Source organism: Herbaspirillum sp. C7C8 (genome assembly GCF_022627875.1).
Classification (GTDB): Bacteria; Pseudomonadota; Gammaproteobacteria; order Burkholderiales; family Burkholderiaceae_D; genus Herbaspirillum.
Genome location: NZ_JABXGG010000008.1, coordinates 1 through 56,529 on the forward strand (window position 1 = coordinate 1; position 56,529 = coordinate 56,529).

A 56,529-nucleotide genomic window follows, 5' to 3' on the forward strand; every position below is an offset into this window, starting at 1 on the left:
TACTCCCAAGAACCCTCGTTACGAAAGTAGCGAGGGTTTTTGCTTTGGGCAGCCGGTTTGTATTGATGCCCGTTGGCCCTGGCCGGATTCCTCATAAAACGGTCGAATACTTCATCTTTTCCACAGCCGCTCCTGTCGTGTCGCCCGATTATCGGGCTGTCTTGCATCCTTCTTTCATATCGCCCCTGAACCGCCCGCGCGCGGGCCTTGCCATCCCGGCAAGCGGCACAAGCTTGTGTTTTCCACAGGCCACATTCCCATTCCGACAAAATCGGGAAGATGATTTATCCACAGCTGTTCTTGCACCAAGCCGACCGACCGCCGCTTGATTCCCTATTCTTTCCTGCAGCGGGAAGTCACCGGCATCAACGTATCAAAGCATCATGCGGCAACTGCTCTGAAATGCACCAGCGCATTCAAGCCTTCAATCGATCCCCCTTTGTTGATCCGATTGCGCAAGCTGATGGTCGCCTGCATCGAATCGACAATCTCGCCGCAAATGGTCAGCCCCAATCCCCCCGCTGAAGAGACATTCGAGGAGAACGCCTTGAACACATTCTCCATCGCCTGATCATCAATTCCTTCGCCACTATCCCAGATCAGCAGCTCAGCCACGTCCTCACGTGCGCTGATGCGAATGCCGAGACGACCCTGTACCGGCGTGTGCCGGATCGCGTTATGCAGCAGGTTGGAAATCAACTCGCCAATCATCCACGGATGTCCCATCACCAGAATCTTTTCCCCCTCCAGTTCGAAGTCCAGATCCTTCTCCGCAATCAGCGGTGACAGGTCCACAGCCGTCTCGCGCGCCAGCATGCCAAGGTCGCAGACCTCCTGAGCTCCCCGACCGCGTATCTGTTCTACCTTCGCCAGCGACAGCAACTGATTGGCCAGCGTAGTGGCGCGTTCAACCGTGCCCGACATCTCCTGCCAGATCACCGGCGCCGGAGCATCGCCGCGCAAGCCTGATTGCAGCTGGGTCTTGAGCACGGCCAGCGGTGTACGCAACTGATGCGAGGCATTGGCCACGAAGCGTTGCTGATGATCGAGCAAACGTCGCAACCGAGTCATCAGCTGATTCAAGGCGTCGATGAACGGTTGCAATTCACGCGGCGCCATCGGTGGCGCCACCGGTGACAGATCATCGGCCGGGCGCTCATCGAGCTGCCGACGCAGTGCATCCACAGGTTGCAGCGCGCGCCGCACCACATACAGGGTCACCGAGACGATCACCACCAAGAGCGCCGCCTGGCGAATCAGCGTTTCCCAGAAAATCTTGCGTGCCAGCGCACTACGGTTCTCCATCGTCTCGGCCACCTGCACCAGGGCCGCCCCCCGCGGATCATTGGTCACCACCGGCTGAAACAGCGCTGCCACCCTGACCGGCACCCCGTTGTAGGTGTCTTCATAGATATGCGCCAGCGCCGGATAGATAGCCGCCTTGTCTGCTTTTCCCTTGTAGGACGGCAGATCCTGGTCGCCCTCGAAGAACTTGCCATCCAGCCCGTCGATGCGATAGATCATCCGGCTCGAATAATCGGCCTCGTAAATCTCCAGCGCCGCATAAGGCAGCGACGCCTTGAGCTCGCCATTCTCAATGCGCAACAGATCCCCAATCGAATGTACCGACGCAATGAGCATGCGGTCATACGCCGTATTCACCGACTCCAGCGTATTGCGATAGAGCGAAAAGGAATCAATGACGATGAACAGCGCAATCGGCGAGATGATCCACGCCAGCAGATAGGCGCGTACCGAGCGTCGCCGCGAAAACAGATGTGCCACCTCCTCAGCCCCCGCTACCCTGCTGCTGCCGATCCCGCAGCAGATAGCCCAGTCCGCGCAAGGTCATGATCTCCGCACCCGTTTCCATGAGTTTCTTGCGCACCCGATGCACCACCACCTCGATGGCTTCGAGCTGGGTATTTTCTTCCATCGGGAAGACCAGCCTGAACAATTTCTCCTTGGTCACCGCATGTCCCGGCTTGGCGATCAGCGCCTTCAACAGCGTATGCTCGCGCGGCGTCAGTTCAAGCGGTTCATCGTCGCAATAGAAAGCCCCCGAACCACGATCAAAGCGCAAGCGCCCGCACCGTTGCAGCCCGTCATCGGCATTGGAGCGTCGCCGCAGCAGCGCACGGATGCGCGCATCGAGCTCATCCAGATCAAAGGGCTTGGCGAGGTAATCATCCGCGCCGGCATTGAGTCCGACCACGCGATCGCCTACCGCGCCGCGCGCCGTCAACACGATCACCGGCGTGCCGATATCCTGCGAGCGTATGCGTTGCAACAGGTGCAGCCCGTCCAGTCCCGGAATATTGAGATCGAGCACCACCAGGTCGCCGATCCCATCCTTGATGTGCGAGAGCGCACTGATGCCATCGCCGCAATGCGTGACCTGGAAGCCGCGTCGCTCCAGTGCGCGCAGCAAGGCGCGCGACATGTCGATGTCATCCTCCACCAGCAGGATATGCATGATCTCCCGTGTCGTTATCGTTGTGCAGCCGCCTTTATACCGCCAAACCACGCCATGCGCGAGTCCCTTGCCGAGGTGCTTTGAAAGCAGATTGAAAGCCACTGGAAAGGCAGCTGCAAGGAAACCCCCTCCTTGGCCGCCGCGCCCGGTAGCAAAAGCCCTTCCCCTCGCCTACACTGCCGCACATCGCCAGACTCGCACCAGGCAACACCGCTGTGGCGACCGGCAACAAGACCAAAACCAACACCATCATCACCAGGAGACAGCATGACCCCACGTCTGATCAAGACTCTGTTGGCACTCGCCCTGGCCGCACCGGCCATCGCCTTTGCCCAGGACACCTGCAGCAATCGCGGCGACCTCGACCAGCAATACTGCGACGCCAATCACGACCTGACCGCCGATACCCCCACAGATCCAAAGAAGCTGAAGAATCCCAATACCCTGGTCTTCACCTTCACCCCCGTGGAAGATCCGGCCGTCTACGACAAGATCTTCAAGCCCTTCACCGACTACCTCTCGCAATGCACCGCCAAGAAAGTGGTGTTCTTCCAGGTACAGTCCAACGCCGCTGAAATCGAAGCCATGCGCTCGGGCCGTCTGCACGTCGGCGGCTTCTCGCCTGGGCCGACCAACTTCGCCGTCAACATCGCCGGCGCCGTGCCGTTTGCCGTCATCGGTGACGCCAAGGGTTATCAGGGTTATACCCTCAACGTGATCGTGCGCAAGGACAGCCCGATCCAGAAGATGACCGACCTCAAGGGCAAGAAGGTCGCCCACACCGCGCCCTCCTCCAACTCCGGCCACATGGCTCCGATGGCGCTGTTCCCCAAGCTGGGCGTGACGCCGGACAAGGACTACAAGATCATCTTCTCCGGCAAGCATGACCAGTCCATCCTGGGTGTGAACTCGGGCGACTATGATGCCGCCGCCATCGCTTCGGACGTTTTCGATCGCATGGTGGAACGTGGCGTCATCAAGGCCGAGAACTTCCGGGTCATCTGGCACAGCGAGAAATTCCCGACCCAGGACTTCGCCTATGCGCACGATCTGGAGCCGAACTTCCGCGACAAGATGCTCAAGTGCTTCTACGACTATCGCTTCACCGATGAACTGAAGAAGGCCTTCGCCGGTTCCGATCGCTTCTACCCGATCAACTACAAGAAGGACTTCGAGATGGTGCGCTTCGTCGCCCAGTCCGCTGGCGAATCCTTCAACCGCGCCGCCTACGACAAGCAAAGCGCCGGCAAGAAGTAAGTACCGCCGCATGGCATCCCTGATCGTTCAGGTCCGGATGCCGCAACCAGATCCAAGCACCAACATGCAGCACAGCCCCTGCTCCAGAGCAGGGGCTGCGGCCCGTCGCATCCTGCGCACTGCCGCAGCCGCAGAAAAATCCACAGAGAAAGCGCCTCCCATGTCACACGCCATCGAAATCCAGGGCCTGGTCAAGGAATACAAGCCCGGCCATCCCATCCTCAAAGGCATCGACCTGAAGATCGGCGACGCCGGCCTGATCGCCATCATCGGCCCCTCCGGCACCGGCAAGTCCACCCTGATCCGCTGCATCAATCGCCTGGTCGATCCCAGCCGTGGCGCGATCTGGTTTGAGGGGGAAGGCAAGCGCGTGAATCTGGCCGAGCTGCGTGGCCGCGCCCTCCGTGAGCAACGCCGTCACATCGGCATGGTGTTCCAGGAATACAACCTGGTGGAACGCCTTTCCGTGATGGAGAACCTGTTGTGCGGAAGATTGGGTTACGTCAATGCCTTCACTGCCTGGCGCCGCAATTTCGCCAAGGAAGACATCGCGCATGCCTTCGAACTGCTGGACACCGTGGGCCTGGGCAACTTCGCCAACCAGCGCGCCGATGCGCTCTCCGGCGGCCAGCGCCAGCGCGTGGGCATCGCCCGCGCCCTGATGCAGCGTCCGCGCCTGCTGCTGGCCGATGAGCCGACCTCATCGCTGGATCCCAAAACGTCCTTCGAGATCATCTCGCTGCTCAAGGAGCAGGGCCGTGCCCAGAAGATCCCGGTCATCGTCAACATCCACGATGTGGAACTGGCCAAGCGCTACGCCGACCGTATCATCGGCATGTCCGGTGGCCACGTGGTCTACGACGGCAATGCCGAGAACCTGTCCGACGATTTCCTCAAGCAGATCTACGGTGGCGAGGACTGGCTGGCATGACGACTTCCACGACTTCCTCCACGCCCCGCGTGAGCCTGGCCTTCAAGCCGCAGCTGGCTACCCGCGTGGTGATCTGGCTCATCGCCCTGTATGCGATCTATGCCGCCACGCAACTGGGTTTCTCCTGGGAGCGCTTCTCGTCCGGTCTCGGAAGCGGTGCCAAGTTCCTGGGCCGCATGTTCCCGCCCGACCTCTCCAAGGGCGACATCCTCTGGGGCGGCATCAAGGAAACCCTGCAGATCGCCGTGCTGGCATCGCTCTTCGGCATTCTGTTCTCGCTGCCCATCGGCCTCATGGGCGCGCGCAACCTGATGCCCTCGTGGGTTTCGTGGCCTGCGCGTGCGCTGGTGTCGGTGTGCCGTTCGCTGCATCCGGTGATCGTCGCCATCCTGTTCGTCAAGGCGGTCGGATTTGGCGCGCTCGCCGGTGTGCTGGCGCTGATCGTGGCCTCCATCGGTTTCATCGGCAAGCTCTTTGCCGAAGCCATTGAAGAGATCTCCATCAAGCAGGTCGAAGCCATCCGCGCCACCGGTGCGTCCTTCATGAACGTGATCCTGTTCGGTGTGCTGCCGCAGGTGATGTCGCGCTTCGTCGGCTTCTCCACCTACCAGCTTGACTCCAATCTGCGCAACTCGACCATGGTCGGCATCGTCGGTGCGGGCGGTGTGGGCGGCGTACTGTTCTCGGCCTTCCAGCGTTTCGATTACGACTTCGTGCTCACCATCCTGGTCACCATCATCACCATCATTGTCGTCGGCGAACTGCTGGCGAACTCGGTCAAGAAGGTCTTCAATGTCTGATACCGTCCTCTCCCGCCCCGCCGCGCTCAACCCGGCCGAGCGCGAATGGCAGCGCCACACGCCGCTGCAGCGCATCCTGCGCTTCACGGTGTGGCTGGTCATCGCGCTGGCCGTGGTGCAATCGCTGCGCTACATCGAGATCATCCCCGAGTTCCTCTACGATGCGCCCGAACAGATGAGCGACATGCTCGCCCGCATGTGGCCCATCGACTGGGCCTACTTCGGCAGCGACGTGAAGGCCGGGCTGATCGAAACCCTCCACATCGCGACCCTCGGTACCCTGCTCTCCATCGTGCTGGCCATCCCCTTCGGCCTGCTGGTGGCCCCCAACCTGACCCGCCATCGCGGCCTGAACCTGTTCGCCCGCATCGTGCTGGTGGCCAGCCGCTCGGTCAATTCGCTGGTGTGGGCACTGCTGTTCCTGGCCATCTTCGGGCCGGGTCCGCTGGCAGGTACCCTGGCCATCGCCTTCCGCTCCATCGGCTTCGTCGGCAAGATGGCCGGCGAGACCATCGAGCAGATGCCGCGCGGCCCCATCGAAGCGCTGCAGGCTTCCGGTGCGAGCAAGTTCTCCGAGATCTGGTATGGCTACTGGCCACAACTCAAGCCCGCCTTCATGTCCATCGTGCTGCTGCGCTGGGACATCAACGTGCGTGAATCGGCCGTGCTGGGCATCGTCGGCGCCGGTGGCGTGGGCATGGTGCTCGATACCGCGTTGAACCTGTTCCAGTGGCCGCGCGTGGCGACGGTGCTGGTCTCCATCTTCGCCATCGTGATCGTGACCGAAGTGGTGGTCACGCAGATCCGCAAGCGCATCCTCTGATCGGAGCCCGCATGAAAGCACATGGCACGCAAGGCATCACCTATCCCCCGCAGTACGATGTGCTGGTAGTCGGCGGCGGCATCAATGGCGCTGGCATCGCCCGTGACGCCGCCGGGCGCGGCCTGTCGGTGGCGCTGTGCGAGCAGCACGACCTGGCGCAGCATACGTCGTCGTCCTCCAGCAAGCTCATCCACGGTGGCCTGCGCTACCTGGAACATTATGAGTTCGGGCTGGTGCGCAAGGCCCTGATCGAACGCGAAGTGCTCTTGCGCAGCGCCCCGCACATCATGTGGCCGCTGCGCTTCGTGATGCCGCATGACCAAGGGCAGCGTCCGGCCTGGCTGATTCGACTCGGCATGTTCCTCTACGATCACCTGGCCCGACGCGAACTGCTGCCCGGCTCACGCGCACTGGACCTGCGCCGTCACGCCTCGGGTGCGCCACTGAAAGCACAGTTCACGCGTGGCTTCGTTTACTCCGATGGCTGGGTCGATGATGCGCGGCTGGTGGTGTTGAATGCGATGGATGCGGCAGAAAAAGGCGCGCACATCATGACCCGCACCCGCTGCGAATCGCTCACGCGTCAGGACAACGGCTGGCAAGCCGTGCTGCGCCAGGAAGATGGTCACGCCATGCAGGTGCGCGCACGTTGCGTGGTCAATGCGGCCGGCCCATGGGTGGCGCAATTCCTGGGCGATGCGGCGCATGTGCATTCGAGCAAGTCGGTGCGTCTGGTCAAGGGCAGCCACATCGTGGTGCCGCGCCTGTTCGAACACGATCACGCCTACATCTTCCAGAACCCGGATGGCCGCATCGTCTTCGCCATTCCTTACGAGCAGGACTTCACGCTCATTGGTACCACCGATATCGATTATCAGGGCCGGGTGGAAGACGTGGCCATCTCCGAGGGCGAGACGGCCTATCTCTGCCAGCTGGCCAACCGATATTTCGAACGGCCCATTACGCCCGCCGATGTCGTGTGGTCCTACTCGGGCGTGCGCCCGCTGCTGGAAGATGCCGCCGCCGATGCCTCCGCCGTCACGCGCGACTACCAGCTCGATCTCAATACGCAAGGCGCCCCGCTGCTCTCCGTCTTCGGCGGCAAGATCACCACCTTCCGCAAGCTGGCCGAGGAAGCCGTGGACATGATCGCGCCGGTGCTGGGCAAGCAGCGCGGTGCCTGGACAGAACATGGCTGCCTGCCGGGTGGCGACTTGTATGGTGCGCAGCCGTCCAACCGCTCGGTGCGCCAGTTCGATCAATACGTGCAAGGCTTGCAGCAGCAGTATCCGTGGCTGTCCGCTGCATTGTTGCAACGCTATGCGCGCGCCTATGGCAGCCGCACGCACACGCTGCTGGAAGGAAGAAAGAACTTGGAAGAGATGGGAGAAGAAATCCTCGGCGGACTCTATGCCGCCGAGGTGGACTACTTGCTGCGCCACGAATGGGCGACCAATGCCGCCGATATCTTGTGGCGCCGTTCCAAGCTTGGCCTGCATTTCCCCAAGGGCAGCGAGGCCGTACTGGACGCCTGGCTGGCCGCGCGGGGCGGCCAGTCTTCAGCTCAGGAACAACCCGCCGAAGCGGGCGAGTTGCTTCAGGCAGCCAGCAGGTAAGCACCCACGGCGGCAATACCGACGCCGCCGATGCGCACCACGCGGTCGGCCATCTGCTTGCCGGCGATCAGGCCGATGCCCAGACCGGCGGCATGCAGCAGTGCGGTGGCGGCGATGAAGCCAGCACCATACAGCGCGGCCGAGCTGCCGTGCGGCAGTTCAGCACCGTGCGCGTACCCATGGAACATCGCGAAGACCGACACCACCAGCGTGCTGCCCCACAGCGGCAGACGCACGGCAAAGGCAATCAGCAGGCCCAGTACGGCCACTGAGGCGGCGATACCGGTTTCCACGGCCGGCAGCTGCAGGCCGGCGAAGGCCAGCAGCGCACCTGCCACCATCATCAGCGGGAAGGCCAGCGGCAGCACCCACAGGGCGCGCTGCTTGCTCTGCGCGGCCCACAGGCCCACGGCCAGCATGGCCAGCAGATGGTCGATACCCGAGAACGGATGCGCGAAGCCGGCGGCCATGCTGGTCGAGGCATCCATGGTCGAACCCGGATGGCCGGGGTGCGCCATTGCAGTGCCGGCCGCCAGTGCGGCGACGGCCAGAAGGCCCAGGCGGGCGCGGGTCTTGGTCGAGAGGGTCAACATGTTTTCTCCTTGGGCTGATACGGCAGATTCTTGATCGGGGAAATGACGGGGTTCAGGTTCAGTTCTTCGGCTTCTCGTCCAGCAAGCCCTGCTTGCGGATGTATTCGATGACCTTTTCCACCCCGTCGCCACTGCGCAGGTTGGTGAACACGAAGGGGCGTTCACCGCGCATGCGCTTGGCATCGGCCGCCATGATATCCAGATTCGCGCCCACATAGGGAGCGAGGTCGGTCTTGTTGATGATCAGCAGATCCGAGCGCGTGATGCCGGGGCCACCCTTGCGCGGGATCTTCTCGCCACCGGCCACGTCGATCACGTAGATGGTCAGGTCCGACAGTTCCGGGCTGAAGGTGGCGGCCAGGTTGTCGCCGCCGGACTCCACCAGGATCAGGTCCAGGTCCGGAAAATCGGCGCTCATGCGGGCAATGGCTTCCAGATTGATCGAGGCATCCTCGCGGATGGCCGTGTGCGGACAGCCACCGGTCTCCACCCCCATCAGACGTTCTGCCGGCAGCGCATCGGCGCGCAGCAGGATTTCCATGTCTTCCTTGGTGTAGATGTCATTGGTGATGACGGCCATGTCGTAATGGTCGCGCATGCGCTTGCACAGCATTTCGCACAGTGCGGTCTTGCCGGAACCGACCGGGCCGCCGATGCCTACGCGCAGCGGATTGGAAGTTGCATTGCTCATGGTTGGTCTCTTGATCTCTTGGTCGCGTAAAAACGTAAATGGTATAAATAATTAAGAGCGATAGATGCGGCTATATTGCACCTCATGCTGCATCGACAGCAGCGACAGCCCCGGTGCCCAGTTGCACAGGTCTTCATCCTCCAGCGTGAGCGCAGTGGCCGCAGCCTTTTCCAGCTCCGGCTGCAACGACAGCAGGATGCGCTGCCCCGCGACCTGCCCCAGCGGAACGGTCTTCACACAGGCCAGCACCTGGTTCTCGGCCCAGGCAAACAGCATGCCCAGCACCGCCGCCTCGCGCGGCACCTGCAGGGCCACCGTGGCAAAGGCCAGCGAGGTTGGCAGCGGCAGTTCCGGCTGCGCCTGCAGGATGGCCAGCAAGGCTTCATCGCCCAGCTTCAGGTCGGTCGCCAGTTTGCCCAGCGAATAGCCCATCTGAATGGTTTCGGCACGAAACTCCGACGTGTCGCGGGCCGCGATGAAGCGTTCGGTCCACAACGTGACCTTTTCTGCATCACGGGCCTCGAAGGCCGCCACCAGCCGCGCAAAGATGGGAGCTTCGAAACGCGCCACCACCTCATGCAGTGCATGGCCGATCCAGGCGCGGGCCGTAGCTTCGCTGCCCACGCGCCCACACTCGATGGCCGCCTCCAGCCCTTGCGAATAGCTGTAGGCACCTATCGGCAAGGATGGGCTGCTCAGTTGCAGCAGATGCAGCAAGGCGGCAGCTTGCATGGGGTCAGCCCTCTTCCTTCTTGTCGCTCGGACGATGGATTTTCTGGCGCAGCGGAATCGGTGCCAGCGGATTGTGGTGATGGTCATCGCCATGATGGTGATGGCCGCCACCATAGGCGCCCGCTTCCGGCTCGAAAGCCGCCAGCTCTTCAGTCACGCGTGCTCCCAGCCCTTCCAGCATTTCCTTCAAGACCGGATCCTTGCGGATGCGCAGGAAACCGACGTTCCCTTCATGGCCCACATGCGCCTGGGTGTGACGGTTGCCGAGGTGGAAGGCGCAACGCAGCAGCAGGTGCGCATCGGCCGCATCGACGCGATAGGTCGCTTCGGCCTTGGCGATGATCTTGACCACGCGGCCATCATCGCCGCGCAGCAGGTCGCCATCCCGCAGCACCGTACCACGCACGGTGAACACTGCCACGTCCTCACCCGAACGCAGGGTGGCACGCAGGCGGCTCTTCTCGCGCTGGTCATAGGGCAGTTCCAGTTCGCCGTCGATCTGCTCGGCCTGGGCTATCTTGGTATTGAGAGTGAGCATGAGAAAATCTAAAGAAAATCAGAACAGGAAATAGCGTTGTGCCAGCGGCAGCGAGACCGCCGGTTCGCACACCAGCAGCTCGCCATCGGCGCGCACCTCATAGGTTTCGGAATCGACTTCCATCTTCGGCGTGGCACCGTTGTGGATCATGTCGCGCTTGCGCAGGTTGCGCATGTTCTTCACGGCCACCACCGGCTTGTTCAGTTTGAGTTGTTCACCGATGCCGGCATCGAAGGCCGCCTGCGAGACGAAGGTCATCGAGGTCTTCAGTCCACCGCCATAGGCACCGAACATCATCCGGTAATGCACCGGCTGCGGGGTCGGGATGGAGGCATTGGGGTCACCCATCTGGGCGGCCGCGATCATGCCGCTCTTCAGAATCATCGAGGGTTTGGCCCCGAAGAAGGCCGGCTTCCACAGCACGATGTCGGCGATCTTGCCCACTTCCAGCGAGCCGACCACGTGCGAGATGCCGTGGGTGATGGCCGGGTTGATGGTGTACTTGGCGATGTAGCGCTTGATGCGGAAGTTGTCGTTGCGCGAGCTATCTTCCTTGAGCGAACCGCGCTGCACCTTCATCTTGTGCGCGGTCTGCCAGGTGCGCATGATCACTTCACCCACGCGGCCCATGGCCTGCGAGTCAGACGACATCATCGAGATCGCACCGATGTCATGCAGGATGTCTTCGGCGGCAATGGTCTCACGGCGGATGCGCGATTCGGCAAAGGCGATGTCTTCGGCGATGGCCGGGTCCAGGTGATGGCAGACCATCAGCATGTCCAGGTGTTCGTCCAGCGTATTGACCGTGAAGGGACGCGTCGGATTGGTCGAGGACGGCAGCACGTTGCCCTCGCCCACCGCCGCGATAATGTCCGGTGCGTGACCACCACCCGCGCCTTCGGTGTGGAAGGTGTGAATGGTGCGGTCCTTGAAGGCCGCCAGCGTGTGCTCCAGGAAGCCGCCTTCGTTCAGGGTATCGGTGTGGATGGCCACCTGGATATCCATGCGATCGGCCACCGTCAGGCAGTTGTCGATGGCCGCCGGGGTAGAGCCCCAGTCCTCGTGCAACTTCAGGCCGATGGCTCCGGCGCGGATTTGCTCTTCCAGCGGCAGCGGCAGGCTGACGTTGCCCTTGCCGAGGAAACCGAGGTTCATCGGGAAGGCGTCCGCTGCGGCCAGCATGGAATGGATGTGCCAGGGGCCCGGCGTGCAGGTGGTGGCGGCCGTGCCGACGGCCGGACCGGTGCCGCCGCCCAGCATGGTGGTGACGCCGCTCATGAGGGCTTCCTCGATCTGCTGCGGACAGATGAAGTGGATGTGGCTGTCGATGCCGCCGGCGGTGACGATCATGCCTTCACCGGCGATGATTTCGGTCGCCCCGCCGATGGCCATGGTCACGCCGGGCTGGATGTCCGGGTTGCCGGCCTTGCCGATGCCGGCGATCTTGCCGGACTTGATGCCGATGTCGGCCTTGACGATGCCCCAGTGATCGACGATGAGCGCGTTGGTGATGACGGTATCCATCACCTCGGCATGGGTGCGCTGCGACTGGCCCATGCCGTCGCGGATCACCTTGCCGCCGCCGAATTTGACTTCCTCGCCATAGACCGTGTAATCCTTCTCCACTTCCAGGAACAGTTCGGTGTCGGCCAGGCGCACGCGGTCGCCGACGGTGGGGCCGAACATTTCGGCATAGGCCGAACGGGAGATCTTGCTCATTTGGTTTGCCCCTTCTTGTCGTTGCCATGCTGGGCCTTCAGCTTGCCCATCACCAGCGCATTGAAGCCGTAGACGCGGCGGTCCCCCGCCAGCGCCACCAGTTCCACCGTGCGTTCCTGACCGGGCTCGAAGCGCACTGCGGTCCCGGCTGCGATGTTCAAGCGCATGCCATAGGCCGCTTCACGTTCGAAGCGCAGTGCCGGATTGGTTTCGTAGAAATGGAAGTGGGAGCCGACCTGGATAGGACGGTCGCCGCTGTTGGCAACCGTCACCGTTACGGTGGGGCGGCCGACGTTGAGTTCGATGTCGCCGGGTTCGACCAGCATTTCGCCTGGAATCATGACGCGCTCCTCAAGGAATCGGATGGTGGACGGTGACCAGCTTGCTGCCGTCGGGGAAGGTGGCTTCGACCTGGATGTCGGGGATCATCTCGGGCACGCCTTCCATGACGTCGTCACGGGTCAGGATGGTGGTGCCCTCGGACATCAGCTCGGCCACGGTCTTGCCATCGCGCGCGCCTTCCATGATGGCGGCGGTGATCAGCGCCACCGCTTCCGGATAATTGAGCTTGAGGCCACGGGCCTTGCGGCGCTCGGCCAGCAAAGCGGCGGTGAAGATGAGCAGCTTGTCTTTTTCTCTGGGTGTCAGTTCCATGTGAGCTCCTGGCCGTTTGGTGGCCTTCAGTTTCTATAACGTAGGGCGAGGCTTGATTCAGTTTTCCTGATGCAGCTTGTTACGTCGTGTTCATGTATTCCAGATGCGTGGAATGGCGGCTTGCTTGCCGGTGACGGCCGGACGCAGCACATGCCAGGCCGCATGCAGCCACTGCCGCGCCACCAGGCTGGATGGCCCCATGTAGCGCGCGATGAGCACCTGCTTCATCAGCGTGGCACCGCTGCGTCCTTCCAGCTGCAGGGCAGCGATGCTCTCGCGCAGGCGGCCCAGCAGCGCGGTATCCATGCCGTCTCCCACCGCGATCAGGGTGCCGCAGATGGTTTGCCCATCCAGCGCCAGCGGGCCTTGCATGGCACCCGCCTCGGCTTGCAGGCGACCCTGCTCGAACCATACCAGCTTGCCGCCACGGCGGATGCTGGTGCGCTGGCTGACGGCACCGGTGTTGAAGGTTTCGCCCGAAGCGGTGCGGCCAAAGCAAAGGATTTCCGCACCCAGGTAAGCCGCGTCGGCGGCCAGGGTCACTTCATGTTCCATGCGCACGTCGGCCCCATCGAAGAAGATGGTTTCCTGCGGCAGCCATTCCAGCGTGGCCCCTGCTGCGGCGTCGAGCCGGACGGCCTGGCGTGATGACTGGCCATTGGCGCGATACCACTTGCCCGCACCGGGCGTGGTCAGAAGCGCATGGGCACGTTCGCCCGCCTCAGCGGTGATCGAAAGCTGGTCGCCACCGACGATGCCGCCTGGCGGGTGCACGATGATGGCATGGCAGATGGAGGGATCCTCGGGATAGAGCGGTTTCTGTACGCGCAGGGGGCCGAAGTGCTGGCGGCGCATGAGGCGCGTGGTGCCTTTGTCGTCGGCAAAGCCCAGCGCCAGGCGTGCCTGGTCCGGCGCATGCCGCAGGGGCGCGCCTGGTGTCGCGGGGGCCGGCATGCTGGCGGGTTCCGGATGGCCGGGGAGTCGTTTCATACCTGGTTCTTCATTGCGTGGAAGGCGGCGTGTGCAAGCGGACAGCCTGGCCGCGAACATGCGACTTTATAGCAGACCCGCTGCAAACGCGCAGCCTTCCTTTGCGACGGCCTCAGACCGCCAGATGCTTCTTCACGTCCTCGCCATCCATCTGGTCCTGGGTACCGGCCGCGACCACTTCGCCGCGCGACATCACCACGAAGGTATCGGCCAGTTCGCGGGCGAAGTCGAAATACTGCTCGCACAGCAGGATGCCGATGTCGCCGCGCTGGCGCAGCAGGCTGATGACGCGACCGATGTCCTTGATGATGGAAGGCTGGATGCCCTCCGTCGGTTCATCCAGGATGATCAGCTTGGGCTCGGCCAGCAGCGCCCGGGCAATGGCCAGCTGCTGCTGTTGGCCGCCGGAAAGGTCGCCGCCGCGCCGATGCAGCATTTCCTTCAACACCGGGAAGAGTTCATAGACCTCGCCCTTGATGGTGGAGGCACGGCGGCCCGAGAGCGTAGCCATGCCCATGAGCATGTTTTCTTCCACGGTCAGGCGCGCGAAGATCTCGCGTCCCTGCGGCACGTAGGCGATGCCCAGCTTGGCGCGCTGGTGCGGCTTGAGACGGGTGATGTCCTGGCCTTCGAAGCTGACGTTGCCCTTGGCCACCGGCAGCACGCCCATCAGGCATTTCAGGAGCGTGGTCTTGCCCACGCCGTTGCGGCCCAGCAGGGACAGGACTTTGCCCTTCTGCACATCGAGCGAGACGCCGCGCAGGGTATGCGCCGCGCCGTAGTACTGGTTCAGTTCATTGACTTGCAGCATGGATGATGGTCTCCGCTCTTATCGTCCCAGGTAGACTTCGATGACGCGTTCGTTGGATTGCACCTGGCGCATGTTGCCTTCGGCCAGCACCGATCCTTCGTGCAGCACGGTCACCTTGCCACCCTGGGCGATCTCCTCGACGAAGCCCATGTCGTGTTCCACCACCATGATGGAATGCTTGCCGCGCAGCTCGTTCAACAGCTCGGCGGTGCGTGCGGTCTCGGCGTCGGACATGCCGGCCACCGGTTCATCGAGCAACAGCAATTGCGGTTCCTGCATCAACAGCATGCCGATTTCCAGCCACTGCTTCTGCCCGTGCGAGAGCAGCCCGGCCACGCGATGCTCCTGGCCGTTCAGGCGGATCAGCTTGAGGATTTCCTCGATCTTGCCGATCTGCTCCGAAGACAGGCGCGCAAAGAGCGTGGTCTTGACGCGCTTGTCCATCTTCATCGCCAGCTCCAGGTTCTCGAACACGGTGTGCTGCTCGAACACCGTCGGACGCTGGAACTTGCGGCCGATGCCCGCATGCGCGATCTCGTATTCGGTCATCTTGGTCAGGTCAATGGTCTGGCCGAAGAAGGCGGTGCCGGCGGTAGGCCGGGTCTTGCCGGTGATGACGTCCATCATCGTGGTCTTGCCCGCGCCATTGGGACCGATGATGCAGCGCAGTTCACCGACCGAAATATCCAGGTTCAGGTTGTTGATGGCCTTGAAGCCATCGAAGGAGACCGTGATGTTTTCCAGATAGAGGATGGCACCGTGGGTGGTATCGACGCCCTCGGGTTTGATGCGTTCGTAGGATGCACCGTGGTCGGCGCGGGGCGTGTCGACATTGCCGCCCAGGCCGCCGATGCCTGCCGGGTTCTTGCCGGGTTCGACTGCGCTCATGCTGCCTCCTTGGATGCGCTGCCCTCAGCGGGCGCGGCATCGCGTTTCTTGAATTTCTGCGCCAGGCCCAGGATGCCCTGCGGCAGGAACAGCGTGACCAGAATGAAGATCAGCCCCAGCGCATACAGCCACAGGTCCGGGAAGGCGGCCGTGAACCAGCTCTTCAAACCATTGACGGTGAAGGCACCGATGATGGGGCCGATCAGCGTGCCCCGGCCACCGACGGCGGCCCAGATCACCATCTCGATGGAGTTGGCCGGCGACATTTCGGAGGGATTGATGATGCCCACCTGCGGCACGTACAGCGCACCGGCGATACCGCAGATCACGGCCGAGAGCGTCCACACGAAGAGCTTGAACCACAGCGGGTTGTAGCCGATGAACATGAGGCGCGATTCGGAATCACGCACGCCCTGCAGCACGCGGCCCAGCTTGGAGGTGACGATCATGCGACACAGCACCAGCGCACCGAACAGCAGCGCCAGCGTTACCAGGTACAGCACCGCCTTGGTGGCCGGTGCGGTGATGGTGAAGCCCAGGATACGCTTGAAGTCGGTGAAGCCGTTGTTGCCGCCAAAGCCGGTATCGTTGCGGAAGAACAGCAGCATGAAGGCGAAGGTCATGGCCTGCGTGATGATGGAGAAATACACGCCCTTGATACGCGAACGGAAAGCGAAGTAACCGAACACGAAGGCCAACAGACCCGGCACCAGCACCACCAGCAGCATGGAGAACCAGAAGTGATCCGTCATCCACCAGTACCAGGGATAGGCCTTCCAGTTCAGGAACACCATGAAGTCCGGCAGGTTGCTCTGGTACACGCCGTCACGGCCGATGGCGCGCATCAGGTACATCCCGTGGGCGTATCCGCCCAGTGCGAAGAAAACGCCATGCCCGAGAGAGAGGATGCCCGTATAGCCCCACACCAGGTCCAGTGCCAGCGCAGCCATGGCGTAGCACATGAACTTTCCTACCAAAGCGACGGTGTAGGAGGAGACGTGCAGGCTGCTTCCGGCGGGGAACAGCAGGTTGCAGACCGGCAGCAAGGCCAGCACGATGGTGCAGATGACGATGCCGGTCCAGGACGGGCGATTGAACAGCGAGGGGCGCATGATCATGGTGCTCATTCCACGCTCCTTCCCTTGAGTGCGAAGAGGCCTTGCGGACGCTTCTGGATGAATACGATGATGAAGACCAGGATGGCGATCTTGGCCAGCACGGCACCGGCCACCGGCTCCAGGAATTTGTTGACTTCGCCCAGGCCGAAGGCTGCGATGACGGTCCCGGCCAGCTGGCCCACGCCGCCCAGCACCACCACCATGAACGAGTCCACGATGTAACCCTGTCCCAGGTCGGGGCCGACGTTGCCCAGCTGCGAGAGCGCCACGCCACCGAGACCGGCGATGCCGCAACCGAGGCCGAAGGTCATCATGTCGATCTTGCCGGTGGACACGCCCACGCAGTCGGCCATGCGGCGGTTCTGGGTGACGGCCCGCACGAACAGACCCAGGCGGGTCTTGTTCAGGATCAGCCAGACCGCGAACACCACGAACAGCGCAAAGAACACGATCACGATGCGGTTATAGGACAGCACCAGCGAACCCAGCACGGTGACGCCACCAGACATCCAGCTCGGATTGGCCACTTCCACGTTCTGCGCGCCAAAGATGGAACGCACGCATTGCATCAGCATGAGGCTGATACCCCAGGTACAGAGCAGGGTTTCCAGCGGACGGCCATAGAGCCAGCGGATCACCAGCCGTTCCAGCGCAATGCCCACTGCCGCGGCCACGATGAAGGCCGCCGGCAGGGCCACGACCAGATAGGCATCGATGGCACCGGGGAAGAACTTGCGGAACACCAGCTGGCACACATAGGTGGTGTAGGCGCCGATCATCAGCAGTTCACCGTGGGCCATGTTGATGATGCCCATGAGACCAAAGGTGATGGCCAGGCCCAGTGCGGCCAGCAGCAGCACGCTGCCCAGCGAGATGCCATAGAACAGCTTGCCGGCGAAGTCGACGATGGCCAGGTGGCGGTCCAAAGCGGAGAGGGTGCGTACCGCTTCCACGCGTACGCCTTCATCCGGCTCCACGTAGGAGCCATCGGGATTCTTGGCCAGCATGTTTTCCAGGACCGGCTTGAGCGACGCATTGGTCGTCTCGGCCAGTTTCCTGACCGCAGCGCGGCGTGCAGCCGGATCGGGAGAATGCAGGTTGGCGGTGGCCTGTACCTGCTGCAGCACGTCCTTGATCTGCGCATCGTTTTCCTTGGCCAGCGCCTTGAGGATCAGCGGCATCTGGGCCGGATCGGCATTCCTGAGCAGATCATTGGCAGCGGCCAGGCGCTCATCGCGTTGCGGCGAGAGCAGCTTCAGTCCCGAGAGCGCACCCTCGACGGCACCGCGCAGGCGGTTGTTGACGGTGATGCCTTCGGCGTCATCGGGTGCGGGGCCGCTCTTGTCGGTGGCCGGGTTGAAGGCCTGGCCGGCATCATCGACGATGAGGATGTCACCGGCAGGCGTGACATAGAGCGCGTCGCTGTTCAAGGCGTTGAGAATCTTGAGCGCGTCGTCGTTGGCCAGCGCGGCAATCTGGTTGACGGCGTCGATGCGCGCGTCGGGGTCGTCTCCGCCAAGGGGCTTGAGCAGGGCCGGATCGATGGCTGCGAACGCCCCGAGGGCGTGCACGCAAAGCCAGGTCGCGAGCAGCCCGCGTAGGAACTGGATGGCTGGTTTCATGGTCGGTGTGCGCCTCGAAGCGCGGGCCGGGCTGCTGCGGCCGGGGCGAGTCGTCGGGCGGTTTTCTTGTGGAGGGAAATGCGTGGGGCGGACGGAGCGCCTTGGATACGCCGCGCAAGCGGCGTATCCAAGGCGCTCCGAAGAACGCCATGAACTACAACAACCGCAAGCTTAGTTTTTCTGCTTGCTCTCGTTGCCCGGGATATACGGGCTCCACGGTTGCGCGCGGATGGTGGTCTTGGTCTTGTAGACCACGTTGAACTGACCATCGGCCTTGATTTCGCCGATCATCACCGGCTTGTGCAGGTGGTGGTTGGTCTTGTCCATTTCCAGCGTGTAGCCCGACGGTGCCTTGTAGGTCTGGCCCGCCATGGCCGCGATCACCTTGTCGGTGTCGGTGGACTTGGCCTTTTCCACGGCCTGCGCCCACATGTGGATGCCGACGTAGGTGGCTTCCATCGGGTCGTTGGTCACGACGGTGTCGGCATTGGGCAGGTTCTTGGCCTTGGCGTACGCCTTCCACTTCTTGATGAAGGCGGCGTTGACCGGATTCTTCACCGATTCGAAGTAGTTCCAGGCGGCCAGGTGGCCCACCAGCGGCTTGGTATCGACACCGCGCAATTCTTCTTCACCCACCGAGAAGGCCACCACCGGCACATCGGTCGCCTTCAGGCCGGCGTTGCCCAGTTCCTTGTAGAAGGGCACGTTGGAGTCACCGTTGATGGTCGAGATCACGGCCGTCTTGCCACCGGCGGAGAACTTCTTGATGTTGGCCACGATGGTCTGGTAGTCGGAGTGACCGAACGGGGTGTAGACCTCGTCGATGTCGGAGTCCTTCACGCCCTTGCTGTGCAGGAAGGCGCGCAGGATCTTGTTGGTGGTGCGCGGATAGACGTAGTCGGTACCCAGCAGCACGAAGCGCTTGGCGCCGCCGCCTTCCTTGGACATCAGGTATTCCACGGCAGGAATGGCTTGCTGGTTGGGGGCAGCACCGGTGTAGAAGACGTTCTTCTCCAGTTCTTCACCTTCGTACTGCACCGGGTAGAACAGCAGGCTGTTCAGTTCCTTGAAGACCGGCAGCACCGACTTGCGCGACACCGAGGTCCAGCAACCGAAGACCACCGAGACCTTGTCCTGCGAGATCAGCTGACGCGCCTTTTCGGCGAACAGCGGCCAGTTCGAGGCCGGGTCGACCACCACCGGTTCCAGCTTCTTGCCCATCACGCCGCCGGCGGCGTTGATTTCATCGATGGTCATCAGGGCCACGTCCTTCAGGGACGTCTCGGAGATGGCCATGGTGCCCGACAGCGAATGCAGGATGCCGACCTTGATGGTGTCGGCAGCAAAGGCCGACGGCAGCCAGGAGGATGCGGCCAGTGCGAATGCGCCCAGAGCGGTGGCTTTCAGTACGGTACGACGTGACATGTGGTGCTCCCTCGAGAAAAGTTTTGGAAGAATTTTTTCACTGCCCAGTCGCTTTAGCAGATTGTGTGCCAATGCCCGGTCAAGGGCCTGCGGTCTGCATCAAAGCGGGGCGGGGAGCGGCGGGAGGAGGGAATAATGTTGTCAGGCACGCCAGGATTGCGCACCAAAGCCGAGCGTCATTGTCGACAGTCGTATGGTGCTGCGGCAACACTCACCAGCCTGGCGCTCCAGTATGCGCGATCTTGGTGCGTCGGTGAAAGCGCCAGTGGGCGCGGGTTTGCGCCAGGCGAAGCAATTTCCTGATATATGAGGCAGATTGTTCACAATAGTGAGCACATCGTGAACGATACTTTGAGCGCCGAGCGCCAGGCCGCGTGTTCCATTGCGGTGCCTGGCGCTGCCAGGGCAATCAGCGCAGCAGCACGTGCTGCATGAATTGCCGCAGGGGGAATTCGATCATGTTTTGCAAGGCCACCGGCAGTTCCAGTGGACGCATGATCATCTTGATGGTGGTGTCGGGTTTGAGATTGACGCGCACGGTGCGACTCATGCGCGAGGCCAGTTCCTTCACGCGCGCCGGGTCGGCCGCCAGTTCCGGCTTGTGCACCATGACCACATGGCGGATGGCGCAGTCGGCGTCTTCGCTCTTGAGTTCCAGGGTGCGGCGGCTCAGGGTGCCGAAGACACGCGAGCGGCCGATGTTTTCCTGGCGGCGATAGCGACGGAAGTACTGGTAGAAGTGCTTGTAGTGATTGACCTCGTCATTGGCGATGAGGCCGGCCAGGTGCTTGAGGACCGGCTCGTCGGTAGCGCGCGCCAGGGCGCGGTAATAGGTGGAGGTGCCGGTCTCTACCACGCAGCGCGCGGCCAGTTCCTGGGCGCGCGTGGGTTCGAGCAGCTCCACCTTGCAGTACTGCGAGTATTCATCGAGGAAGCCCTGGTAGGCGCGCGGCCAGTCGAATTCCGGCCAGACATGCTCGACATAGGCGCGCAGGGCCGCGCCATGCTGCAGCTCTTCCTGTTCCCAGTGCTCGCGCAGCCAGGTCTCGACTTCGGCATCGCCCTGGTAGTACTCCACCAGGTTGTGGGTATAGAGATCGGAACCGCTTTCGACGAAGGAGGCGCAGGCCACCAGGTAGAACAGGTCTTCGTTCTGCCGCACCCGCTCTTTGTCGATGCGGGTCAGGTCGATGTCATCGATGGTCCAGTGTTTTTTTTCTTGGCGACTCGGGTTCATCTGCTATACCTCTCTTCTCGAAGTGGTGGTGGGCATAGCGATATGATGCGGCGCGATGACATTGGTTCAGGGCCGCCCAAGACGTCTTGACACAACTTTGCAAAGCGTCCGGCGACGTCAGCATTTCGTCAGGGAGAATGGTCAGCGGGGCCGTGGAAATCACAGGTTCCGGGTAGCATCGCTGCCCAGCACCACACGATTGCGGCCCTGGTATTTGGCGTGATACAGCGCCTGGTCGGCGATGCGCAGCAGCTCTTCGGCGCTGGTCTGCTCATCCGGTTGCAGGGAGGCCACGCCGATGCTGGCCGTGATGTAGCCGAACGGAGAATCCGCATGCGGCAGCTTGAGCGCGAAGATGGCCTGGCAGATGTGCTCGGCCTGCTGCAGGGCATGCGCAGTGTCGCTCTCGGCGATGATGACGCTGAACTCCTCGCCGCCATAGCGTGCGACCAGGTCGGTAGCGCGGCGCGAACTCTTCTGCAGCACACGCGCCACGATGCGCAGGCATTCGTCACCGGCCAGATGGCCGTAGCGGTCGTTGTATTTCTTGAAGTAATCCACGTCCAGCATCAGCAGCGCCAGCGCATGTCCCGAGCGTACCGAGCGCCGCAGTTCCTGGTCCATGACCTCGTCGAAGCGGCGCCGGTTGGCCACACCGGTGAGTCCGTCGGTGGCCGACAACGCTTCCAGCTTGCGGTTGGCGCGTTCCAGTTCGCGCGTGCGGTGGGCCACCTGCTCTTCCAGCACCTGCTTGCTCTGCTGCAGCTTGCCGGCCATCTCGTTGAACTTGCGCGAGAGCACGGCGATCTCGTCGCCGCCGGCCTGTTCCACCCGTACCGTGGTGTCGCCGCTGCCGGCTTCCTTCATGGCGCCCACCAGCCGCTGCAGGGGGACGCTGATGCTGCGCGCGATCAGCGCCGAGAGCAGCAGCGAGGCCCCGAAGCACAGCAGGCCGATGGCGATGATCTTGTCGCGCACCGAGCGCGTATCGGCGTTGAGCTTGTCACTGGGCGTGGCGCTGACCACCCACCATGAGGTGTGCGGCAACTGGGCAATGGCCGCATAGTAGGGGGTCTTGTCGGCGCGGGTATAGGCGATGAAGTCGCTGGTACGGCGTTGTCCGAGGCTGGCCGTGATGCCTGCCAGCAGGGCCGGATCGGCGCTGCTCAAGCTGGTATCCCGGCCCTGCACCACCACCGTGCCATCGCTGGCATCGACGATGAAGAGGCTGGAGTCGTAGCCCAGGTCGACGCCCTCGAAGATGCTGAAGAAGTAGCTCGGCCGCACGCCCACGAACAGAATGCCGGCGCTGCGGTTGTTGCCCGTGAAGCGGATCTCGCGCAGCATGGCCACGCTCTTCTGTCCATGGCCGCCGTTGTAGAGCGTCCACCAGGCGCGTCCGCCCAGGTCGGGAGCCAGCTCGGCCACGCGCCCGATATTGCTGGCCAGGGGCGCAAAGATCTGCGGATCGATGACCTGGCGCTTGCGATCAAGCAGGTACTTCTGGTTCACGTCGGGCAAGGACCCGAAGGTATCCAGCAGTACGCGCGCCACTGCGCTGCGGGCCGCCGCGCTGGCGGCTTCGTCCTGGCCATAGTAGTCGGCCAGCAGGCGCTGCAACCTGTCGGACAGGACCAGTTCCTCGCTGGTGTCTTCGATCTTTTCCATGCGCAGCATCAGGTTCTGCGAGATCTGCTTGACCACCTGGACCGAGTAGGTCCGCACCTTGTCCTGGGTGGCGCGGGTGGTTTCGCGATAGGCCAGCAGGCCCGAGATCACCAGCGGCACCAGCGAGACCAGGATGAAGGAATTGATGAGCCGGTAGCGGATTTCGATCTTGCGCAGGAAACCCAGCCAGAAGAAGTCGAGCCGTCTTTTCATGGAGAGCCCTCTTACCTGGCCGACAGGCGCGCCTGCTCGGTGATGGAATCCTGCAGGATGCGCGCTGCCCGCGCCGGTGTCTGGCTGCCCGACAGCACACCCTGCAGAAGCGGATGCAGCACCTCGATGGTATTGACCGGCAGCATGGAGTAGTACAGCCCCGGCGCATTGTCGGTGGCGGCATCGCGCTTCATCTCGTCGACCAGCGCAAACAGCGCGGGGTCTCCCCGTACATCGGAGGGGATCACGCGAAACGGCGGAATGTTCTGCCGTTTGCTCTGCCAGATCGGCATGCCCGGCCCATACAGGAAATCCAGGAACTGCGCCGCTGCCTGGCGGTGCCGCGCACTGCCGTGCTGGCCCACGGCGAAGCCGGTTTCGCTGCCCAGCACCGGCCTGAGCGGCTGGCCCCGGTCGTTCCACGGCGGCACGAAGACGCCCACGTGCATGCCGCGTCCGTTCATCAGTGTCCCGGCGGCCCACGTGCCCTGGAAGGTCATCGCGGCGCGCCCCTCGGCGAACTGGCGCAAGGTACTGTCATAGCCGGCGCGCAGGCAGTCGGCCTGCACCATCTTCCGCTCCACCAGCGTGCGCAGGCGGGTGAAGATGGCGACCCCGTCGGGATTGTCCAGCTGCAGAGTGCCATTGGCGATGCGCGTGCGCCAGTCGGGCACTCTGGCCGCGATCAGGTTGGCAAAGCCGTAGCTGAAGGGGCCATTGCCCAGCATGTTGGGAAAGCCGCCCGACAGCGCCAGCGGTACCAGACCCGCCTTGCGCAGCGCTGCACCGGCGGCCAGGAAGGAGTCGAAGTCGGTGGGCGGCGTGGCGATGCCGGCACGCGCGAACATGTCGCGGTTGTAGTAGATCAACGTGGTGGCCAGGCCGGAGGGAATGCCGTAGCGACGTCCACCCGGCGAGGTCCATTCGCGCTGCAGGATTTCCAGCATGTTGCCCCAGGCCCGGGTATCACCGATGTCGGCCAGCAGGCCCTGGTCGGCCAGGGTGGCCGTATAGGGGCTGGCATTGACCGAGAAGATGTCGGGCAGGCTGTCGGTGGCTGCGCGCGGCTTGAGGTTTTCCTCGACGGAATTGCCGATCATGAACTGCAGGTTGATCCTTACCTCGGGATGGACAAGCGTGAAGGCATCGACCACCCGGTGCATTTCTTCGGACCAGTCGGGGGCCCACACCAGGGCCGTCAGGACCACCGGCTCGGCGCTGGTGCTTGCGGCACGCGCGCTTGCTGCGCCTGCGCTGTCGTCACCGCGTTCGCAAGCAGCCAGCAGGAGGATTGCGACCACCCCCGCGATGAATATCCTGAGCCCGCGCATGGCGCGCCCGGTCATGCCTGAGAGTGCGCAGCTGGAGTGGCAACCCGGATCAGGCACGCCTGTTACTGATGGCGTATATCGGCCACGCATCGATTTCCCCTGCGGCTAAGCTTTTTGTTTTACAGCAATGCGCATGGTGCTGCGTTGCGCCTACCTGCCGCTCTCTTTGCACGATCCTGGCATATGAGAACAATGGCAAGAAGTTTGCCAGTTTTTACAGTTTCCTGCACGAACCGCGTGCGCTTTTATTGTCTTTGCTCAGCTTTTGCCACGGCGCAAGTGCGCCCGGCTTGATGTGCCGCCTGAACGAAAATGAACAGGCCCTTATAATGGGCCCCTCGCGCCCTACGGGGCGATCGCGGTTCACTTTGCTTCAACCTGTCGGCATCTTCCTCTCTGCTGAGGATGCGGCTGTCTCATCGATTCCACATGCACAACAAAGATACTTCGCTCTCCATGGGCAAATTTCCCCCATGGCTGGCCGTCCTGGCAGCCTTGACCGCGCTGGGCGCGCTGGCCATCGACATGTACCTGCCCAGCTTCACGGCCATCGCCAAGGATCTGGGCGTGGGCACCAACCTGGTCCAGCTGACGCTGGCCTCGTTCCTGGTCGGCCTGGCCGTGGGGCAGATGTTCTATGGTCCGTTGTCGGACCGCTTCGGTCGCAAGCCGCCCTTGTTCTTCGGTATCGCCCTGTACTTTGTTTGCTCGTTGCTGTGCATTTTTGTACAGAGCATCGAGACCCTGATCGTGTTGCGATTGTTCCAAGGCCTGGGTGGTAGCGCCGGCATGGTGATCCCGCGCGCCATGGTGCGTGATCGCATGGGGGCCGAGGGCTCGGCCAAGGCGTTCTCGATGCTGATGCTGGTATTCGGGCTGGCCCCGATCCTGGCTCCCTTCATCGGCGGTCTGATGCTGGTCTTCGCCAGCTGGCGCGGCATCTTCGTGGTGCTGACCATCTTCGGTCTGCTGTGCATGCTGGGCACCCGCAAGTACCTCACCGAGACGGTGGACGTGTCCCGTGCCGAACCCTTGCACCTGGGTCGTACGTTGCGCCAGTACCGGGACCTGCTGCGGCATCGCCAGTTCATGTCCTTCGTGCTGTGTGGCGGCCTGGTGCAGGCGGGGATGTTCGCCTACATCGCCGGTGGACCGTTCGTGGTGATCGAGCTGCACGGCATCCAGCCGCAGTATTTCGGTTTCGTGTTTGCCTCCAACGCCGTCGGGCTGATCGCCGCCTCGCAGATCAATGCGCGCCTGGTGGTCAAGCGCTCGGCCGAGCGCGTGCTGGGCCGTGTGTTGTGGGTGCCGGCGGGCCTGTCGCTGGTGGTGGTGCTGGCCGTGGCCGCTGGACTGGAAAGCCTGCCCCTGCTGCTGTTCGGCTTCTTCGGATATCTGACGGCCTATGGCTTCACCGGCCCGAATGCTACCGCCATCGCCTTGAAGCATCAGGGCCGCCAGGCCGGTACGGCTGCCGCGCTGATGGGTACCCTGCAGTTCGGCATGGGCGTGCTCTCCGGCGTGGTAATGAGCCTGTGGCATGACGGTACGGCCTTGCCGCTGGTGTCGGTGATGGCCTTCTGCGGCGTGAGCGCATTCCTGCTGTATCACTTCGTGGCCAAGCATGAGCCGGTGACAGCGGCGCAGCATTGAATTTCAGGAAGCGCTGACCCCTCATGCTCTACGCCGTCTCCGCCTCCATCCTGTGGGGCTTGTTCCCGCTCTACTTCAAGTTGCTCAAGGAAATTCCTTCCTTCGACATCGTGGTCCATCGCCTCTTCTGGTCTTGCGTGTTCCTGGTGGCGGTGCTGGCCTGGCGGCGCCAGTGGGGCTGGGTCGCCGAGGTCCGTCAGCGGCCCATGGTGGCGGCCGGCTTCCTGCTCTCGGCCCTGCTGCTCACCGGCAACTGGACACTCTACGTCTGGGCCGTCAATGCCGGGCGCATCGTCGATACCAGCCTGGGTTACTTCATGAGTCCGCTCGTGAGCGTCTTCATGGGCTACCTGATCCTGAAGGAACGCATGCGTCCCCTGCAATGGCTGGCGGTGTTCCTTGCACTCGGTGCAGTGATCTGGCTGACCATCGCCAATGGCAGCCTGCCGTGGATTTCGCTCTTGATCGCGCTGACCTTCGCCTTCTATGGCCTCTTGCGCAAGACCGCGCACCTGGGTGCCCTTGAAGGCCTGTCGCTGGAAACCTTGCTGATGCTGCCGCTGGTGCTGGTCATCCTGGGTGTCGATACCCTGCGTGACAGCAACGCCTTCACCCATGCTTCCACTTCGGCCCGGATCCTGCTGGCCTTGTCCGGCCCCATCACGGCGGTGCCGCTGCTGCTCTTTGCCCATGGCGCGCGTCGCATCCCCTTGTCGATGCTGGGCCTCATGCAATACATTTCGCCCACCATCCAGCTGCTGGGTGGCGTGCTGATCTACGGCGAACCCTTTGCCGGGGCACGCGCCATCGGCTTTTGCGTGATCTGGGTGGCGCTCGCGGTATACTCCGCCGAAGGCTTGTGGCGCTACCTGCGCACCCGCGCGCAAAGCTCGGCAGAGCCCAGCGCCGGCGGCGCCTGATCGCCGTCTTACCGTTTCCCTCTCACTGGCAACTCATACCATGGCCCAATACGTCTTTACCATGAACCGCGTCGGCAAGATCGTGCCGCCGAAGCGGCAGATCCTCAAGGACATCTCGCTGTCCTTCTTCCCCGGCGCCAAGATCGGCGTGCTCGGCCTGAACGGCTCGGGCAAGTCCACCCTGCTCAAGATCATGGCCGGCATCGACAAGGAAATCGAGGGTGAAGCCATCCCGATGCCCAACCTCAACATCGGCTACCTGCCCCAGGAACCGCAGCTCGATCCCGAGAAGACCGTGCGCCAGGAAGTCGAAAGCGCCCTGGGTGAAGTCTTCGAAGCCCAGGCCAAGCTGGACGCGGTCTACGCCGCCTATGCGGAAGAAGACGCCGACTTCGACGCCCTCGCCACCGAGCAGGCCCGCCTGGAAGCCATCATCGCCGCCGCTGACGGCAACAGCCTCAACCAGCAGCTGGAAATGGCCGCCGACGCGCTGCGCCTGCCGCCCTGGGACGCCAAGATCGGCGTGCTCTCCGGCGGCGAAAAGCGCCGTGTGGCACTGTGCAAGCTGCTGCTCTCCAAGCCCGATATGCTGCTGCTGGACGAACCGACCAACCACCTGGACGCCGAATCGGTGGACTGGCTGGAACAGTTCCTGCAACGCTTCCCCGGCACCGTGGTGGCCATCACCCACGATCGCTACTTCCTCGACAACGCCGCCGAATGGATCCTCGAACTGGACCGCGGCCACGGCATCCCCTGGAAGGGCAACTACAGCTCCTGGCTGGAACAGAAGGAAGCCCGCCTGAAGCAGGAAGAAGCCAGCGAATCGGCCCGCCAGAAGACCATCGCCAAGGAACTGGAATGGGTGCGCCAGAACCCCAAGGGCCGCCAGGCCAAGAGCAAGGCGCGTCTGGCCCGCTTCAACGAGCTCTCCGAATACGAATACCAGAAGCGCAACGAGACCCAGGAAATCTTCATCCCCGTGGCCGAGCGCCTGGGCAATGAAGTCATCGAATTCAAGAACGTCAGCAAGGGCTATGGTGACCGCCTGCTGATCGACAACCTGAACTTCAAGATCCCGGCTGGTGCCATCGTCGGCATCATCGGCCCCAACGGCGCCGGTAAATCGACCCTGTTCCGCATGCTGGCCGGCCGCGAAACCCCGGACAGTGGCGAACTGGTGCTCGGCCCCACCGTCAAGGTGTCGCTGGTGGACCAGTCGCGCGAAGACCTGGGCAACAAGAAGACGGTCTTTGAAGATGTCTCGGGCGGCGCCGACATCCTCACCGTGGGCCGCTTCGAAATGCCCTCGCGCGCCTACCTGGGCCGCTTCAACTTCAAGGGTGGCGACCAGCAGAAGATCGTCGGCAACCTCTCCGGTGGTGAGCGCGGCCGCCTGCACCTGGCCAAGACCCTGCTGCAGGGTGGCAACGTCCTGCTGCTGGACGAACCGTCCAACGACCTCGACGTGGAAACCCTGCGCGCCCTGGAAGATGCGCTGCTGGAATTCGCCGGCACCGTGCTGGTGATCTCCCACGATCGCTGGTTCCTGGACCGTATCGCCACCCACATCATCGCCTTCGAAGGCGATTCGCAGGTTACCTTCTTCGACGGCAACTATCAGGAATACGAAGCCGACAAGAAGAAGCGCCTCGGCGAAGAAGCGGCCAAGCCCAAGCGTATCCGTTACAAACCGGTTACGCGTTGATCGCATCACTGATGGGTACGTAAAAACGCCGCGGGTTCCCGCGGCGTTTTTTTTCGTCCGCCTATCGTCCGCCTATCCTCCGCCTGTCGTCCGCAGCCCGGACGTAAAGAGTTGTAGGGACGCATGACGCCGCCCCTCGCGCTGGCTACCATCGCGGGATCACCACATCACCGGGAGCCCCGATGCAGATCCGCAGAACGCTATCGCTTGCCCTGACGACCGTGCTGGCCGGTTGCGCCACCTCGCAACCGGTCACGCAGATCGACAAGGATACCTACCTGCTGGTAGCCAGTTCGCGCTGGCATGGCAATGACGGCGTGGCTGTACAGGGCTTGCAGCAGGCCGATGACTGGTGCCGCCAGCAGGGCCGCCACGCCCGCATCATCGGCAGCGAACGTTCGGAGGGCGTAATCGGCGTGATGCCGCCCAAGATCATGCTTAGTTTCAAATGTGATCTATCCCGCCCGTAGCGGCTCCCACCGCCCGGGAACGGGCAGCAATCGGCCTGCACGGGTAGAATCACGGCCTTGCCCGCCCACAAGGCCCCGGCCAGAGAAGAGGCCGTCACCGTATCGGGTGCACGATGATTCCTCCACCGCAGTTCGCGTCATCCACGCAGTCAACATAAAAAACGCGCCATCCCGTCATGATCGTCTTCATGCGCGGGTTTGTTTCATCATTCATCCATTGCCATGCTTGCCACCATCACCCGCCTCTTTCCCGTGTGGGCGCTGCTGCTTTCCGCTGCCGCCTACTTCTCGCCGCCGACCTTCACGCCCCTGGGCAAATACATTACCCAGCTGCTCACGCTGATCATGCTGACCATGGGCGTGACGCTCACGGTGGACGACTTCAAGCGCATCATCAAGCGCCCCGCGCCCGTGGCGGCCGGTATCGTCCTGCACTACCTGGTCATGCCGCTGGCCGCCTGGATCATCGCCAAGGTGCTGCGCATGCCGCCCGATCTCACCGCCGGCATGGTGCTGGTGGGCAGCGTCGCCTCCGGTACTGCCTCCAACGTGATGATCTATCTCTCGCGCGGCGATGTGGCCTTGTCGGTCACCATCTCCACCCTGTCGGCACTGGTGTCGGTGTTTGCGACGCCGCTGCTGACCGAGCTCTACGTGGATGCCTCCATTCACTTCGACGCCCACGCCATGCTGATGTCCATCGTGCAGATCGTGGTGGTCCCCATTGCGGTCGGCCTGGTGCTGAACCTGTTCGCGGGCAAGCTGATCCGCCGCATCGAACCCTACCTGTCGCTGGTGTCGATGGTGGCCATCCTGCTGATCATCTCGGCGGTGGTCGCAGGCAGCCAGGCCAGCATTGCGTCGGTGGGCCTGGTGGTATTGGTGGGCGTGATCCTGCACAACGGCCTGGGCTTGCTGGGCGGCTACTGGGGTGGCCGCCTGCTGGGCTTCGATGAGGCGGTCTGCCGCACGCTGGCCATTGAAGTCGGGATGCAGAATTCCGGTCTGGCCGCTGCGCTGGGCAAGTTGTATTTCACGCCGGTGGCGGCTCTGCCGGGCGCGCTGTTCTCGGTGTGGCACAACCTCTCGGGGTCGCTCTTGGCCGGCTACTGGCGCGGCCGTCCGCCGCGTGACTGAAGCGCGGTTGCAGTGATGCAGCGCTGAGTCCAACGGCCCGCCTCGCCTTGAGGCGGGCCGTTGTCCTTGGTGCGCAGCGAAGCGCAAAAACTGATTACAATCCGCCATCACCGCACGTCCCACTCATCTCCAAGAGGAGGCCATTCCATGCAAAAACGCAAGTTCCTCAGTCTGGGCGCCTCGCTGCTGGCCGCGCCCGCCGCCCTGCCGGCACTGGCCGCTGACAAGAAGGCCAGCCCTGGCGCAGGTCCGGTGCTGCTCACCGTCACCGGCGACATCAGCAAGGCCAATCGCGGTGCGCTCGATCCGGCGCTGGACCAGATGATGGCCAAGCAGAAGCTGGCGTTCGACCGTGCCCACACCTTCGATTTTTCCGCGCTCGCCGCGCTGCCTTCGGTGGAGATCCATCCCACGCTGGAATACGATGGCCGCCGTCACAGCCTGCGTGGTCCGCTGCTCTCGGAGGTCTTGCGCGCCGTGGGTGGCCCCGCCACCGTGCAGAACTGTGCCCTGCGCGCCGTCGATGGTTATGCAGTGCTGGTTTCGGCGGAGGATATCGCCAAGTATCGATTCATCATCGCCACCCATCTGGATGGCAAGCCCATCCCGCTGGGCGGACTCGGTCCGCTATGGGCCGTGTATGACGCCGACAGCTTCCCCGAGATGAGCGCGCGCCCCTTGCCGGAGCGCTTCGGCCAATGCCCCTGGGGCCTGTATCACATCGCCGTGCGCAAGGCCTGAGGCGATGCCATGGGGCAGCGCCTCAGACGTTGATGGCGCTGTCGGACTTCATGCGCTTGCGCAATTCAAACTTCTGGATCTTGCCGGTGGACGTCTTGGGCAGCGGACCGAAGTAGATCGCCTTGGGCACCTTGAAACCGGCCAGGTGGCCCCGGCAGAATTCGGTCAGTTCTGCCGCATCGATGTTGGCACCTTCCTTGAGCTCCACGAAGGCGCAGGGTGTCTCTCCCCATTTCTCATCCGGTTGTGCCACCACCGCTGCGGCCAGTACGGCCGGATGGCGGTACAGCACGTCCTCCACTTCCACGCTGGAAATGTTTTCTCCGCCGGAGATGATGATGTCCTTGCTGCGGTCCTTGATCTTGATGTAGCCGTCCGCATTCATCACACCGAGGTCGCCGGTATGGAACCAGCCCCCGGCAAAGGCTTCGTGCGTGGCCTTGTCGTTCTTCAGGTAGCCTTTCATGCAGATGTTGCCGCGGAACATGATCTCGCCGATCTCCTCGCCATCGGCGGCCACCGGTTCCATGGTATCGGGGGAGAGCACCGTCACCCCGCTTTGCAGGTGATAGCGCACGCCCTGGCGTGACTTCTGCACCGCGCGCTGGTCCACCGACAGCGTGCTCCATTCATCCTGTTCCGCACACACGGCCGCCGGTCCATAGACTTCGGTGAGTCCATACACGTGGGTCAGCTCGAACTGCATCGCCTCCATCTTGGCCAGCACGGCTGCCGGCGGCGGCGCCCCGGCCACCATCGCCTTGACCGGGCCACGGATATTGGCGCGCCAGCCCTCGGGAGCATTGGCCAGCGCCGCATGCACGATGGGCGCGGCGCAGTAATGGGTGATGCCGTGTTCGGCGATCAGGTCGAACACCAGCTTGGGCTCGAACTTGCGCAGGCACACGTTTACCCCCGCGCGTGCGGCCACCGTCCACGGGAAGCACCAGCCATTGCAATGGAACATGGGCAGCGTCCACAGGTAGACCGGATGCTTGGGCAGATCCCATTCGAGGATGTTGGAGATGGCATTGAGTGCCGCGCCGCGATGGTGATAGACCACGCCCTTGGGGTCGCCGGTGGTGCCGGAGGTGTAGTTCAGCGCAATCGCATCCCACTCGTCGGCAGGCCATTGCCATTCGAAGTTTTCATCGCCATCGGCCAGCAGGGCTTCGTATTCGAGATGACCGAAGCGCTCGCCGGGTACCGGTGGCGGACCCAGCACGTCGAACACCTCGACGATCTTCAATGCCGGCAATTGCGCGCGCAGCTGCTGGGCCAGTGCGGCGAATTCGCTGTCGATGAGCAGCACCTTGGCCTCGCCATGCCGCAGCATGAAAACGATGGATTCGGCATCGAGCCGGATGTTGAGTGCATTCAGTACCGCACCGGCCATGGGCACACCGAAGTGCGCCTCCACCATCGCCGGGGTATTGGGCAGCATCGCCGAAACGGTATCGTTCTTGCCGACGCCGAGGCGCTGCAGGGCGCTGGCCAGGCGGCGCGTGCGGCGATAGGTCTGGTCCCAGTCCTGGCGCAACGCGCCATGGATGATGGCGGGACGCTGGCCATAGACGGCAGCGGCGCGCGCGATGAAATCGATGGGGGTGAGGGCCGCGTAATTGGCGGCATTGCGGCCGAGGCCGGTGTCGAAGTCTGCCATGCTTGTCTCCTTGCGGCGGGGATGAGGGGCGCGGCCTGTGCATTTTTTATCAGCCGCCTGTGATTAGGGTAGCACCGAAGCGGTCTTGTGCTTTGTCATCACGATGACAAGGCTGACATGCGACAATGTTGGCCGTTTCCTCTTCCCCGTGCACATCCCATGAGCAGCCCGATGGCGCAGCTTCTGCAGCAATACGACTGGTTCGCCGCGCTGGCGCCGGAACATCGTGCGCTGGCCGCCGCCACCACCCAGCTTGCGCGCTATGCTGCCGACGCCTTCGTGGCCCGGCGCGGTGAGCTCTCGCAATACTGGATCGGCGTGCATGAGGGCCTGATCAAGCTGGCCGTCTACAACATCGATGGTCGCAGCAGCACGCTCTCGGGCGTACCGCAAGGCGGCTGGTGCGGCGAGGGCAGCGTCATCAAGCGCGAGCCGCGTCGCTATGATGTCATCGCCATCCGCGCCGCGCAGATCCTGCTGGTGCCCGCCGATACCTTCCATCGCCTCATGGCCGAAAGTCTGCCCTTCAACGCCTTCGTCATCGGCCAGTTGAATGAACGCATGGGCCAGTTCATCGCCACCGTCCAGAACGAGCGGCTGCTCGACGTCGATGCCCGCGTGGCGCAGGCCATTGCGCAGCTGTTCCATCCCATGCTCTATCCGCGCACGTCCAAGGTGCTGGAGCTGTCGCAGGAAGAAATCGGTCTGCTGACCGGCCTGTCGCGCCAGCGCGTGAACCAGGCCATGCGCCACCTGGCCGAGCTGGGGCTGGTGGAGATTTCCTACCAGAGCATCCGCGTGGTCGATCTGGATGGCTTGCGCGCCTTCGGCATGGCCTCGCTGTGAGTGGCCTGTCACCACGACGACAGTCTGGCGCTCGCGGCTGACTTAAGATCACTTGCGCATCCCGGAGTTGAGACCGTATCGGAACAGCCATGGCCATCGTCACCCATCATCATCTGCCTCTGCGCGAACTACGCTTCGCCGCCCCCGCGCGGGTGCGGGTATGGAAGGGCGCGGCCACCTTGAAGAGCGGCGGCGTGGCAGTCGAGTTGCAGGAGGGCGAGAGTTTCACCGTGCCGCCCTTCGTGCGCTTTGCCTGCCTGGCGCATCCGCGTGTGACGGCACAGGGCATGCGCCCGGCGGTGTGGTCGCTGTCCCTGGAGGCGCAGTCGAGCGCCGACATGGAGCGGGCCGCCGACACCAGCAAGCCCCACGCCCGGCGCCTGGCTGCCGCGATCTTTGCGCAACCGGCCGCGCAGTGGTGTGCCGAGCGCATTGCGCGGGAGTGGCAGATCTCCACCGCGCGCCTGCGTGCGCTCTTGTTTGCCGAGGGCGAGTCGCTGCGCAGCCTGGTGCGCGAGCAGCGCGTGGCGTGGGTGCTAGCGCAACTGGCGCGCATGGAAGATGCCCGGGCCCGCCCGTCTGATGCCGGGTTCGCCTCGCAGGCGGCCCTGCAGCGCGCCTGCCAGGACCTGATCGGCCTGCCGCCCGGGATTGCCGAGCGCGCGCTCTCCCTGCTCAGCAGCCAGCCCAGGGCAGCGCTCCCGCCGCCGCAGGAGGGGCAGTCCCGCCAGCGGCGCTATCGCCCCTATTTCTGAGGCGGGTGCGGCCGGCTGGCGGCAAGTTTGCTACCATCTGCGCTTTCCCTCAATTCTGTACGGCCCGGCATGGGCTGATTTCTCATGAGCAAGTTCTGGAGTCCCATCGTCAGCCGCCTGACGCCCTACACCCCCGGCGAACAACCCAAGCTCGCGCGCCTGGTCAAGCTCAATACCAACGAGAGTCCGTATGGTCCCTCGCCGCTGGCGCTGCAGGCCATCGCCCGCGAGGTCAGCGACAGTCTGCGGCTCTATCCCAATCCCGACGCCGAGCCGCTGAAACTGGCCATCGCCGGTCGTCACGCCGCCGACGGTATCACCGCGCGCGAGGTGTTCGTGGGCAACGGTTCGGATGAAGTGCTGGCGCATGCCTTCCAGGCCCTGCTGCAGCATGGCAAGCCCATCCTCTTCCCGGACATCACCTACAGTTTCTACCCGACCTATGCCGGCCTGTACCAGGTCGACTATCGCGCCGTGCCGCTGGCCGAGGACTTCACCCTGCGCAGCGCCGATTACCTCGGCCATGGGGAGTCCATCGGCGGCATCATCTTCCCCAATCCGAACGCGCCGACCGGTTGCTTGCTGGGGCTGGAGGAGGTGGAGCGCATTCTGCAGGGCAATCCGGAACGGGTCGTGGTGGTCGATGAGGCTTACATCGATTTCGGTGGCCAGAGCGCCATCCCGCTGGTGCAGCGCTATCCCAACCTGCTGGTGGTGCAGACCTTCTCCAAGTCGCGCGCGCTGGCCGGGATGCGGGTCGGTTTTGCGGTCGGTCATGCCGACCTCATCGATGCGCTGGAGCGGGTCAAGAACAGCTTCAATTCCTATCCGCTGGATCGCCCCGCCATTGCCGGCGCTACCGCCGCCATCGAGGACGAGGACTATTTCCGCAAGACCTGCGACATGGTCATCGCCAGCCGTACCGCCCTGGTGGGGCAGCTGCAAGCCCTGGGCTTCGAGGTGCTGCCTTCGGCGGCCAACTTCGTGTTCGCCCGCCATCCGCAACGCGATGCCGCCGAACTGGCCGCGTCGCTGCGCAGCGACGGCATCATCGTGCGTCACTTCAAGAGCGAGCGCATCAAGCAGTTCCTGCGCATCACCATCGGCACCGATGAGGACTGCGGCATTCTGGTGGAGTCTCTGCGCCGCCACCTCGGTCAGCAGTAAGCCCGGCGGCGGACCGCGCCGGCATTGGCCGCGCGGCCCGATGTGCAGAAAACGTCAAGCCGCGCCGGGCGGCCTCTCGTGCGCGCCCAGCGGCTTTTGCCGCCATGCCACCAGCGACCCCGCCAGCAGCATCAGTGCAGAAAACGTCAGCCCGCGTTGCAGGCCGCCCGCACCATCGGCGATCCATCCGACGATGGAAGGGCCGATGATCTGGCCCACGGCGAAGATGATGGTGAAGGCGCTGATGCCTGCAGGCCAGTCCGCCGGCGGCAGGTTGTGGCGCACCATGGCCGTGGTCGAGGCCACGGCTGACAGGAAGCAGCCCCCAAACAGCAACCCTGAGGCAAACACCGCCACGGGCGCTGCCGTCGTGGCCGGCAGCAGGGTGGCCAGGCACAGCAGGCCGTTGAGGATGGCCAGCGATTGCCCACCGTGGAAGCGGTCCAGCATGCGCGCCCAGATGCGTGAGGACGCAAAGGTCGCCGCCCCCAGCAGCGCGAAGAAGAGCGTGATGCGTGACGCCGCCATGCCTTCCTCTTTCAGCAGGGCGATGACGAAGGTCATATAGCCGATATATCCCAGCCCGAAGAATAAATAACCGATCAGCCCGAACAGCAGGCTGCGCGGACGCCATGCCCCGCCTCCTGCCGCCTGTGCCGGCGAGGTCGGCATCAGCCGGGCGGGCAGCGTCATGACCAGGCTGGCCACCAGCGCCAGCACGCCCAGCAGCACCCATGCCCATTGCCAGGGATGCGCTGCACCCTGGGCGACGGCGGCGTCCATTACCGGCGGCACCAGCAGCGATGCGGCCACGATGCCGATGCCGGTGCCGCCGTAATACAGACCAAGCAGCAGCCCCGCGCGCTGCGCGTGCAATGCCGCCAGCCGGCTCACCAGCAAACCGCCCGAGACGAAGATGAGCGCACTGGTCACCCCCGTTACCACCCGCAACAGCAATTGCAGCAGCGTGTCCGTGGTCAGCGCCGGCAGGAAGGAGAGCAGGGCGGTGCCGAAGGCGCCCGCGATGAGCACACGGTGCGCCTGATAGCGACGCATCAGTACCGGTGTCATCAGCGCGCCCAGCAGATAGCCCAGCGCATTGCCGGTATTCATGCCCCCGGCGATCAGATAGGGCCAGCCCAGGTCGGTACGCATCGGCGCCAGCAGCAGGGCATAGGAAAAGCGCGCCACCCCAAGCGCCACGGCCGTGCCCAGCGACAGGGCCAGGGCGGTGAGGATGGGGTGGCGCAGGATGAATGGCGCGGGCGCATGCGCAGCGTGGCGGGTCATGGAAGGACGTCTCCTGGCGGTCTTGTTATGGTGTGGCGCCAGTGTAGCCGATGCGGGCCAGTGCGGTGCCAGGCCTTAGGGCCTGTTCACATTAAATCTGCGAGATGCGTTGCCCCCAGAAGGCGTGGTGGCAAGGCGCGCGTCAGGGCTGGTGGTGGTGCCACCAGCCCTGACGTGCAACGCGGCCAGCGCGCCTTCTGGGGGCAACCCTCCGGGAGAGGCCGCCAAGCGTCGCCTGCCGTTGTTGCAGCTCCTTGCCGTGGCACCACCACGGCGCGTCGCCGCGCCTAGGCAGTCAACGCTTGGCGACCTCTCGCACTCGCAGATTTAATGTGAACAGGCCCTAGTTGCTGACCGGCCTCCAGTTGTGTTGCTGCACCACGTGCAGGCAGGCATCCACCACGACCGGGTCCAGGCGGGTGCCGCTCTGGCGCTGGATTTCCTCCAGTGCCACGGCCATGCCCAGCGACTTGCGGTAGGGACGGTCGGCCGACATCGATTCGACGATGTCAGCCACCGTCAGGATGCGCGCCTCCAATGGCAAGGCATCGGCGGCAATGCCGCGCGGATAGCCGCTGCCATCGAGGTACTCGTGATGGCACCAGACGATCTCTGCCAGGTTGAAGGGGAAGCTGATCCTGCTGAGGATTTCATAACCGAACTGGACGTGCGTCTTGAGCACGCCATATTCATCGGCCGTGATGCGACCGGGTTTGGTCAGCAAGGCCAGCGGTATCCTGGCCTTGCCGATGTCGTGCACCTGTGCGGCCATGTGCAGCACGTCGATGCGCTCGGCCGGCAGGCCCAGATGACGCCCGATCATCACCGCCAGTTCGGCGGTCTGGTCTTCATGATTGGGCGTATAGCCGTCAGTGAGCCGATGCAGTGCGATCAGTGCATCGATGACTTCCTGATAGATTTTGTTCGCTTCTGAAACTGGCATTTCTGTCCCTGCGTGATTGCAGCCGCTGTCAGCGCGCATGGTCGCTCAGAGGTGGTGCACGATGGAGGGTGGCAGGCGTGGGCGCCTGCCGCGAACCTTTGCAGGTTCATTGATCTCTGAATGGACCGCCCGCAGGGCAGTCCCGACCCGCTGCTCCGACCACGCATGTGCATGCGCTTTCCCGGTGTCGGATAATAGCGGTTTGCAATACTGAAACTCATTTCAGGAAAGAAATGATTGTGCGCAGTTTACATTCCTGACTTATCGATGACAACCAAGCAGTCCACTTCCCGCCCGCCGTCTCCCTTGCCCCTGATCTGGCGCAGGTCTGCCATCCCGCTGTTCTTCCTGCTGCTGGGTGTGGTGTTTGCCACCTGGGCGGCGCGCATTCCCGCCATCCGGGACCACCTGCAGCTCGATGCTGCCACGCTGGCCCTGGTCCTGCTCTGTGGCGGCATTGGCGCGGTCGGCTCCTTCCCGCTGGCGGCCTGGATCACCGGCCATTACGGCGCGCGCCACAGCACGCTCTACGCGGGGCTGGCCCTGCTGGTGTCGCTGCCGCTGCTGGGACTGGCACCGAATGTGGCCACGCTCATGCTGATCTGCACGATCTATGGTGCCGCCTCCAGCTGCTTCGACGTGGCCATCAATGCGCTGGGTGCGCAGGCCGAGCGCGACGCCGGGCGGCCCATCATGTCCATGCTGCACGGCTGGTTCTGCGTGGGCACCTTCTCCGGTGCGCTGGCCGCCAGTGCCGTGGCGGGCCTGGGCGTGGCGCCCGTCTGGCACTTCCTGCTGGTGGCGGCGCTGTTCCTCTATCCGCTCTACGCCTGCCATGAAGCGCTGCCCGATGACCGCCCCGAGCATGATCCCGCGCGCAAGCTCTTCGCGCTGCCGCACGGACATCTGGTGGTGCTGGGCGTGATCGCTTTTTGCGGTGCCATCGTCGAGGGCTCGGTGGCGGACTGGAGCGGGATCTACATGAAGGACCATATCGGTGCCAGCGATGGTGCCACGCCCCTGGCCTATGCGGCGTTCGCCGGGATGATGCTCATCATGCGCATGATCGGCGACCGTCTCAAGGCGCGCTATGACGCGCGCCGCGTGGTGTGGGTCGGCACGCTGGTGGCGAGCTTGGGCATCGCCCTGGCCGTGGCGGCCCCCGGCATGGCATTGGCCATCCTGGGCTTTGCCATTGCGGGAACCGGTGTGGCCGCAGTGTTTCCGTTCGTCTTCAGTGCCGCTGGCCGGCACGGTTCCAGCGCCCTGGCGGCGGTGGCCACACTGGGTTACAGCGGCAGCCTGATCGGCCCGCCCGTGTTCGGTTTCCTCGTCCATGGCTGGGGATTGCAGGCTGCGCTGGCCTTCTTGGGCGTACTCTGCCTGGCCATGGCCGGGTCCAGCCGGCGCGCGCAGTGGCTGCAGTAAGGCCCGCGCTCTTCACTTCTACAACCTCTGATGCAAGGAAAAAATACGATGCGCAACCTGGTCCTGCTGCCGGGCTTCATGCTCAATGCCCATCTGTGGGATGACATGCAGGCCGATCTGTCCACGCTGGGCACACTGAGCTTCGGCGACCTCGGCCAGGAGGTCGGTATCCAGGCCATGGCCGATGCCGTGCTGCGCCAGGCGCCGGAACGCTTCGTGCTGTTCGGTTTCTCGATGGGGGGCTTCGTGGCGCAAGCCATTGCGCTCAAGGCACCCGAGCGTGTGCTGGGCCTGGGTTTGCTCAATACGTCATCGCGCCCGCAGACCGAGCGTGAATCGGCGGGCACGCTGGCCCAGATCGAGCTGGCGCAACGTACCCCCTTCAAGGGGCTGACTTCGCGCGCGCTGGCCTCATCACTGCACCCGGCGCGCAGCACCGACCGCGTCTTGCTGGATCGCCTGCAGGCCATGGCCCTGGCCAATGGCAAGGAGGTATTCCTGCGGCAGTTGCAGACCCTGCGCGACAGCAACGCCGAGGACCTGCAACGGCTGCAATGCCCGGTACTCATCGTCGGCAGTGACGAAGACAAGCTGCGCAGTGTGGAAGAATCGGAAGAGATGGCGCGCCAGATACCGCAATCGCGCCTGGAGATCATCGGCGACTGCGGTCACATGACGCCGATGGAAAAGCCGCAGGAATTGTTCAGGATCATCTCGGACTGGATCGTGCAATCGGGCCTCTGAAGCCTGCGCGTCGGCCAGTCCGGGGCCGGCGCGGCAGGGCTTCGGTGCAGCCTCAGTCCTTGTCGAGCTCCTTGCGGGGGGCTTCGGCTGAGCGGCTGCCGGGCCGCTTGTTCATTTCATCGAGGCCGCCAGTGCCGCGCAGGTCGGTATCGACCTGGCCCTTGCGGATGTCATCGTAGGCCTGACGAATTTCGGGGCGCTCGACCGCATGGCCGCTGTTGGCCGCATCCTGGCGGTCCGCATTCTGGTCGTGCTCATGCGGCAGGCGCGGCTTGTCATGTCGGGGATGACGATCTTTTCTGGTTCTCAGGAAGCTGGTCATGATGGTGGTCCTCGCAATTGAATGGTTGACTCTTCTTTTGCCGCAAAGCGATGCCGTGTGAGGGTGGCCACGGCATGCGGCGCCTTGCGTCTGCACGAAGCGAACAAGTACGACCGGACCTGGCCAGAGAAGTGCCGCGCGTTACAAAGTGAGATGAAAAATAAGAATTTGTCCGACAGACAATTCGTACAGGCCGACGCATCAAGCGTGGTACAAGAAGAGCCGCTGCCCCTTTGGACGCGCCAGCACTGGGCGCGTTCCCCAGTGCTGGCGAATGGCGGCCCATAAAAACAAAGGCGGACCCGGTTAACGGTCCGCCTTTTACTTAGTTTTTCACACCGCTCGTGACGGTGCGAAGCTCATCCGTTTCGATGAAAGCGTCGCCTCACAGCGACAGTCGCGCACGGGCTGCGCGATATTCCTGTTCCAGCCTATCCACCATCTCGGCCACCGTGGGTACGTCTTCCATCAGCCCCACACCCTGGCCGGCGCCCCAGATGTCGCGCCAGGCCTTGGCCTTGCTGCCGCCGCCGGAGCCGAAGTTCATCTTGGTCTTGTCGGCCTCGGGCAGGTTGTCCGGATCGAGGCCGGCATTGACGATGGACTTCTTCAGGTAGTTGCCATGTACGCCAGTGAAGAGGTTGGTGTAGACCACGTCAGCGGCGGTGGACTCCACGATGGCCTGGCGATAGGCCTCGTCGACATTGGATTCGCGCGTGGCCAGCCAGCGCGAGCCCATGTAGGCGAAGTCGGCACCCATGGCCTGCGCCGCCAGCACGGCGTCACCCGTGGCAATCGAACCCGACAGGGCCAGCGGACCCTTGAACATCTTGCGCACCTCGCCCACCAGCGCGAAGGGCGAGAGCGTACCGGCGTGGCCACCGGCCCCGGCGGCCACCAGGATCAGGCCATCCACCCCGGCCTCCAGCGCCTTCTCGGCATGGCGCAGCGAGATCACGTCATGCAGCACGATGCCGCCATAGCTGTGCACGGCGTCCAGCATTTCCCTGGGCGGCGCGCGCAGGCTGGAGATGATGATGGGGACCTGGTGCTTGACGCAGGTGGCCACATCCTGGGCCAGGCGGTCATTGGACTGGTGCACGATCTGGTTGACCGCGATCGGTCCGACCTTGCGTTCCGGGTGTTCGGACTGCCACTGGGCCAGCTCCTCCTGCAGCTGGGTCAGCCAGGTATCGAGCAACTCGGCCGGGCGGGCGTTGAGGGCAGGAAACGATCCGACCAGCCCGGCCTTGCACTGGGCTGCCACCAGGGCCGGGCCGCTGGCGATGAACATGGGCGAGCAGATGATGGGCAGGCGCAGATCTTGCAATGCTTTGGGGTAAGCCGGGGCTGGTGGCATGGTCGTCTCTCGGTGGTTGTCGTTATCTCAAGGCAACAGGGCTTGGCCCCATGCCGCTTTTGTCCGGCGATTATAGGACAAAAAGGGACAAAATATAACGGTCGTGCTTTTTGTTGCGCCAAGGTGAAATATTCAGGAAATTATTTATATGATTTACTGTCTTCCCTTCACCCTGTGCTATGTTTTCCACAAGCCTGGATTAAAAAAGGCCAAGCGGGCGCTACCGGGAGCGCCTTGCGGACCGGCTCAGCCGGAAGGGCCCAGCCCGAGTTCCATCTGTCGTCATTTGCCGTAGGGGGAATCATGCAACACTTTGATCTCGTCAATGTTCTCATCATCGTTCTGGCCGCCGTCGCACTGATTGGGGGCGCGGTGCTGCACAAGCGTGCACTGAAAAAGGCCCTGATCGAGTCCGACAAGCTGCCGGTGCGCGGTTTGCGGCGTTATCGCCAGCAATGAGGAGGGCGCTTGCGCCTTCCTTCTGCGCTTTTTCTTCGCTCAGTAAGACCATTGCAGGTTGAACCCGCCGGTCAGCGTACCGGTGGGAAATCCGTTCGGCTTGGACAGAGGTGTAGCAAGGAAGAGCTCGCAGCCTAGCCTGTCGATGCTGCCACGCCAGCCGATGACCGCGCCGCTGAGCCGGCGTCCGGTCAGATATTGCGTCAATGGTCCTGCTACCGCGCCGGTATCAAGACCGGCGTAGACTTCCTGCCCGCTTTCTCCCATCCCCCAGGACAACTCATTGCGCAGCAGCCAGCCTCGTTCGGCCTGCAGGCTCAGGTCGCCATCGAAGCCGCGCACCGTGTAGCGGCCACCGATGGCGAACTGATCCTGGGCGGGCAGCCTGCCCCGGTTCCATTGGGCGCGCGCCGTCGCACCGTAACGTAGCCGCGCCGACCCGATGGCCAGGGGCGCGCTGAGCGCTGCTTCGGCCTGCCAGAGACCGTAGCGCGTGGTGATCTGCGGCAGTTCCAGTTCATCCTCGGGCGGCTTGCCCTGGCGGTCCAGCGCGCGCCGATAGCTCAGGTTGATGTCGGCCACGGCCGACCCGATGAACTGCCGGTGACTCGCGCTCCACTCCCAGGCCGTCATCCTGCGCTGTTGCGGGCTCAGGACAATCTGGTCAACGAAGTTGAAGGACTTGCGCAGTATGAGTTTGGCCGAGAGATGACTCTTGCTGGAGGCACTGCGCTGTACCAGCCGCGACAGTTTCAGTTCGCTCGTCTCGGCCTGCCCGCTGTAGACCACTGCTTCGAAGGCACCGGCTACCGTCTGGTGATAGCGGCTGCCCGAGTGGGTTGCCGAGAGCAGCCAGTAACCGACGGGCAGGGAGTAATGCAGCGTATGGCTGCGACTGCCGCGGTCTCCGTAGCGCCCCAGGCTGCGCGTGAGACTGGCGTAAAAGAGATCATTGAGCGTCCACCAGTTGTCATACGCTACCGTCACACCAAGCTGATAGCGGCCAGTGGTGCGCGCACCGCCATCGTCCAGCGAGGTCGAGAAGCGGAACGGAAAAGCCTGCCGGTATTGCACCACCAGATCGCTGTCGCCGGCTTGCGCATCAGCTTCTTCCGAGGGCGTGATCTCGATGTCGGCCTCGGCCGTGGGGACGCGCTTGAGGTTTTCCAACCCTTGCTCGATGGCCCGCAAGTCGAGCACCTCTCCCTCCGACAAGGGCAGTGCCGAAAACGTGTTGCCGCGCTCATCGGCACCCTCGGCCATGCGCACCTTGCGCAGCCTGCCAGGTATCACGGTCAGTACCACTCTGCCAGTCGAGAGATCCTGCGGCTGTGCCAGCACGCGCGTGGTGGTGTAGCCGCGCGCGATGATGTCGGCCTGCACGCGAGCCAGCAGCAGTTGCAGACCCTGACTGCCCAGGCAGCGGCCCATGGCACCACCATCCCCGGCCGCTTTCATCACCGTGCCCAGAGCGGGCCGGAAGCGCTCTGCAGAATCTCCTTCCATGATGATCGTGTCGATGCGGCTGCAGGGCTGTTCGTCCTCAGGGTAGTCCATCGACGTGGAGGCGGGAGGGGGCAAGCCCAGCGTGAGCACATCGGGCGCTTGTTCCAGGGTCTCGCGCAAGACGCGTTCTCGCTCGCGCTGCAGCTGTTCTTGCTGAATACCGGGAGATTGTGCTGCGCTGTACAGCGGGAGGGAGAGTGCACCGAGCGACAGCGCACACAGCAGAAGGCTTCGATTCATAAGGAAATGGTCGGCGAGCAAAACAACACCAGGCACGCGTGTCGCGATCACTCAAAAATTGGGGAGATCGCAATTTCTCTCTTTATGGTCTTCACATAAATCAGACTTTTCTGATTTTTTAATCCCTCGCAAAAAAATAGACTTCGCCTCGAATCGATAAGGCATCCGGCCCGGGTCGATCTCGCAAAAAGGGGCGATCCATGAACCGTCAGCGCTACCAGTTGGTCTTCAATCGTCATCGCGGCATGCTGATGGCGGTCGCGGAAACCGCCTCGGCCATCAGCGGCCAGAAGTTGCCGACGGCACGTGGGGGAGCCGGTATGGTGGCACCGGCATCGTGGAAGTTTTGCACCCTGGTCTTGGCCCTCGCACTGACCTGGCAAAGCGTGGCACATGCGCAGATCCTGATAGACCGCAACGCACCGCGCGAAGAGCAAGCGATGGTGCTCAAGGCCGCCAATGGCGTGCCCGTGGTGAACATCCGGCAGCCCAATGCCAGGGGGCTTTCGGTCAACAGCTACCGGCAATTTGATGTGGATGGTCGGGGAGTCATCCTCAACAACGCGGGCGGCTCCAGCAAGACCGAACTGGGCGGCTACATCGCCGGCAATCCGTGGATGCCCGGCGGTGGCGCGCAGGTCATCGTCAACCAGGTCAACTCGTCGCACCCCAGCTACCTGCGTGGCTTCATCGAGGTGGCAGGCAATCAGGCGCAGGTGATCATCGCCAACCCTGCCGGCATCACCTGCGCGGGCTGCGGTTTCATCAACGCCCAGCGCGCAACCATGACCACCGGCACGCCCGTCATCCGGCAGGGCAACCTGGAAAGCTACCGCGTCAACAGCGGCGTGATCAGCTTTGAGGGGCTTGGCCTGCAAGCCAATGACACCGCGTATGCCGACGTCATCGCCCGCGCAGTGCGCGTGCATGCGGCGCTGCGGGCCAGGCAGATCCGGCTCACCACCGGGCTCAATACGGTCAGTGCCGATCACGCGCAGGTCACGCCGGGCCAGAGCGCCAGCGATGGTGCACCGGTGCGTGCGATCGATGTGGCAGCGCTCGGCGGCATGTATGCCGGCCACATCTACCTGACCGCCACCGAACACGGCGTGGGCGTGCACAACGGAGGCACGCTCTCGGCCACCGAAGGACAGCTGGTCGTGACGGCAGCTGGCCGCCTGGAAAACACCGGCACCCTTGCTGCGCATGGCGATACCCGCATTGCCGCTGCAGGCGCGGTGACCAACAGTGGCGTAATCGGATCGGATAGCACATTGCGGATCAACGCTGCCGCGCTGGAGAATGCCGCCAGCGGTCGCATCGGCAGTGTCAGCGGTACCAGCGTGCAAATTGGCGGCACGCTGCGCAATGCAGGAAGCATGGTCGGTGATGCAGGCATCACGCTGGCTGCGGCAGCGATGGAGAATGCTGGCAGTGTGGTGACACCGGGTGCGCTCGCACTTCTGTCTTCGCAAGGCGCGCTGTCGGTCAGTGACCCGGCCAGCATCCGCAAGCTGGTGATCGACAACGAGGGTGGGCGCAGCGATGCGCCGGTGCCATGGCCAAGGAGGCAGCGTGCGGTGCAGGTGCGCTGGGCGCATCGGCCGGTACCGTCATCAATGCGCTGCTGCAGTCTGCGGACCGGCCGGGCAGTCAGGAGAAGGAGTCGCGCACTAATCTGGTGACCAGCATCGTGGCGGGGATTGCAACGGCTGCCGGAAGCACAGCGAATCCGACGGCCACGCTCGCCGCCCAGCTGGAGGCAGAAAACAATGCCTTGGGGGTGAGCTACTCCAAACAATTCCTGAACAAGATCCGGGCTTGCGACGCATCGCAGGGGGCGTGCTTTGCCGAGCTGAAGGAAGACGCTGCGAAGCAAAGAAAATTGTTTACGGAGCAGTTGGAGAAAGGGTGCAGCGGAGCGGCGGCGACCCCCTATGCTTGTGAGGCGGTGATGAGCTCGGGGCAGGCTGCGCTGAGTGATCTTGCTCATGCGCTGTACTTCGCGAAGACGGAGGATCAAAAAGCGTACGTCAAGGCGCTGATTGTCGAACAGACCTTGGATATGGACCGGCAATTTCCCAATCTGGCGGCGCTGGGGGAGAGGGCTGGTTTTCTGGATCAGCTGGCGTTGCAATTGCAGCAGATGTGGACGGATGTCGGGCCTGCGGGGGCAAGTTCAGGGCTGATCAGTTCGGGGAATGTGGCGATAAGTCACGCGAGGGAAAAATATGTTCCTAATGCGGGTGCAGTGGCGAATATGAAAGAGTTTTTTGGCAAAACCAGTTTTGGTGAGGAGGTGCGGAAAAATGTTAGAAAATCAAATGCAACATATGACGGGCAAAGTATATATGTCGCACAAAAACCTATTGGTAAGGAAATTCGGAAAGGAGATAGGTTGTACTTAGATGGCATTCATAAGGATCATCTTGAAGTATTTGATTCGACAGGAAAAATTCACACTGTTTTGAATCTAGACGGTACCGTTAATTTTAAGAAGCGCGACTTAGCTCTTGCTCAAGGAAGGAAATTAAAATGAAAAGCCAAAAAGGTTTAGATTTAATTCAATCAGCGTTTCTGGAATTGACGTCCAGTATCGGTTTGACCATTGATGAAATGAATGAGGAGATAAAGGATGACGGTCAATTTGAATGGTCTATCGATTATGAAACGTCACTTGATGAGCAACATGATTACGACTTATCTAAGCTCTTGTCTTATTTTGAGATTCATCGGGTGGCGCGGAAATCAAATGATCGTCTGACGGCTTATGTCGCCCTTCTTGAGGCCAGGTTTTTTGCACAAAATTTAAAAAACCTGTACAGAAGTATCGAAGATGAAATCGACAAGGTGATGTATCGAGATCCTAGATTTAAGTGGCCTGATATTCCTGAAGACTACAAGTTTCCGGAAGACTATCTTGAGGTGAGTGATAAGAAAGATCGCTATTGAAAGGCGAGGAGACGATATGACGGGCAAAGTATATATGTCGCACAAAGGCCTATTGGTAATGAAATTCGGAATGGAGATAAGTTGTATTTAGACGGCCTGCATAAAGATCATCTTGAAGTATTCGAACCGACAGGGAAAATTCGTACTGTGTTGAATCTGGACGGTACTGTCAACGAAATCAAGCTAGCTACGGCCAGAAAGCAAGGGAGGAAATTGAGATGAAAGAACTGAAAAAGCTAGATTCCATTCAAATGGCGTTCTTAGAGCTAACTGCGAGTATTGGACTAACTATCGAAGACATGAATGCTGAGATAAGAGAAGACGCGCAATGTGAGTGGTCTATCTATTATGAAACTTCACTTGATGAACAATATAACTACGATTTATCTAAGCTCTTGACGTACTTTGAAATTTTCCGGATTGCACGAAAAAATAACGACGAATTAACTGCATTCGTCGCGCTATTGCACGCAGGTACCTCTTCACAAAATCTTAAAAGTCTATTTGAAAATATTGAGAATGAAATTGACAAGGTGATGTTTCGAGATCCGCGATTCAAGTGGCCTGAGATGTAATGACCCAGCCCAACCTGCTCACCCCAATCAGCTAAAGCAAACGCCTTCGCTAACATCTTCATCTCCAACGATCGCCGCAAGCGGCAGAGGTTGCCGAAGCCGATCCCGTCCCCAATATCTCGGCCCCCCGCAATAATCCTCACCCCACCCGCTTAGCCGCCAACGCATTCCCCACCCTGCTCACCGACTTGCGTCCCAGCTGCTGCGAGATGAACTGCCCCGCCTCGGCCACCGCATCCAGATCAATCCCGGTCTCGATCCCGAGCCCGTTCATCATGTACAGCACATCCTCGGTCGCCACATTGCCGGTCGCGCCCTTGGCATACGGACAGCCCCCCAGCCCCGCCACCGACGCGTGATAGATGCTGATCCCCGTCTGCAGACTGGCATAGATATTGGCCAGCGCCTGCCCATAAGTATCGTGGAAGTGACCCGACAAACCTTCGATATGGAATTCACGAATCGCCGTTTCCATCACCGGCCGCACCTTGCCCGGCGTGGCTACGCCGATGGTGTCGGCGATGTCGATCTCGTCACAGCCCAGCTCGCGGAAACGCCGCACCACGTCGGCCACCGCCTCCAGCGGGACTTCCCCCTGGTACGGACAACCGAACGCACAACTCACCGCCGCACGCAGGCGCTTGCGGTGATCCTTGGCGGCCTTGGCCACTTCGGCAAAACGTTCGATGGATTCGGCAATGGAGCAATTGATGTTCTTCTGCGAGAACGCCTCCGAGGCTGCCCCGAAAATCACCACCTCATCCACCCCCGCTTCCAGCGCCGCCTCGAAGCCCTTCATGTTGGGCACCAGCGCGGAATACACCACGCCCGACCTGCGCGTGATGCCGTGCATGACCTCGCTGGAGGTCGCCATCTGCGGCACCCACTTGGGCGAGACGAAAGAAGCCGCCTCCACATTCGGAAAACCCGCCGCCGAAAGCCGGTTCACCAGCTCGATCTTGACCTCGGCGGAAATGGTTTCCTTCTCGTTCTGCAAACCGTCGCGCGGTCCGACTTCAACGATCTTCACTTTCTTGGGCAGGCTCATCATGCGGGTCTCCGTTGGGGTTGTTGTGATGCGTGGCTGGCTGTCAACGCATTCAGTTTGCTACTGGCGCGGCATCGAGCCGCACATCGGCTACCGTGCCGCCGGTCATCTTCTCCAGCTGCGCGGCCGTGAGGTTGAAGACGGCATGCGGATGGCCGGCCGCCGCCCAGACACTGTCAAAGTTGAACAGGTCACGGTCGATCAGCATCACCGGCTTGACCACGTGGCCAATGGGGCAGACGCCGCCGATGGCATAACCGGTGGTGTCCCGCACGAACTTGGCATCGGCCTTGCCGAGCGGGCCGGTCAGGGCCGTGACCTTGGCTTCGTCCACCCGGTTGGCACCGCTGGCAATGACCAGCACCGGCGCACCGTCAGCCACGCGCCGGAAGATGATGGACTTGGCAATCTCGGCCACGCTGCAGCCCACGGCCGCAGCGGCTTCGGCCGAGGTGCGGCCGGTCGAGGGCAGCATCGTGACCGGTTTGTCATGGCCCATCGCGGCCAGCAGGTCGGCAACGCGTTGGGCGGAAGAGGGCAGGGCGGCGGTATCGTTCATGGTGGTTTAAAGTGGGCACAAGGCCCGCAGCAGGACAAGCCGGAAATGATAACAGCACCCCCACCCCCTCTGCCGCGCAGGCCCGTATTCAGCGATCCAGCAGGAAGACCCCATCGCTGGCCGCCGCCCCCGCCTTCTGCAGTTGCGCCACGCACCAGTCGGCCAGGGCGGCATCCTCCATCTGCAGGAAGCGCGCATTGGTGATGCGCAACAAGGGGATCTCTCGCATCATCGTCGGCAAGTCCGCCAGTGCAATCCGGCCACGTTCCAGCAGCAGGAATTTCACCAGGACCTTGACGCCATTGTGTGCATTGCGCAGCGGATCGGCCTGCAGATAATCCAGGCGCGAGAAGGCCTTCTCCAGCGCATCGTCCACCTCGGTGAAGGGCGCGCCATGGCCGGGAATCACGGTGCGCACATCGAGGCTGCGGATCAGCTCCAGCGTGGCGCGCGCCTCCTCGAAACCGGATTCGCCATCCAGCTCCGGAAAGATGATCCCGAAGCCGTTGCGCCACAAGGCATCGGCCGAGATCAGCACACCCTCCTGCGCGCAATACAGCAGCAGCGCATGCGGATCATGGCCCGGTGCAGCCAGGGCAGTCCAGTCGAGATCACCCAGGCGCAGCACATCGCCGCTGCGGATGAGCTGGTCATGCGCAAAGCGCGGGCAGCGTTGGCCGGTGGCGCGGTAGCTCAGGGCATCTTCGTCCCAGCGGCGCACCTTGTCATCTTCGGCGGCGGGGATGGCGATGCGGCAGTCATACGCCGCCTGCAGCGCGGCATTGCCGCCGCAGTGGTCCGAATGCAGATGGGTGTTGAGCAGCACATCGAGTCGCTTACGCCCGCGCTGGTGCAGCACGTGGCGCACCAGCGTCTGCGTCTGTTCGGCATGCGTGACGTAGCCGCTGTCGATCATGACGACTTCATCGCGGCCGAACAGCAGCACGTTGTTGGACGACAGCCAGCCCCGCTCCAGCACGTGCAGCGAGGGTGGCAGGCGCAGTGCGGACGTGTTCACGGTGCGTTGCTCACGCGGCCTTGAAGTCCAGCAGTTGCGCACCTTCGGCCACCTGATCGCCGACGGCATAGCGCAGCGCTTCCACGGTGCCGGCCGAGGGCGCGGCGATGGTGTGTTCCATCTTCATGGCTTCCATGATGAGCAGCGGCGTGCCTTGTGCCACGCTCGCGCCCTGCTCCACCAGCAGCGCGACGATCTTGCCGGGCATGGGCGCGGTCAGGCGTCCGCCCTCGGCCTCGGCGTGGCCGGCGTGGGCCATCGGGTCGAGGTAGCGCAGGCTGTGCTGGCTGCGGCCATCGAAGAGGTGCAGCCATTGGCCCTCCCGCGCGACGTGGGCGCGCAGGGTGCGGCCATCCAGGTTGATGAGCAGGCTCTCCGTGTCACTCTCATGCAGCGCGAGGGTGTGCGTGCTGCCATCGACCTGCAACTGCCAGTGCTGGCCGTCTCCTGCATAGTCAATCTTCACGCTGCTGTGGCCCGATTCATCCTCGAAGGACAGCGTGCGGCGCAGCGGCATATTGAGACGCCAGCCGCTGGTCTGCGCCCACGGATCGTTGTTGGTCTGACCGCGCTTTTCCTGTTGCAGCAGCGCGGCGCTGGCCAGCGCCAGCGTCTCGGTCGTGGGCCGGGCCGGGGTCGGGAAGAGGGTCTCGCGGTGACGTTCGATCAGGCCGGTATCGAGATCGGCTGTCGCAAATGCCTGGCCTGCGATCAAGCGCTGCAGAAAGCCGATGTTGGTGGCCAGCCCGACCACCTGGTATTGCGCCAGCGCCCGCGCCATGTTGCGCAGGGCCGCGTCGCGATCCTCGCCCCAGACGATGAGCTTGGCGATCATCGGATCATAGAAGGGCGAGATGGCATCGCCTTCGCGTACGCCCGCATCGATGCGCACGGCTGCGGGTTGCGTGGCGCCGGGCGCGGCCAGTGTGAATTCCACGGCGGGCGCGCTGCGCATGCGGGTGAGGGTACCGATGGAGGGCAGGAAGCCCTTCTCGGGATTCTCGGCATAGATGCGCGCCTCGATGGCGTGACCATGGAGGCGCAGCTGCTCCTGCTTCAGTGGCAGCGCTTCACCGGCAGCGACACGCAATTGCCACTCCACCAGATCGAGTCCGGTAATCATTTCCGTGACGGGGTGCTCGACCTGCAGGCGGGTGTTCATCTCCATGAAATAGAAACTGCCATCCTGGTTGGCGATGAATTCCACCGTGCCTGCACCGACGTAGCCGACCGCACGGGCGGCAGCGACGGCAGCCTCGCCCATGGCCGCGCGACGATCAGGGTGCATGCCCGGCGCGGGCGCTTCTTCCAGCACCTTCTGATGGCGGCGCTGCACCGAGCAGTCGCGCTCGAAGAGATAGACGCAATGGCCATGGCCATCGGCAAAGACCTGGATCTCGATATGGCGCGGACGGGTCAGGTATTTCTCCACCAGCACGCGGTCATCGCCAAAGCTGGAAATCGCCTCGCGCTTGCAGGAGGCCAGTGCCGTTTCAAAATCTTCACTGCGTTCGACCACGCGCATGCCCTTGCCACCGCCACCGGCACTGGCCTTGAGCAGCACCGGGTAACCGATGCGGTCAGCTTCGGCGCGCAGGAAATCGCTCTCCTGGCGTTCACCGTGGTAGCCCGGTACCAGGGGGACGGCAGCCTTCTCCATCAGGGCCTTGGCGGCGGATTTGGAGCCCATGGCATCGATGGCCGAGGCCGGCGGGCCGATGAAGACCAGGCCGGCATCGGCACAAGCCTGGGCGAAACCGGCGTTCTCCGACAGGAAGCCGTAGCCGGGGTGGATCGCCTGCGCGCCCGTGGCGAGGGCGGCGGCGATGATCTTGTCGGCACGGAGATAGCTTTCCTTGGCCGATGCCGGGCCGATATGCACGCTCTCATCGCAGGCGACCACATGCTTGGCGTGCGCGTCGGCATCGGAATACACGGCCACGGTGGCAATGCCCATGCGGCGGGCGGTGGCGGCCACGCGGCAAGCGATTTCGCCACGATTGGCGATCAGGATCTTGGTGAACATGGTCTCTCCTCGGTGGCGCGCGTCAGATGCGGAAGACACCGAACCGGGTCTCTTCGATGGGGGCGTTCAGGGCGGCGGACAATCCCAGCGCCAATACCTGGCGGGTATCGGCGGGATCGATCACGCCGTCGTCCCACAGCCGTGCCGAGGCGTAATACGGATGGCCCTGGGTTTCATACTGGGCGCGGATGGGCTCCTTGAAGGCGGCCTCCTCTTCTGCACTCCAGCTGCCGCCGCGCGCCTCGATGCCGTCGCGCTTGACGGTGGCCAGCACGCTGGCGGCCTGCTCGCCGCCCATCACCGAGATGCGCGCATTGGGCCACATCCACAGGAAGCGCGGCGAGAAGGCGCGGCCGCACATGCCATAGTTACCCGCACCGAAACTGCCGCCGATGATGACGGTGAGCTTGGGCACCTTGGCGGTGGAGACGGCCGTGACCATTTTTGCACCATGGCGTGCGATGCCCTCGTTCTCTGCCTTCTTGCCGACCATGAAGCCGGTGATGTTCTGCAGGAAGATCAGCGGGATCTTGCGCTGGCAGCACAGTTCGATGAAGTGGGTGCCCTTTTCTGCCGCTTCTGAAAACAGGATGCCGTTGTTGGCGATGATGCCCACCGGCATGCCGTGCAGGTGCGCGAAGCCGCACACCAGCGTGGTGCCGTAGCGCGCCTTGAATTCATCGAACTCGCTGCCATCGACGATGCGGGCGATGACCTCGCGCACGTCGAAGGGCTTGCGCGTATCGGTGGGGATCACGCCATACAGCTCCTGCGCCGGATACTTGGGTTCCACGCTCTCGCGCAGGGCCAGCTGCTGCGGCTTGCGGCGGTTGAGGTGGCTGACGATGTTGCGCGCGATGGCCAGGGCATGGGTGTCATCCTGTGCCAGATGATCGGCCACGCCCGAGAGGCGCGTGTGGACGTCGCCGCCGCCCAGCTCTTCAGCCGTCACCACCTCACCGGTGGCCGCTTTGACCAGCGGCGGCCCGGCCAGGAAGATGGTGGCCTGCTCCTTGACGATGATGGATTCATCGCTCATGGCCGGTACATACGCGCCGCCTGCGGTGCAGGAGCCCATCACCACGGCGATCTGCGGGATGCCCCTGGCCGAGAGGTTGGCCTGGTTGTAGAAGATGCGGCCGAAGTGGTCGCGGTCGGGGAAGACTTCATCCTGATTGGGCAGGTTGGCCCCGCCGCTGTCGACCAGATAGATGCAGGGCAGGTGATTGAATTCGGCGATCTCTTGCGCGCGCAGGTGCTTCTTGGCCGTCATCGGGTAATAGGTGCCGCCCTTGACGGTGGCATCATTGCAGACGATCACGCATTCCTGCCCGGCCACGCGGCCGATGCCGGTGATGATGCCGGCCGAGGGCGCGGCGTCCTTGAGGTTGCCGTCGCGGTCCTTCTCGCGGTACATGCCGTAGGCGGCCAGTTGCGAGAATTCCAGGAAGGGCGTGCCGGGGTCCAGCAACATCTGTACGCGCTCGCGCGGCAGCAGCTTGCCGCGTGCCACGTGCTTGTCACGCGCGGCCTGGCCGCCGCCTTCGGCAATGGCGGCCACCTTCTGCCGCAGATCGTCGACGATGCGCTGCATGGCATCGCGGTTGTGCTGGAATTCCTCGCTGCGCGGGTTGAGCTTGCTTTCAATCTGCGGCATGGTTTTTCGTCTCTCTGTTCAGTTTCTTGTTGTGCTCTCGGGCGCTCAGGCGCACGGCAGGCGGGGCATGGTGCAGAAAACGTCACCCGTCCGGAAAGCGCCCATCCACGTAGTACCAGCGCGCCTGCCCGTTCTCATCGGGCTTGCGCACGAAGTTGCTGATCTCGTGCAGGCGGTGCGCCTTGCCGCCGACCTTGAAGCGCGCCACGAATTCGACGGTGGCCTCATCGCTGCCGCTGGCGTGCTGGTGTTTCTTTATGTCCAGCCCGATCCACTTGACGTCGGTTTCGCTGGTCAGTTCTTCTTCCGGCAGCGTGTCAGGGAACCAGGTCGCGCGCAGGTAGGCTTCATCGCGCAGGGCGAAGGCGCTGTAGCGCGAGCGCATCAGCAGCTCGGCCGTGGCCGGTACCTGGCCGCCGGTGATGAAACGGCCACAGCATGTCTCGAAGCCGGGCTGGCCGCAGGGGCAGGGGCCGGACTTGTCCTTCTTGGTGCTCATCAGATCTTTCCGTTCTTGAGGAAGGCTTCCAGCTGGGTGAAGCGGTCGAAGCCCCAGAATTGTTCGCCATCGACGATCATGAAGGGCGAGCCGAAGACGCCGGCGCGGCCAGCGGCGTCGGTGCTCGCGCGTAGTTGCTCCTTCAGTTCCGGCGAGCCCAGCGCCGCTTCCAGCGCGGCGCGGTCGATGCCATTGTCTGCGGCGATGCGCAGCACGTTTTCGGGCACGCTGATGTCGATGTCTTCGGTGAAGTAGGCGCTGTACAAGGTCTTGATCAGGTCCACCGCCTTGGCCGGCTGGGTCTGCTGCACCCACAGCGTGGCGCGCGCAGCGACCTGCGTGCCGATGGGGAACTGGCTCGGGGCCTTGTAGAAGATGTTGTGGAAGCGCGCCGTGCGTTCCATGTCGTGGCGCGAGTAGTCGCCCTTGACCGGGATGTTGACCAGCGAATTGGTCCCCAGCGCCTTGAAGATGGGGCCCAGCAGGATGGGATGCCAGTTGACGCTGCGACCGTATTTCGCGGCCAGCTTGTCGATCTCGACAGCAGCGAAGTAGCCATAGGGCGAGCTGAAGTCGAAGTAGAAATCGATGGGTGTACTCATGATGTCCGTCGTGTCTGAAGTTTGAAAAGAGGTGAGGGCGCTTACAGCGTATCGGCGAACAGTTCGCGGCCGATCAGCATGCGGCGGATCTCGCTGGTGCCGGCACCGATCTCGTAGAGCTTGGCATCGCGCCAGAGGCGGCCCACGGGATACTCGTTGATGTAGCCATTGCCGCCCAGCGACTGGATCGCTTCTCCGGCCATCCAGGTGGCCTTCTCGGCTGAATACAGGATGGCACCGGCAGCATCCTTGCGCAGGGCGCGCACCTTGTCGGCGCTGTCGGCGCGATCACAGGCCTGGCCGACCGCATAGACATAGGCCTTGCAGGCCATCATGGTGGAATACATGTCGGCCAGCTTGCCCTGCATCAGCTGGAATTCGCCGATGGCCTGGCCGAACTGCTTGCGGTCATGCACGTAGGGGACCACCACATCCATGCAGGCCTGCATGATGCCCAGCGGTCCGCCCGAGAGCACGCTGCGCTCGAAGTCCAGGCCCGACATCAGGACGTTGACGCCACGGCCAATGCCGCCCAGGATGTTTTCCTCGGGCACCTCGCAATCCTGGAACACCAGTTCGCCAGTGTGGGAGCCGCGCATGCCGAGCTTGTCCAGTTTCTGCGCGACGGAAAATCCTTTATATCCTTTCTCTACCAGGAAGGCGGTCATGCCACGCGCGCCGGCCTCCAGATCGGTCTTGGCATAGACCACCAGCACGTCCGCATCGGGGCCATTGGTGATCCACATCTTGCTGCCGTTGAGCACGTAGCGGTCGCCCTTCTTGTCGGCGCGCAGTTTCATGCTCACCACATCCGAACCGGCATTGGGTTCGGACATGGCCAGCGCACCGATGAAGTCGCCCGAGATCAGTTTGGGCAGGTACTTGCGCTTTTGCTCTTCGTTGCCGTTGCGCTTGATCTGGTTCACGCACAGGTTGGAGTGGGCGCCGTAGGACAAGCCCACCGACGCCGAGGCGCGCGAGATTTCCTCCATCGCGATGATGTGCGCCAGGTAGCCCAGTCCGGCCCCGCCGTACTCCTCGCCCACGGTGATGCCCAGCACGCCCAGGTCGCCCAGCTTCTTCCACAGGTCCATGGGGAACTGGTCGCTGCGGTCGATCTCGGCCGCACGCGGGGCGATCTCCGTTTGGGCGAAGGCGGCGACCGCCTCGCGCAGGGCGGCGATGTCTTCGCCGTGGTCGAAATTGAGGCCGGGCAGGTGGATCATGGGTGTCTCCTCGTTGGGTGTTTGGGGAATTCTTGTTGTGGTACGCAACGATCGCTGTTGCTTGACGTTAACGTCAATGGGGCCGGGATGCGCGGCGGCAGATGCCGTTTGCGTCAGGCCGCTACCGCCTTGCGTTTGCTCTTCGGTTTGGCATCGGCCAGCAGTTGTCGGCATTCCTCTTCGTGGGCGGCGATTTCGGAGAGGGTCAGTTCGAGGTCCTCGCGCTGCTGCTCCAGTTTTTCGCGATGCTGTTGCAGCAGGCCCAGGAAGCGTTGCAGCTGGGGCTGGGTATCCTTGGGCGACTCGTACATGTCGATCAGGTCCTTGATCTCGGCGAGCGTAAAGCCCAGGCGCTTGCCGCGCAGCGTGAGCTTCAGGCGCGTGCGTTCGCGCGCCGGATAGACCCGATGCCGCCCGCCCACGCCCTCGCGCTTGGGATTGAGGATGCCGTGGTCTTCGTAGAACCGGATCGCACGGGGCGTTATCGCGAATTCTTCGGCCAGTTCGGTGATGGTGTAGGTAGGCATGGGACGAATCGATGGGTTGGTCTGGCACTTTACGTTAACGTAAAGTATATTGTGCCCTGTCGTCCAGCAAAAAATGCAGGGCTGGCACGACAGCGCATGACTTCCCTTCTCGATGATCGCCAGGCTTACTGATGAATGCTCTTGAATCCCAGCTTGACTACGCCTTCGGCGACACCTTGCCCGACACCGGCCACACCATGGAGGTGGCGCCGGGTGTGCGCTGGCTGCGCATGGGGCTGCCCTTTGCCCTGAATCACATCAATCTCTGGTTGCTGGAGGACGAGGTAGAAACGCCGCAGGGCCGCCAGCGTGGCTGGACCGTGGTCGATTGCGGCATCGCCACCGACGACACCCG

Annotated in this window: 55 protein-coding genes (1 of these 55 only partly in view); 22 read left to right on the forward strand and 33 right to left on the reverse strand. The window is 63.0% G+C overall.

From position 1 onward, the window contains the following. Positions 1-381 precede the first annotated feature (381 nt). Both HWE01_RS11210 and HWE01_RS11215 read right to left on the reverse strand, forming a co-directional pair. On the reverse strand, positions 382-1,785 hold the full coding sequence (locus tag HWE01_RS11210; protein WP_008333754.1) for a sensor histidine kinase: 1,404 nt from the start codon (positions 1,783-1,785) through the stop codon (positions 382-384). A gap of 4 nt (positions 1,786-1,789) precedes the next feature. Further along, on the reverse strand, positions 1,790-2,476 hold the full coding sequence (locus HWE01_RS11215) for a response regulator transcription factor (RefSeq protein WP_241821848.1): 687 nt from the start codon (positions 2,474-2,476) through the stop codon (positions 1,790-1,792). A 267-nt stretch (positions 2,477-2,743) separates the two neighbouring features. Between HWE01_RS11215 and phnD the strand changes: the two genes are divergently transcribed. The 5 genes from phnD (at position 2,744) to glpD (ending at position 7,903) form a co-directional block, all read left to right on the forward strand. Continuing rightward, entirely contained in the window at positions 2,744-3,733 is a 990-nt protein-coding gene (phnD, locus tag HWE01_RS11220) for a phosphate/phosphite/phosphonate ABC transporter substrate-binding protein (protein ID WP_175344948.1), read from the forward strand. 160 nt (positions 3,734-3,893) lie between these two features. Beyond that, a complete protein-coding gene (phnC, locus tag HWE01_RS11225; protein ID WP_013236645.1) occupies positions 3,894-4,664 on the forward strand; it encodes a phosphonate ABC transporter ATP-binding protein in 771 nt (256 codons plus the stop codon). After that, positions 4,661-5,464: a phosphonate ABC transporter, permease protein PhnE gene (gene phnE, locus HWE01_RS11230; protein ID WP_241821849.1), complete on the forward strand. Its 804-nt coding sequence runs from the start codon at positions 4,661-4,663 to the stop codon at positions 5,462-5,464. The genes phnC and phnE (HWE01_RS11230) overlap by 4 nt, the downstream gene beginning before the upstream one ends. Continuing rightward, on the forward strand, positions 5,457-6,287 hold the full coding sequence (phnE, locus tag HWE01_RS11235; protein ID WP_241821850.1) for a phosphonate ABC transporter, permease protein PhnE: 831 nt from the start codon (positions 5,457-5,459) through the stop codon (positions 6,285-6,287). Before phnE (HWE01_RS11230) ends, phnE (HWE01_RS11235) begins: the two co-directional genes overlap by 8 nt. Before the next feature lie 11 nt (positions 6,288-6,298). Further along, positions 6,299-7,903, forward strand: a complete 1,605-nt coding sequence (gene glpD, locus HWE01_RS11240) for a glycerol-3-phosphate dehydrogenase (RefSeq protein WP_241821851.1) — start codon at positions 6,299-6,301, stop codon at positions 7,901-7,903. On the opposite strand, the gene HWE01_RS11245 is transcribed toward glpD, so the two are convergent. From HWE01_RS11245 to HWE01_RS11320, 16 genes are all read right to left on the reverse strand, one after another. Continuing rightward, positions 7,885-8,496, reverse strand: coding sequence for a HupE/UreJ family protein (locus HWE01_RS11245; protein WP_175344944.1), 612 nt, complete (start codon positions 8,494-8,496; stop codon positions 7,885-7,887). The two genes, glpD and HWE01_RS11245, sit on opposite strands and share 19 nt — an antisense overlap. A 58-nt stretch (positions 8,497-8,554) precedes the next feature. Beyond that, complete coding sequence (ureG, locus tag HWE01_RS11250) at positions 8,555-9,187, reverse strand: urease accessory protein UreG (RefSeq protein WP_008333732.1); 633 nt, start codon at positions 9,185-9,187, stop codon at positions 8,555-8,557. A gap of 51 nt (positions 9,188-9,238) precedes the next feature. After that, positions 9,239-9,919, reverse strand: coding sequence for an urease accessory protein UreF (locus HWE01_RS11255; RefSeq protein WP_008333731.1), 681 nt, complete (start codon positions 9,917-9,919; stop codon positions 9,239-9,241). A 4-nt stretch (positions 9,920-9,923) separates the two neighbouring features. Then, on the reverse strand, positions 9,924-10,457 hold the full coding sequence (gene ureE / locus HWE01_RS11260; protein WP_241821852.1) for an urease accessory protein UreE: 534 nt from the start codon (positions 10,455-10,457) through the stop codon (positions 9,924-9,926). Positions 10,458-10,475: 18 nt separating this feature from the next. After that, positions 10,476-12,176, reverse strand: a complete 1,701-nt coding sequence (ureC, locus tag HWE01_RS11265; RefSeq protein WP_241821853.1) for an urease subunit alpha — start codon at positions 12,174-12,176, stop codon at positions 10,476-10,478. Next, complete coding sequence (locus HWE01_RS11270; protein ID WP_034339857.1) at positions 12,173-12,517, reverse strand: urease subunit beta; 345 nt, start codon at positions 12,515-12,517, stop codon at positions 12,173-12,175. Before HWE01_RS11270 ends, ureC begins: the two co-directional genes overlap by 4 nt. Before the next feature lie 10 nt (positions 12,518-12,527). Further along, a complete protein-coding gene (locus HWE01_RS11275; RefSeq protein ID WP_008333723.1) occupies positions 12,528-12,830 on the reverse strand; it encodes an urease subunit gamma in 303 nt (100 codons plus the stop codon). 90 nt (positions 12,831-12,920) lie between these two features. Beyond that, positions 12,921-13,820: an urease accessory protein UreD gene (locus tag HWE01_RS11280; protein ID WP_502798434.1), complete on the reverse strand. Its 900-nt coding sequence runs from the start codon at positions 13,818-13,820 to the stop codon at positions 12,921-12,923. 112 nt (positions 13,821-13,932) lie between these two features. Further along, a complete protein-coding gene (gene urtE, locus HWE01_RS11285) occupies positions 13,933-14,631 on the reverse strand; it encodes an urea ABC transporter ATP-binding subunit UrtE (protein ID WP_008333719.1) in 699 nt (232 codons plus the stop codon). A gap of 18 nt (positions 14,632-14,649) precedes the next feature. Continuing rightward, positions 14,650-15,519 carry an urea ABC transporter ATP-binding protein UrtD gene (gene urtD, locus HWE01_RS11290; RefSeq protein ID WP_008333717.1) on the reverse strand — a complete coding sequence of 290 codons (870 nt, stop codon included), beginning with the start codon at positions 15,517-15,519 and terminating at the stop codon, positions 14,650-14,652. After that, on the reverse strand, positions 15,516-16,646 hold the full coding sequence (gene urtC / locus HWE01_RS11295) for an urea ABC transporter permease subunit UrtC (RefSeq protein WP_241821854.1): 1,131 nt from the start codon (positions 16,644-16,646) through the stop codon (positions 15,516-15,518). Before urtC ends, urtD begins: the two co-directional genes overlap by 4 nt. Then, positions 16,643-18,259 (reverse strand): urea ABC transporter permease subunit UrtB, encoded by a 1,617-nt coding sequence (urtB, locus tag HWE01_RS11300; protein WP_175344939.1) that lies wholly within the window; start codon positions 18,257-18,259, stop codon positions 16,643-16,645. Before urtB ends, urtC begins: the two co-directional genes overlap by 4 nt. A gap of 171 nt (positions 18,260-18,430) precedes the next feature. Next, positions 18,431-19,684, reverse strand: coding sequence for an urea ABC transporter substrate-binding protein (urtA, locus tag HWE01_RS11305; RefSeq protein WP_008333704.1), 1,254 nt, complete (start codon positions 19,682-19,684; stop codon positions 18,431-18,433). Between the two features lie 409 nt (positions 19,685-20,093). Continuing rightward, complete coding sequence (locus HWE01_RS11310) at positions 20,094-20,921, reverse strand: ferritin-like domain-containing protein (protein WP_008333700.1); 828 nt, start codon at positions 20,919-20,921, stop codon at positions 20,094-20,096. Between the two features lie 159 nt (positions 20,922-21,080). Further along, on the reverse strand, positions 21,081-22,802 hold the full coding sequence (locus HWE01_RS11315) for a sensor domain-containing diguanylate cyclase (RefSeq protein ID WP_008333699.1): 1,722 nt from the start codon (positions 22,800-22,802) through the stop codon (positions 21,081-21,083). Between the two features lie 11 nt (positions 22,803-22,813). Next, the gene (locus tag HWE01_RS11320) at positions 22,814-24,103 is read right to left on the reverse strand and encodes an ABC transporter substrate-binding protein (protein ID WP_237713612.1); all 1,290 of its coding nucleotides are present in this window, start codon (positions 24,101-24,103) and stop codon (positions 22,814-22,816) included. A 459-nt stretch (positions 24,104-24,562) separates the two neighbouring features. On the opposite strand from HWE01_RS11320, the gene HWE01_RS11325 reads away from it, so the two are divergent. The 6 genes from HWE01_RS11325 (at position 24,563) to HWE01_RS11350 (ending at position 30,762) form a co-directional block, all read left to right on the forward strand. Then, entirely contained in the window at positions 24,563-25,786 is a 1,224-nt protein-coding gene (locus HWE01_RS11325) for a Bcr/CflA family multidrug efflux MFS transporter (RefSeq protein ID WP_175344938.1), read from the forward strand. 23 nt (positions 25,787-25,809) lie between these two features. Further along, positions 25,810-26,706 (forward strand): EamA family transporter RarD, encoded by an 897-nt coding sequence (gene rarD / locus HWE01_RS11330; RefSeq protein ID WP_241821855.1) that lies wholly within the window; start codon positions 25,810-25,812, stop codon positions 26,704-26,706. A 40-nt stretch (positions 26,707-26,746) separates the two neighbouring features. Further along, a complete protein-coding gene (ettA, locus tag HWE01_RS11335) occupies positions 26,747-28,414 on the forward strand; it encodes an energy-dependent translational throttle protein EttA (protein WP_008333675.1) in 1,668 nt (555 codons plus the stop codon). Between the two features lie 182 nt (positions 28,415-28,596). Beyond that, positions 28,597-28,884 (forward strand): hypothetical protein, encoded by a 288-nt coding sequence (locus tag HWE01_RS11340; protein ID WP_241821856.1) that lies wholly within the window; start codon positions 28,597-28,599, stop codon positions 28,882-28,884. A gap of 222 nt (positions 28,885-29,106) precedes the next feature. Then, positions 29,107-30,021, forward strand: coding sequence for a ketopantoate/pantoate/pantothenate transporter PanS (gene panS, locus HWE01_RS11345; RefSeq protein ID WP_034351498.1), 915 nt, complete (start codon positions 29,107-29,109; stop codon positions 30,019-30,021). Positions 30,022-30,168: 147 nt separating this feature from the next. Next, the gene (locus HWE01_RS11350; RefSeq protein WP_241821857.1) at positions 30,169-30,762 is read left to right on the forward strand and encodes a putative pterin-binding protein; all 594 of its coding nucleotides are present in this window, start codon (positions 30,169-30,171) and stop codon (positions 30,760-30,762) included. A 22-nt stretch (positions 30,763-30,784) separates the two neighbouring features. Here the strand turns inward: HWE01_RS11350 and HWE01_RS11355 are convergent, their stop codons facing one another. Continuing rightward, a complete protein-coding gene (locus HWE01_RS11355) occupies positions 30,785-32,425 on the reverse strand; it encodes an acyl-CoA synthetase (RefSeq protein WP_241821858.1) in 1,641 nt (546 codons plus the stop codon). Between the two features lie 171 nt (positions 32,426-32,596). Here HWE01_RS11355 and HWE01_RS11360 point away from each other — a divergent pair, with 171 nt between their 5' ends. The 3 genes from HWE01_RS11360 to hisC all read left to right on the forward strand — a co-directional run bounded on the left by HWE01_RS11360 (position 32,597) and on the right by hisC (position 35,193). Then, on the forward strand, positions 32,597-33,271 hold the full coding sequence (locus HWE01_RS11360; protein WP_008333670.1) for a Crp/Fnr family transcriptional regulator: 675 nt from the start codon (positions 32,597-32,599) through the stop codon (positions 33,269-33,271). A gap of 89 nt (positions 33,272-33,360) precedes the next feature. Beyond that, positions 33,361-34,026 carry a hypothetical protein gene (locus tag HWE01_RS11365; RefSeq protein ID WP_175344933.1) on the forward strand — a complete coding sequence of 222 codons (666 nt, stop codon included), beginning with the start codon at positions 33,361-33,363 and terminating at the stop codon, positions 34,024-34,026. Positions 34,027-34,110: 84 nt separating this feature from the next. Beyond that, complete coding sequence (gene hisC, locus HWE01_RS11370) at positions 34,111-35,193, forward strand: histidinol-phosphate transaminase (protein ID WP_175344932.1); 1,083 nt, start codon at positions 34,111-34,113, stop codon at positions 35,191-35,193. 54 nt (positions 35,194-35,247) lie between these two features. On the opposite strand, the gene HWE01_RS11375 is transcribed toward hisC, so the two are convergent. After that, a complete protein-coding gene (locus HWE01_RS11375) occupies positions 35,248-36,483 on the reverse strand; it encodes a YbfB/YjiJ family MFS transporter (protein ID WP_008333665.1) in 1,236 nt (411 codons plus the stop codon). 343 nt (positions 36,484-36,826) lie between these two features. Beyond that, entirely contained in the window at positions 36,827-37,426 is a 600-nt protein-coding gene (locus HWE01_RS11380; protein ID WP_034351495.1) for an HD-GYP domain-containing protein, read from the reverse strand. A 267-nt stretch (positions 37,427-37,693) separates the two neighbouring features. Here HWE01_RS11380 and HWE01_RS11385 point away from each other — a divergent pair, with 267 nt between their 5' ends. Then, complete coding sequence (locus tag HWE01_RS11385) at positions 37,694-38,854, forward strand: MFS transporter (protein WP_241821859.1); 1,161 nt, start codon at positions 37,694-37,696, stop codon at positions 38,852-38,854. Positions 38,855-38,902: 48 nt separating this feature from the next. Further along, complete coding sequence (locus HWE01_RS11390) at positions 38,903-39,598, forward strand: alpha/beta fold hydrolase (protein ID WP_241821860.1); 696 nt, start codon at positions 38,903-38,905, stop codon at positions 39,596-39,598. 52 nt (positions 39,599-39,650) lie between these two features. Here the strand turns inward: HWE01_RS11390 and HWE01_RS11395 are convergent, their stop codons facing one another. Both HWE01_RS11395 and HWE01_RS11400 read right to left on the reverse strand, forming a co-directional pair. Continuing rightward, on the reverse strand, positions 39,651-39,920 hold the full coding sequence (locus HWE01_RS11395) for a hypothetical protein (protein ID WP_008333636.1): 270 nt from the start codon (positions 39,918-39,920) through the stop codon (positions 39,651-39,653). Positions 39,921-40,305: 385 nt separating this feature from the next. Next, the gene (locus tag HWE01_RS11400; protein ID WP_008333633.1) at positions 40,306-41,280 is read right to left on the reverse strand and encodes an NAD(P)H-dependent flavin oxidoreductase; all 975 of its coding nucleotides are present in this window, start codon (positions 41,278-41,280) and stop codon (positions 40,306-40,308) included. Between the two features lie 303 nt (positions 41,281-41,583). Between HWE01_RS11400 and HWE01_RS11405 the strand changes: the two genes are divergently transcribed. Further along, entirely contained in the window at positions 41,584-41,739 is a 156-nt protein-coding gene (locus HWE01_RS11405) for a hypothetical protein (RefSeq protein WP_008333632.1), read from the forward strand. A gap of 39 nt (positions 41,740-41,778) precedes the next feature. Here HWE01_RS11405 and HWE01_RS11410 read toward each other — a convergent pair whose 3' ends face one another. Continuing rightward, a complete protein-coding gene (locus HWE01_RS11410; RefSeq protein WP_241821861.1) occupies positions 41,779-43,485 on the reverse strand; it encodes a ShlB/FhaC/HecB family hemolysin secretion/activation protein in 1,707 nt (568 codons plus the stop codon). 200 nt (positions 43,486-43,685) lie between these two features. Between HWE01_RS11410 and HWE01_RS11415 the strand changes: the two genes are divergently transcribed. From HWE01_RS11415 to HWE01_RS11430, 4 genes are all read left to right on the forward strand, one after another. Continuing rightward, positions 43,686-45,170, forward strand: a complete 1,485-nt coding sequence (locus tag HWE01_RS11415) for a two-partner secretion domain-containing protein (RefSeq protein ID WP_241821862.1) — start codon at positions 43,686-43,688, stop codon at positions 45,168-45,170. After that, on the forward strand, positions 45,167-46,024 hold the full coding sequence (locus HWE01_RS11420) for a hypothetical protein (protein WP_241821863.1): 858 nt from the start codon (positions 45,167-45,169) through the stop codon (positions 46,022-46,024). The genes HWE01_RS11415 and HWE01_RS11420 overlap by 4 nt, the downstream gene beginning before the upstream one ends. Then, a complete protein-coding gene (locus HWE01_RS11425; protein WP_241821864.1) occupies positions 46,021-46,437 on the forward strand; it encodes a DUF6853 family protein in 417 nt (138 codons plus the stop codon). The genes HWE01_RS11420 and HWE01_RS11425 overlap by 4 nt, the downstream gene beginning before the upstream one ends. Before the next feature lie 218 nt (positions 46,438-46,655). Then, entirely contained in the window at positions 46,656-47,012 is a 357-nt protein-coding gene (locus HWE01_RS11430; RefSeq protein ID WP_241821865.1) for a hypothetical protein, read from the forward strand. A 139-nt stretch (positions 47,013-47,151) separates the two neighbouring features. On the opposite strand, the gene HWE01_RS11435 is transcribed toward HWE01_RS11430, so the two are convergent. The 9 genes from HWE01_RS11435 to HWE01_RS11475 all read right to left on the reverse strand — a co-directional run bounded on the left by HWE01_RS11435 (position 47,152) and on the right by HWE01_RS11475 (position 56,174). Then, entirely contained in the window at positions 47,152-48,060 is a 909-nt protein-coding gene (locus HWE01_RS11435; RefSeq protein ID WP_175343814.1) for a hydroxymethylglutaryl-CoA lyase, read from the reverse strand. A gap of 52 nt (positions 48,061-48,112) precedes the next feature. After that, positions 48,113-48,619, reverse strand: coding sequence for a YbaK/EbsC family protein (locus tag HWE01_RS11440; protein ID WP_175343801.1), 507 nt, complete (start codon positions 48,617-48,619; stop codon positions 48,113-48,115). Positions 48,620-48,707: 88 nt separating this feature from the next. Further along, on the reverse strand, positions 48,708-49,637 hold the full coding sequence (locus tag HWE01_RS11445; protein WP_241821866.1) for an MBL fold metallo-hydrolase: 930 nt from the start codon (positions 49,635-49,637) through the stop codon (positions 48,708-48,710). A 10-nt stretch (positions 49,638-49,647) separates the two neighbouring features. Beyond that, entirely contained in the window at positions 49,648-51,663 is a 2,016-nt protein-coding gene (locus HWE01_RS11450) for an acetyl/propionyl/methylcrotonyl-CoA carboxylase subunit alpha (protein WP_241821867.1), read from the reverse strand. Between the two features lie 22 nt (positions 51,664-51,685). Further along, complete coding sequence (locus HWE01_RS11455; RefSeq protein ID WP_241821868.1) at positions 51,686-53,320, reverse strand: carboxyl transferase domain-containing protein; 1,635 nt, start codon at positions 53,318-53,320, stop codon at positions 51,686-51,688. A gap of 82 nt (positions 53,321-53,402) precedes the next feature. Further along, entirely contained in the window at positions 53,403-53,819 is a 417-nt protein-coding gene (locus HWE01_RS11460; protein WP_241821869.1) for a YchJ family protein, read from the reverse strand. Continuing rightward, positions 53,819-54,421, reverse strand: a complete 603-nt coding sequence (locus HWE01_RS11465; RefSeq protein ID WP_241821870.1) for a 2-hydroxychromene-2-carboxylate isomerase — start codon at positions 54,419-54,421, stop codon at positions 53,819-53,821. The genes HWE01_RS11460 and HWE01_RS11465 overlap by 1 nt, the downstream gene beginning before the upstream one ends. Positions 54,422-54,462: 41 nt before the next feature. Then, positions 54,463-55,647 carry an isovaleryl-CoA dehydrogenase gene (locus HWE01_RS11470; protein WP_008333610.1) on the reverse strand — a complete coding sequence of 395 codons (1,185 nt, stop codon included), beginning with the start codon at positions 55,645-55,647 and terminating at the stop codon, positions 54,463-54,465. A gap of 113 nt (positions 55,648-55,760) precedes the next feature. Then, positions 55,761-56,174: a MerR family transcriptional regulator gene (locus tag HWE01_RS11475; protein WP_008333608.1), complete on the reverse strand. Its 414-nt coding sequence runs from the start codon at positions 56,172-56,174 to the stop codon at positions 55,761-55,763. Positions 56,175-56,305: 131 nt separating this feature from the next. Between HWE01_RS11475 and HWE01_RS11480 the strand changes: the two genes are divergently transcribed. Next, positions 56,306-56,529, forward strand: partial view of an MBL fold metallo-hydrolase gene (locus HWE01_RS11480; RefSeq protein WP_241821871.1) — the 5' portion only. It continues 841 nt past the right edge of the window; only the first 224 of its 1,065 coding nucleotides appear in the window; the start codon lies at positions 56,306-56,308; its stop codon lies off the right edge, out of view.

Coding starts and splice junctions, on each gene's coding strand:
- HWE01_RS11215 (WP_241821848.1), bottom strand. CDS start 2,476: ATGCATATCCTGCTGGTGGAGGATGACATCGACATGTCGCGCGCCTTG.
- phnD (WP_175344948.1), top strand. CDS start 2,744: ATGACCCCACGTCTGATCAAGACTCTGTTGGCACTCGCCCTGGCCGCA.
- phnC (WP_013236645.1), top strand. CDS start 3,894: ATGTCACACGCCATCGAAATCCAGGGCCTGGTCAAGGAATACAAGCCC.
- phnE (WP_241821849.1), top strand. CDS start 4,661: ATGACGACTTCCACGACTTCCTCCACGCCCCGCGTGAGCCTGGCCTTC.
- phnE (WP_241821850.1), top strand. CDS start 5,457: ATGTCTGATACCGTCCTCTCCCGCCCCGCCGCGCTCAACCCGGCCGAG.
- glpD (WP_241821851.1), top strand. CDS start 6,299: ATGAAAGCACATGGCACGCAAGGCATCACCTATCCCCCGCAGTACGAT.
- HWE01_RS11245 (WP_175344944.1), bottom strand. CDS start 8,496: ATGTTGACCCTCTCGACCAAGACCCGCGCCCGCCTGGGCCTTCTGGCC.
- ureG (WP_008333732.1), bottom strand. CDS start 9,187: ATGAGCAATGCAACTTCCAATCCGCTGCGCGTAGGCATCGGCGGCCCG.
- HWE01_RS11255 (WP_008333731.1), bottom strand. CDS start 9,919: ATGCAAGCTGCCGCCTTGCTGCATCTGCTGCAACTGAGCAGCCCATCC.
- ureE (WP_241821852.1), bottom strand. CDS start 10,457: ATGCTCACTCTCAATACCAAGATAGCCCAGGCCGAGCAGATCGACGGC.
- ureC (WP_241821853.1), bottom strand. CDS start 12,176: ATGAGCAAGATCTCCCGTTCGGCCTATGCCGAAATGTTCGGCCCCACC.
- HWE01_RS11270 (WP_034339857.1), bottom strand. CDS start 12,517: ATGATTCCAGGCGAAATGCTGGTCGAACCCGGCGACATCGAACTCAAC.
- HWE01_RS11275 (WP_008333723.1), bottom strand. CDS start 12,830: ATGGAACTGACACCCAGAGAAAAAGACAAGCTGCTCATCTTCACCGCC.
- HWE01_RS11280 (WP_502798434.1), bottom strand. CDS start 13,820: ATGAAACGACTCCCCGGCCATCCGGAACCCGCCAGCATGCCGGCCCCC.
- urtE (WP_008333719.1), bottom strand. CDS start 14,631: ATGCTGCAAGTCAATGAACTGAACCAGTACTACGGCGCGGCGCATACC.
- urtD (WP_008333717.1), bottom strand. CDS start 15,519: ATGAGCGCAGTCGAACCCGGCAAGAACCCGGCAGGCATCGGCGGCCTG.
- urtC (WP_241821854.1), bottom strand. CDS start 16,646: ATGAGCACCATGATCATGCGCCCCTCGCTGTTCAATCGCCCGTCCTGG.
- urtB (WP_175344939.1), bottom strand. CDS start 18,259: ATGAAACCAGCCATCCAGTTCCTACGCGGGCTGCTCGCGACCTGGCTT.
- urtA (WP_008333704.1), bottom strand. CDS start 19,684: ATGTCACGTCGTACCGTACTGAAAGCCACCGCTCTGGGCGCATTCGCA.
- HWE01_RS11310 (WP_008333700.1), bottom strand. CDS start 20,921: ATGAACCCGAGTCGCCAAGAAAAAAAACACTGGACCATCGATGACATC.
- HWE01_RS11315 (WP_008333699.1), bottom strand. CDS start 22,802: ATGAAAAGACGGCTCGACTTCTTCTGGCTGGGTTTCCTGCGCAAGATC.
- HWE01_RS11325 (WP_175344938.1), top strand. CDS start 24,563: ATGCACAACAAAGATACTTCGCTCTCCATGGGCAAATTTCCCCCATGG.
- rarD (WP_241821855.1), top strand. CDS start 25,810: ATGCTCTACGCCGTCTCCGCCTCCATCCTGTGGGGCTTGTTCCCGCTC.
- ettA (WP_008333675.1), top strand. CDS start 26,747: ATGGCCCAATACGTCTTTACCATGAACCGCGTCGGCAAGATCGTGCCG.
- HWE01_RS11340 (WP_241821856.1), top strand. CDS start 28,597: ATGCAGATCCGCAGAACGCTATCGCTTGCCCTGACGACCGTGCTGGCC.
- panS (WP_034351498.1), top strand. CDS start 29,107: ATGCTTGCCACCATCACCCGCCTCTTTCCCGTGTGGGCGCTGCTGCTT.
- HWE01_RS11350 (WP_241821857.1), top strand. CDS start 30,169: ATGCAAAAACGCAAGTTCCTCAGTCTGGGCGCCTCGCTGCTGGCCGCG.
- HWE01_RS11355 (WP_241821858.1), bottom strand. CDS start 32,425: ATGGCAGACTTCGACACCGGCCTCGGCCGCAATGCCGCCAATTACGCG.
- HWE01_RS11360 (WP_008333670.1), top strand. CDS start 32,597: ATGGCGCAGCTTCTGCAGCAATACGACTGGTTCGCCGCGCTGGCGCCG.
- HWE01_RS11365 (WP_175344933.1), top strand. CDS start 33,361: ATGGCCATCGTCACCCATCATCATCTGCCTCTGCGCGAACTACGCTTC.
- hisC (WP_175344932.1), top strand. CDS start 34,111: ATGAGCAAGTTCTGGAGTCCCATCGTCAGCCGCCTGACGCCCTACACC.
- HWE01_RS11375 (WP_008333665.1), bottom strand. CDS start 36,483: ATGACCCGCCACGCTGCGCATGCGCCCGCGCCATTCATCCTGCGCCAC.
- HWE01_RS11380 (WP_034351495.1), bottom strand. CDS start 37,426: ATGCCAGTTTCAGAAGCGAACAAAATCTATCAGGAAGTCATCGATGCA.
- HWE01_RS11385 (WP_241821859.1), top strand. CDS start 37,694: ATGACAACCAAGCAGTCCACTTCCCGCCCGCCGTCTCCCTTGCCCCTG.
- HWE01_RS11390 (WP_241821860.1), top strand. CDS start 38,903: ATGCGCAACCTGGTCCTGCTGCCGGGCTTCATGCTCAATGCCCATCTG.
- HWE01_RS11395 (WP_008333636.1), bottom strand. CDS start 39,920: ATGACCAGCTTCCTGAGAACCAGAAAAGATCGTCATCCCCGACATGAC.
- HWE01_RS11400 (WP_008333633.1), bottom strand. CDS start 41,280: ATGCCACCAGCCCCGGCTTACCCCAAAGCATTGCAAGATCTGCGCCTG.
- HWE01_RS11405 (WP_008333632.1), top strand. CDS start 41,584: ATGCAACACTTTGATCTCGTCAATGTTCTCATCATCGTTCTGGCCGCC.
- HWE01_RS11410 (WP_241821861.1), bottom strand. CDS start 43,485: ATGAATCGAAGCCTTCTGCTGTGTGCGCTGTCGCTCGGTGCACTCTCC.
- HWE01_RS11415 (WP_241821862.1), top strand. CDS start 43,686: ATGAACCGTCAGCGCTACCAGTTGGTCTTCAATCGTCATCGCGGCATG.
- HWE01_RS11425 (WP_241821864.1), top strand. CDS start 46,021: ATGAAAAGCCAAAAAGGTTTAGATTTAATTCAATCAGCGTTTCTGGAA.
- HWE01_RS11430 (WP_241821865.1), top strand. CDS start 46,656: ATGAAAGAACTGAAAAAGCTAGATTCCATTCAAATGGCGTTCTTAGAG.
- HWE01_RS11435 (WP_175343814.1), bottom strand. CDS start 48,060: ATGAGCCTGCCCAAGAAAGTGAAGATCGTTGAAGTCGGACCGCGCGAC.
- HWE01_RS11440 (WP_175343801.1), bottom strand. CDS start 48,619: ATGAACGATACCGCCGCCCTGCCCTCTTCCGCCCAACGCGTTGCCGAC.
- HWE01_RS11450 (WP_241821867.1), bottom strand. CDS start 51,663: ATGTTCACCAAGATCCTGATCGCCAATCGTGGCGAAATCGCTTGCCGC.
- HWE01_RS11455 (WP_241821868.1), bottom strand. CDS start 53,320: ATGCCGCAGATTGAAAGCAAGCTCAACCCGCGCAGCGAGGAATTCCAG.
- HWE01_RS11460 (WP_241821869.1), bottom strand. CDS start 53,819: ATGAGCACCAAGAAGGACAAGTCCGGCCCCTGCCCCTGCGGCCAGCCC.
- HWE01_RS11465 (WP_241821870.1), bottom strand. CDS start 54,421: ATGAGTACACCCATCGATTTCTACTTCGACTTCAGCTCGCCCTATGGC.
- HWE01_RS11470 (WP_008333610.1), bottom strand. CDS start 55,647: ATGATCCACCTGCCCGGCCTCAATTTCGACCACGGCGAAGACATCGCC.
- HWE01_RS11475 (WP_008333608.1), bottom strand. CDS start 56,174: ATGCCTACCTACACCATCACCGAACTGGCCGAAGAATTCGCGATAACG.